The following is a 48,324-nucleotide window of genomic DNA, read 5'->3' as shown; positions in this document are numbered from 1 at the left end:
TGCCTCTATTACTTTTTTTTCAAAAGGATAAAAAGGAAAAAAAAGGCTAAACTAGTAGTGAAGAAGAATTAGATCTCTAAAAATAAGAGGTGATTATGCATGAGGTTCAATTGGGTAGCACAGTATCGGCTTGGTTTAGCCTTTGTTGCGGTTGTTCTCTTCATGTCTATCGGAAAGGTGCCGGGAATATTGTTATCTGGCTCCGCCGAACAAGTGGAAAACCATCAAGATCAGCAGAAGTTAGAACCTCAGCAATTGACGATTATTTTGGAAAGGATCTATCTCGATGGTGAAATAAGTGAGGAAGTTGTTCTCGATTCTTACTGGTCTATCGAAAATTTTTGGTCCAAGTATGATCAATGGCAGTTAGTTGAAATGGATGAATCAACAATGGTTTTTAGAAAATATGAGGATGACATTTCGCCATTACTTAAAACGAATGGCTATTTTGGAATTACCGAAGATGGCGTATTAACTATTTTTAATGGCCGACCCGACCGATCCCGAATTATCCAATCTTTTTTTCAGATAGATGTAAAAAAGCTCGAAAGTAATAAACAAGAAGAGCTTATTCAAGGAATACCAATAAAAACAAAAGATCGTTATGTAGAGGTTCTAGAAACCTTTAAACCGTATTCAAAGGAAGAATAACCATAATATTAGGATTTTGGGCTTCATGAACACTTCATGAGGCCGATTTTTGTTAGAACGAAGGATTTTGGGCTTCATGAACACTTCATGAGGTCCATTTTTGATTGAACGATAAGATTTTGGGATTCATGAACAATTCATGAGGCCTATTTTTGTTTGAACGATAGGATTTTGGGCTTCATGAATTGAATGGCAACCCAATTTATTTTTCTCATCCTAAAGTTGTAGATAAAGTTCAAGCTTTTTTCTGAGTGAGGAATTTCTAAAATCCTTTAAGCTAAAGACATCAAGTTAAACACTTAAAGGAGCGATTGACATGTTAAAAAGTAAAGTAGTTATGATAACAGGTGCATCAAAAGGTTTAGGTAGAGCATTAACACTAGCATTTGCAAAAGAGGGAACCCGCCTGGCAATCTGTTCTAGAACTTCAAAAGGGTTATTTGAAGTGAGGGACAAGGCAGTGGCATTAGGTGCTGAGGTGTTGGCTGTAACTGCAGACATTTCCCTTAATAGAGATGTCGAAAGGTTTGTAGCCATGACGGAGGAGGCGTTTGGGAAAATTGATATTCTTATCAATAATGCTTCGATCTTAGGACCAAGTCCAATGCCATTATTACTCGATTATCCTGAAGAGGATTTCGCTGAAGTGTTACGGGTTAATTCGATTTCACCGTTCTTAGTAACGGGAAGAGTCATACCAGGAATGCTGCAGCGCAATCAAGGCTCTATCATAAATGTGACCTCCGAAGCAGGCAATATTGGTTATGCAGGCTGGGGGGCGTATGGGATTTCTAAATTTGCTGTTGAGGGTCTCACCGAAACATGGGCAGATGAATTAAGCTCAACCAACGTTCGTGTCAATATGGTCGATCCAGGGGAAATGGCTACTGATATGCACCAACTTGCTGTACCTGACTGTGATTATCAGCTAGCAAAGCCGGAGGATGTTGTCGATGTGTTTTTGTATTTAGCTTCAGAAAAATCAAACGGAATTACGGGTCAACGCTTTGAAGCTCAAGAGTTACATGGGAGGGATGATGATGGTTGCCACTGCATTTGACTTCTATTTACCCTCTGAGCTAAATGCTTCACATCCACCCGAAAGACGGGGAATCAGAAGAGACCATGTTAAACTAATGGTTTTAAACAAAAAAACGGGTCATGTCAGCCATGATCAATTCTTTCACCTAACTGATTATCTGAACCCTGGAGACTTGGTTGTTATGAACAATAGTCGAACCGTACCTGCCATTCTACAAGGTGGGTTGTATAGAGGCACAAAACAAATTCAAAAAGCTGTTGAAATTCGTCTGGCGAGGCGGCTAAGTGAGGAGACATGGGATGTGTTAGTGGTAGCTGAGGGAGTTAAACTGGGTGACATCCTTATATTTTCACCAGATCTCACGGCTGTAGTTACGAATATGAAAGCAGGCTCACCACTAAAAACAATCCTTTTTTCAAAAAAGGGAACCGAGCTTTTTAATAGTATTTATGCACTTGGGGAACCAATCCGTTATGAATATATCTATGACAAATGGGGTCTTGATTATTATCAAACCGTGTTTGCCAGCCATCCTGGTTCCGTTGAAATGCCTTCAGCAGGAAGAGCGTTCAGCTGGGAGCTGCTATTCAAGCTTCAGCGCAAAGGGATAGAGCTTGATTTTATTCAGCTTCATACCGGTCTAAGCTACCTGCTGGATGAGGAATTGGAGACATCTCCAACTGATAATTATGAAGAATATCATCTTTCCGAAAAAACAATAGAAAAGATTCATAAGACAAAAGCTTCTGGAGGCAGAGTCATTGCAGTGGGGACAACAGTTGTTCGAGCACTAGAAAGTGCCGGGGTAACTGGCACGTTAAATGGAGTAACGAATCTCTATATTAATAAACAATTCCCATTGAAAATGGTAGATGGAATTATTACTGGTTTCCACGAACCAAAAGCAAGCCATCTCGATATGCTTACAGCGTTCGTTCCTCAGGATTTATTATGGAATGCATATGAGGAAGCGATTGACCATAAATACTTATGGCACGAGTTTGGTGATATGAATTTAATATTATAAAGGGGACTGGCTATGCACTTTCACCATTTTGCTATTGAAGTAGAGGATTTGGATACATCAATTGCTTTCTATCAGGAGTTTATAGGGTTAAGTGAAGAGGTGCGAATATCTTTCCAGGATGAGGAGATCGTCTTCTTAGCAAATGCTGATTTGAAGCTTGAACTCATTTCGGGTGGCCAACAGCAGGATTCCAAAGGTATTCATATATGTTTTGAAGTCGACCGTATACAAGAAGTCATCAATCATTTTAAAAATAAACGCATTCTAGCACTAGAAGGTCCTTATAAACTTAAAAATGGCTGGGAAACAGTTTTTTACAACGGACCGGACAATGAGGTAATTGAATTTTTACAGATTGAGAAGAAAGCTGACAAATGAGCCGTCAGCTTTTTACCTGCTTCATACTTGCCTTCAAGATTGTGATAAGACTATGATTTAATAAATAGATACAAAGGCTGGGAGAGGATTGAATGTCCAGAAATGAAGAGATTGCTATTCTAAAAGAAATAGCTGAACTATTGAATGAGGGTACAGATTCAAAGACCGTTCTCGCTGGGGTTTTAAAAAAACTCCTGAATATAACCGGACTTCAAACTGGCTGGATTTTTTTACTAGATGAGAACGGTGGCCATCAGCTGGCAGCAAATGAGGCGCTGCCTGAACCATTGGCCCGTAACCATAATCAAAGAATGTGTAACGGTGACTGCTGGTGCGTAAGTCGATATAATAGCGGAAAATTGAACAAGGCAGTAAACATCATAGAGTGTCAGCGAATTGAGAATGTCATCCTTGAGAAGGCAGGTGACACTGCCGGACTAACCCACCATGCCACCGTGCCGCTAAGGGCAGGGAACGAGAAATTCGGAATATTAAATGTCGGCTCACCTTTCAAGACACATTTTCAAAAAGATGAACTTGCTCTTCTAGAGGCGGTAGCTTTTCAAATTGGTACAGCTCTTAAAAGAATAAATTTAACCCAAAGAGAACAGGAGACTGCCCTTATCTCAGAGCGGAATCGACTCGCAAGGGATTTACATGATTCTGTTAATCAGTTGCTATTTTCGCTAAGTCTTACTGCTAGAGCAGGCAGGGAAATGACAGATGAAGAAGAGGTGAAGCAAACTTTTTCCTATATTCAGGATCTTGCACAAGACGCACTTGGGGAAATGAGAGCGCTGATTTGGCAGTTAAAACCACAGGGATTGGAAAATGGAATTATAAGTGCATTAACTGGCTATGCGGAGATGTTAGGATTAACGATTGAGGTAAAATTAACTGGCATCTCAAGCTTTCCTGAAAAAGTAGAGGAAGCACTGTGGCGAATTGGTCAAGAAGCGCTTGGAAATTGTAAAAAACACTCACAGACAACACATGTACGTTTATTTTTAAATAGAAGCAGTGATTTAGTGATAATGGAAGTTCAAGATCAAGGCTGTGGCTTCTATTATGATGAGAAACTGGAACTGCCATCGTTTGGATTGAAAAATATGAAGGCACGAACGCAAAGCCTAAATGGTACATTCTTAATTAGGAGCGAACCAGGAAAGGGAACGGAGATTAGAGTAAAGATTCCAGTTTAGGGGGAGGACCAATGGGAATTCGAATCATGATCGCAGATGATCATCATGTTGTCAGACGGGGTCTGGCATTTTTCCTAAAAACGCAACGTGATATTGAAATTATTGGAGAAGCGGCAAATGGCAAGGAAGCTGTGGGACAAGCAAGAACATTACAACCAGACCTTATTCTGATGGATCTTATCATGCCGGAGATGGACGGTATTCAGGCGACAAAAATAATAAAAAGTGAACTGCCGGAAATAAAAATTATCATGTTGACTAGTTTTTCCGACCAGGATCATGTCATTCCAGCATTAGAAGCAGGTGCGTCTGGATACCAGTTGAAAGACATTGAGCCAGACGAGTTAATTCATTGTATTAAAAAAGTCATTGCTGGCGAAAATCAGCTTCATCCAAAAGCTACCTCGCATTTACTTGCAAACCTATCCAATAAAAAAGAAAGTAGAAACTTAATTTCAGAGTTAACCAATAGAGAATTAGATGTTCTCAAGGAAATTGCAAAAGGAAAAAGTAATAAGGAAATTGCGTCGGCACTGTTTATTACTGAAAAAACAGTAAAGACACATGTATCAAACCTCTTGGCAAAGCTTGAAGTAGCTGATCGTACTCAAGCTGCTTTGTATGCAGTAAAGAATCGAGTAGTAGAATGACCTGGGAATCTTAAGGTACCATTGGGGGTGACCAATTTGACCGAAAAAGCGAAAAGGGAAATTTTCGGTCAAGTGGCGAGTCCCCATGTGACCGAAAAAGTAAAAAGTGAAAATTTCGGTCAAGTAGCGAGTCCTGATAGAGTATAGAATGGGCGCAAACCCGTCTAACTATTCAAATAATGGAAGCATGCCAATCGAATTCACTGAATATTTTTATTCTTCCCCTACACAGATAACTTTTACTAATCCGCTAAATTAATGTGATAGAATGGAGTACATGAGAAACTCGAGGGAGAGAAAGTAAATGTACGAATTTTTCAAAGGATCCGTTGAGTTTGTGGGTCCCGAATATATTGTAATTGAGAATAATGGAATTGGTTATCAAATCTCAACACCAAATCCGTTTATTTATTCTAGTAAAATGAATACGAATGTTACTGTGTATACATATCATTACGTCCGTGAAGATTTAATGGCGTTATATGGTTTTGAGTCACGTGAAGAAAAAAAGCTGTTTACAAAATTAATTAATGTTACAGGAATTGGACCAAAAGGGGCTCTGGCTATTCTTGCTTCCGGTGAAGTCCAACAGGTCGTTTCTGCGATAGAAAATGAGGATGAGAGCTTCTTAATCAAGTTCCCAGGAGTCGGCAAAAAAACTGCAAGACAGATGATCCTTGATTTAAAAGGGAAACTGCAGGACATTGTGCCAGATTATTTTCCAAATTTATTTAATGCAGATACCTTCCCAAATTCTGAACAGTCGACTAATAATGCGTTTGAAGAAGCGGTACTTGCCTTGAAAGTCCTTGGCTATTCTGATAAAGAAGTGAAAAGGATTTCGCCAGAGTTAAGAAAAGAACAATTATCAACCGACCAATATATTAAAAAAGCCCTGCAGCGGCTTTTGAAATAAGGTGATTATTCATGGATGAGAGAATTATTTCTAGTGAGGTTAATGATGAGAACGAAATCTCCTTAGAACAAAGCCTCAGGCCGCAAACGTTACAACAGTATATTGGGCAGGATCAAGTGAAACAAAGTCTTGAGATATTTATTGAGGCTGCAAGACTTCGCAAGGAAACATTGGATCATGTTCTTCTATATGGACCTCCTGGATTAGGAAAGACGACGCTTGCTGTTATTATTGCCAACGAAATGGGTGTAAACATCCGTACCACATCAGGACCTGCTATTGAAAGACCGGGCGATTTAGCTGCCATTTTAACGGCACTGGAACCTGGTGATGTTTTATTTATAGACGAAATCCACCGTCTGCCAAGACAGATTGAAGAGGTTCTTTATCCCGCGATGGAGGATTTTTGTCTCGATATCGTCATTGGTAAAGGTCCTAGTGCTCGATCGGTAAGATTGGATCTTCCACCATTTACTTTAGTAGGTGCAACGACCAGGGCAGGGTCCTTATCAGCACCGCTCCGCGATCGATTTGGAGTTTTGAGCAGACTCGAGTATTATAAGGAAGAACAATTGAAGGATATTGTCTTAAGAACAGCAGACTTATTTGAAACGAAAATAGACAAACAGTCTGCCGCTGAGATTGCAAGAAGAGCGCGGGGAACCCCTCGAATTGCCAACCGTTTACTCCGCAGGGTAAGAGACTTTGCGCAAGTGAAAGGAAATGGGGAAATTGATTTGGGAGTGGCGAGGGAGTCTTTAGAGCTTCTGCAAGTAGACAAACTTGGCCTTGACCATATCGACCATAAGCTGCTAAAAGGAATTATTGAAAGATTCCGCGGGGGTCCTGTTGGTCTAGATACCATTGCTGCGTCAATTGGGGAAGAGTCTGAAACGATTGAGGATGTTTACGAACCGTATCTACTGCAAATTGGATTCTTACAACGAACTCCTAGAGGTAGAATGGTAACAGAAATAGTCTATCATCATTTTGGCATGGAGCCTCCAAAACCGTAATTTTTTTAAGTTGGGTGTGTTTATATGAAAGTAGATTTATTTGATTTTCATTTACCTGAAGAATTAATCGCACAAGTTCCGCTTCAAAACAGGACTGATAGTCGGTTAATGGTAGTGAATAAGGAAACAGGCGAGTTAAAGCATGAAATTTTTAAAAATATTAGTGAATACTTGCGTGAAGGGGATTGCCTAGTATTAAATGATACTAAGGTATTGCCAGCACGCCTTTTTGGTGTAAAAAAAGATACAGGTGCGAAAATTGAGGTTTTACTGTTAAAGCAGGAAGATGGCGATCGATGGGAAACACTTGTAAAGCCAGCAAAGCGTGTAAAAGAGGGAACAGAAATTGATTTTGGTGATGGATTACTAACAGCGGTATGTACAGGAACTTCAGAGCATGGCGGCAGAGTGTTAGAGTTCAAATATGAGGGTATTTTTTATGAGATGCTTGATCGATTAGGTGAAATGCCTTTACCTCCCTATATTAAAGAACAGCTTGAAGATCGAGACCGTTATCAAACTGTGTTTGCCCGTGAACCAGGTTCGGCTGCTGCCCCAACAGCAGGACTTCATTTTACTGAAGAGCTTTTAAATGAAGTGAGAGAAAAAGGTGTCCATGTCGCTTTTATTACCCTTCATGTTGGGCTAGGGACGTTTAGACCCGTTAGTGTTGATGATGTGTTAGAACATGACATGCACTCTGAATTTTATATGATTACCGAAGGAACAGCGAGATTACTAAATGAAGTGCGGCATAATGGCGGAAGAATTATCACCGTTGGTACCACATCAACCCGGACTCTTGAAACGATTGCTGCTGTGAATAATGGAAGCTTCATTGAAAGCAGCGGCTGGACCAATATTTTTATTTATCCAGGGTACGATTTTAAGGCGATTGATGGGATGATTACGAATTTCCACTTGCCAAAATCGACGTTGATTATGCTTGTTAGCGCATTAGCGGGAAGAGATAATATTCTAAATGCCTATAATACTGCCGTGAACGAACGCTATCGCTTTTTCAGCTTTGGTGACGCGATGCTTATCATTTAGTAAAAAGTTAAGGAAGGAGAAAAACATTTGACTGCAATTCGATATGAATTTATCAAAACATGTAAGCAAACGGGTGCCCGTTTAGGAAGAGTTCATACACCGCATGGTTCCTTTGACACGCCTACATTTATGCCAGTAGGGACGCTTGCGACTGTAAAAACAATGTCTCCAGAGGATTTAAAAGAAATGGGTGCTGGTATTATTTTAAGTAATACCTATCACTTATGGCTTCGACCTGGAAATGAAATTATCAGGGAAGCTGGCGGCCTTCATAAGTTTATGAACTGGGATAGAGCGATTTTAACTGATTCTGGTGGATTCCAGGTTTTCAGTTTGAGTGAATTTCGTAAAATTGAAGAAGAAGGCGTACATTTCCGTAATCATATGAGTGGGGAGAAATTATTTTTATCTCCTGAAAAAGCAATGGAAATTCAAAATGACCTAGGTTCCGATATTATGATGGCATTTGATGAATGTCCGCCGTTCCCAGCTACTTATGAATATATGCAAAAATCAGTTGAGCGAACTTCTCGTTGGGCAGAGCGTTGTTTGAATGCTCACGCGCGGTCAAATGACCAAGGTCTTTTTGGAATTGTCCAAGGTGGAGAGTACGAAGAACTTCGTAAGCAAAGTGCAAAAGACCTGGTGTCGCTTGATTTCCCTGGCTATGCTATTGGTGGACTTTCAGTGGGTGAGCCTAAGGACGTTATGAATCGGGTTCTTGAATTCACTACACCGCTTTTACCAACAAACAAACCACGATACCTTATGGGGGTTGGATCACCTGATTCCTTGATTGATGGGGCAATTCGTGGGATTGATATGTTTGATTGTGTCCTGCCAACTCGAATTGCTAGAAATGGTACATTGATGACGAGTACTGGCCGATTAGTGGTTAAAAATGCTCAATTTGCAAAAGATTTTGGACCGCTAGACCCTGATTGCGATTGCTATACATGCCGAAATTATAGCCGTGCTTACATTCGTCACCTTATAAAATGTGACGAAACATTCGGAATACGATTAACATCTTATCATAATCTATATTTTCTGTTAAGATTGATGGAGAAGGTCAGACAAGCTATCCGTGAGGACCGGCTTGGTGATTTCCGCGAAGAGTTTTTTGAACGTTATGGTTTTAACAAACCGAACGCGAAAAATTTCTAATAGATACTCATTGAAAGGAGGGAACAACATGCAAGGATTAGGTTCAATCATTCCATTAATATTAATGTTTGTATTATTTTATTTCCTACTAATTCGTCCGCAGCAAAAACGTACAAAAGCTGTACAATCAATGCAAAACGAATTAAAAAAAGGTGATAAAATCGTCACGATTGGCGGTTTACACGGTTTTATTGATTCAATCGATGAAAATAAAGTCGTGATCAAATGTGGAGACGGAAGCCGTTTAACATATGACCGTAATGCCATTCGTGAAGTAACTGAATCTGCTAAAACTTCTACAACTGCAGAAGTTTCACTAGATAAGTAAAACACAAGCAAGTGCAAAAGGAAGCCATTTATTTGGCTTCCTTTTTGCTTTATACTGTTCTTGAGTTATTTGTTGCTATATTTACCCCTAAGATACCGCCCATCATTGCGATTAATGTATAGCATACGTGATAGATTACCTGCTCCACGTCAAAAATGCGGTCATAACCTAGAAATTGAGCCAAGAAGACAATGAAGCTATAAATTAAGCCAGTTAATCCCCCAATCAGCCAGCCCTTCTGCTTTCGCTTTCCGCCTGAAAGAAATCCGCCTCCAAATAATCCAATAAACGATACCGCCGTTATAATGTATTGAAGTGAAATTTCCCGAACGGAAGTAAATCTAAGAATTAATGAAAATATGAGGCTGCTGACAATTGCAAAAATGAAGATAAAAATTAACCCGTACAAAATAGCTGTAGTAAAGCTTTTTGATTCGATTTTACTCTCCCCCTTCAGTTGCCTTATCGTAGTGTTTTACCCCTAAGATAAACAGATTCTTACCTAGTACAAGCATATTCTTCAGGGAATAAAAGTAGAATTAAAATTTTAAAATGTTAATGGGATATTATTCCTTAAATGATTGAGTGAAAAAAAGCTAACACTATATTTGAATGGAAAAAAGGGGCGGACAGTAATGGAACAATACTTAATAATCATTTTGAGAACAATATTTTTTTATGTACTTATCCTCCTCATTTTTCGCTTAATGGGAAAACGAGAAATAGGCGAGTTAAGCATTCTTGATCTTGTCGTTTTTGTCATGATCGGTGAGATGGCGATCCTCTCAATTGAAAATCCCAAAAGACCGATTTTTGAAACAATCATTCCGATGACTTTATTAATGCTCATACAAATTTTCTTAGCAACCCTTTCCTTAAAGAGTAAACGATTTCGGGATCTTGTCGACGGAAAACCAACAATCATCATTAACCGCGGAAAAATTGATGAATATGCGATGAGAAAACAACGCTATAACTTTGACGATTTACTAACGCAATTAAGAGAAAAGGATATCAGGAGTATTGCCGACGTTGAGTTTGCGATTCTGGAGTCCTCGGGAAGTTTATCCGTAATTGAAAAAATGAATAACAGTGATGGCCAGCCCAAGGAAGGGGATATTACCATCCCGTTAATTATTGACGGCTCAGTTGAAGAAGAAAACTTAAAACGGATCAATAAAACCAATCTTTGGCTCCGTCAGGAATTGAAGAAGTTGGGGTATCGCGATGTTCGCGAAATCTCCTTTTGCAGCTATGAAAATGGAAAGTTTTTTGTCGACATTATCGACGAACAGTAAGAAGACACGCTGTTGTGCGTGTCTTCTTACTGTCTATCTAACTGATTGGTATTAAATGACGGATAATTGGGATTCTTTTAAGCTCATCTTTTTTTATTAAGCCCGCGATGATTAACAGAATGATATAAATTAATGACATCCCACTTGCAGAAGAAAGAACTCTGATTGCTAAATGCTCGCCCAATAGTATGTGATTGAACAGCCAATAACCTATCCATGCGGAGAAGGACATGATGATTGAGCCTTTTACGTAGTCACGTATATAAAAGCTAAAAGAAATTTTCTTTATGACAGTCGCAAAATGAAGCACAGTTACCAATACAAAGCCAACGATTATCCCTAACGCTACTCCTGTTATCCCGAAGGACGGCTGAGAAGCGAGCATAAATATGACGGCTGTCTTAACTACAGCACCAATTAAGCTATTGATCATTGCCGCTCTTGCTAAATTTAATGCCTGTAAAACTGCCTGCAAAGGTCCTTGATAATAATAAAACAAAAAGAAGGGTGCCATAATTCGAATAAAGTAAGATCCTTTTGTTGTGCCGTACATGAGCTGCATAAGAGGGTCAGCCAGAACATATAGAACGATAACAGATAATCCGCCTGTTAAAAAGGCAAATCGTAAAGCCTGCTGCAAACGATGTTCAATCAATTGATGGTTATTCTGTGAATTGGCTTCGCTTATGGCTGGGACAAGAGAAGTTGCCAATGAGTAAGTAATAAACGAAGGCAGCAATAATAATGGCATGGCAAAACCTGTTAGAGATCCGTATTGTTTCGTAGCTTCAACGGCAACCACCCCTGCAATCGCCAAACTGTGGGCAACAACAATCGGTTCAAAAAACCATGCTACAGACCCAATCATTCTGCTTCCCATTGTCGGTAAGGCAATTTCCATTAAATCTTTAAAGGTTTTCTTTCCTGAATGAACAAATTGAAAGAAATTCTTGCGGAGCTTGAATCTTTTCCTTAATTTAAAGGTTGTCATTAAATAGACTAAGGAAACGACTTCACCTATAATGGCCGCAACCATTGCTGCCGCTGCCGCATATTCTATTCCATATGGAAGAAACGCTTTCGTCATAACGGCAATTAAGGTAATCCTTACAAGCTGTTCCAAGATCTGTGATATTGCAGAAGGGCGCATGTTTTGTCTGCCTTGGAAATAGCCCCTCAGGACAGAGGAAACTGCAATAACGGGTACCACAGGTGCGATGGCAATTAAAGGATAATACGTTCTTGGATCGGTAAAAAGAGTGGTAGAGAGAATGGGAGCTAATAAAATTAATGCTGGTGTAAAAATAAGCGACAACGAGATGGTTATTGCAAGAGATACAACTAGTATTTTTTTTATTTCTTGATGATTTCCTTTTGCCTCTGCCTCGGCAATGTTCTTTGATATGGCGACAGGTAGTCCCATTTGTGTTAAGGTCACAACCAAGATAAAGGTAGGAAAGGCCATCATGTAGAGGCCAACACCTTCTTCACCAATACTTCGAGCTATGACAATTCTGTTAATAAATCCAAGTACTCTTGTAATAAATCCTGCAATTAACAGGATAAAAGTCCCTTTTAAAAATTTTGACATCCTACTTCCCACCTTCTCAAAAAAGAAGAATTCATATACAATTAATCTATATGCATAAGGGTGGACAAAGCATGACAAGGTGTTTTTTATTTTCAAGACAATTGAGATGGGCGTAAAAGTCCTCAGGAGGAAGCAGTAATGGAGAAAAGCCATTCTTACAATCATTTTCACACTCAGGTAAAGCCAGCCTTAATAAGTAAGTTAGAAGAATTTCGCTTGCTTGGCTACAAAGAAGTATCAGAAACTGTTCTTTGGGAGTTCTTACTAAGGAAAAAATGGAAGAAGGTAAAAGAGGATATCAGACTTTACGAGATTATTGATGACATTCTTTCCGTAAAGGTCAGTGATTACTTAAGCTTTACCACAATTGAAACATATAAAAACAATGATTTTAATTTGGAAGATGAAAATGAATGGAAAGAGTTATTGAAATAAACTATAATAGAAGAATGATTTTTATATAAGGCTTCGTTGCAGTGCTTTGGCTAGAGCCTAAGGAGGAACTATACATAATGGTGAAGCGCAGTAGAATTATCGCTTTCCTTCTAGTTATTCTACTACTAGGAAGTACAATGGGATTTACTACTACAGGTATTTTAAAAGACATTAAACTTGGTTTGGACCTTCAAGGCGGCTTTGAGGTTTTGTATGAAGTGACACCAGCGAAAAAAGGTCAAGTAATTAACCAAGATACGTTAGCAAGTACCGCAGAGGCGCTTGATAAGCGTATTAATGTTCTTGGAGTTAGTGAACCGACTATTCAAATCGAGGGGAAAAATCGGATTCGTGTCCAGCTTGCTGGGGTAACGGATCAAAATGAAGCTCGAGATATCCTTTCCACCCAAGCCAATTTAACCTTCCGAGATGCGAACGACCGTATCATGATGGATGGAACAGATTTAGCTGAAGGCGGAGCTAAACAGACTTTCGACGAAAATGGAGCACCAAGTGTTTCGTTAAAATTAAAGAGTGCTGAAAAGTTCAAAAATGTTACAGAAGAAATCGTTAAAATGGCACCGAATAATGTATTAGTTATTTGGCTTGATTTCGAGGAAGGAAAAGATTCCTTCAAGACTGAAATTACAAAAGTGAATCCTAAATTTTTATCAGCACCAACTGTAAAAGAAGTTTTTAATCAAAATACCGTTTCTATCGTTGGAAGCTTTACTGCCACTGAAGCTCAAGAGCTGTCTTCTCTCTTAAATGCTGGTGCACTTCCAGTTAAGCTGACAGAAGTATACTCTACATCTGTCGGTGCGAAATTTGGTGAACAGGCGTTAAACCAAACGATTCTAGCAGGTATTATCGGGATAGCCCTTATTTATATATTTATGTTAGTTTATTATCGTTTTCCTGGTTTCATCGCTACCGTTACATTATCGGTCTATATTTATCTAGTTTTATTAGTTTTTGATTGGATGAATGGTGTTCTAACTTTACCGGGTATCGCAGCTCTTATTCTTGGGGTGGGTATGGCCGTAGATGCCAACATTATCACAAACGAAAGAATCAGGGAAGAAATCAAGGTAGGAAAATCGATTAAATCGGCATTCCAAGCGGGTAGTAAAGGTGCATTTACCTCAATCCTTGACTCAAACCTAACGACAATCTTAACGGCAGCTGTTCTATTCTTCTATGGGACGAGCTCCATTAAAGGATTTGCCACCATGCTATTGGTGAGTATTATGCTAAGCTTTCTTACAGCTGTATTTGGATCACGTCTATTTTTAGGTATGTGGGTAAATAGCGGTTTCTTGAATAAAAAGGCTGGATGGTTTGGTGTGAAAAAATCGGCAATAAAAGATTTAGCTGAAAATTATGATGCAATTGATCTTCCAACTAGATGGGATCGCTATGATTTTGTGAAGGTAAGAAAATTATTTTTTATTGTCTCTGGTGTTCTCATTGCAGTTGGTTTAATCATAATCCTGATTTTACGTTTGAATCTGTCAATTGACTTTTCAAATGGCACGCGGATTGAAGTTTTATCTGACAAACCATTGACAACAGAACGGGTTGCAGAAGCCTTTGACAAACTTAATATTAGTGTTGATGATATTACGCTTTCTGGAGAAAACAAAGAAGTTGCTTCTGCTCGAACGAAAGACGTTTTATCGAAGGATGAAGTCTTAGAGTTAAAAACAACTTTCCATGATGAATTCGGCTCTGATCCGAGTGTAAGTACCGTTTCACCGACAGTGGGTAAAGAGTTGGCGAAAAACGGAATTATTGCCCTCATTATTGCTTCAATCGGAATCATTATTTATGTAACGGTCAGGTTTGAGTTTGCAATGGCAATTGGGGCTATTGTCTCACTATTGCACGATGCATTCTTTATGGTTGCCTTTTTCAGTATTACAAGACTTGAAGTGGATTTAACATTTATCGCTGCTGTGTTAACCATCATCGGTTACTCAATTAATGATACGATTGTTACCTTTGACAGAATGCGTGAGAACTTGCAGAAGAAGAAGCGTCTTAAAACTTTCGAGGACATAGCTGATGTCGTAAATGTAAGTGTTCGTCAAACGTTAACACGTTCAGTGAATACCGTATTTACGGTTTTAATCACTGTTCTTGCAATGACTATCTTTGGAAGTGAGTCCATCCGGAATTTCAATATTGCAATGTTAGTTGGTTTAGTAACAGGTGTGTACTCTTCAATCTTTATCGCTACCAATCTTTGGGTGGTATTAAAAGCTAGAGAATTGAAGAAGAAGGGTACCATTAAAACAGTCAAAGAAAAAAGAAAATATTCAGATGAGCCACAAGTGTAATGGAAAAAACCGCATTTTGCGGTTTTTTTTATGGATTGAACTGTGAAACATGCTCCTGTATAATAGTAAGGTCTGAGGGGTGAACGCATGTTAAAGTCGAAAACTAGATGGATTGTTCGTAAATCTGATCAACAACTAGTAAAAACTCTCGAAACCGAATTAAAAATTACGCCACTTGTTGCGTCGCTGCTTATCAACCGCGGATTAGATACCGTTGATTCTGCACGGTATTTTTTATTTGGAAAAGAGCAATTCCATGATCCTTATTTATTAAAAGGCATGGATATAGCTGTAAATAGAATTCGGGAAGCAATAGCTAAACAAGAACCTATTTTAATTTTTGGAGATTATGATGCGGATGGTGTGAGCAGTACAACCGTATTAATGGTTACCCTTAGAGAATTGGGAGCCAATGTACAATTTTATATCCCTAATCGTTTTACAGAAGGTTATGGACCAAATGAATCTGCCTTTCGTCGAGCAGCTGAGTCAGGAATTAAGTTAATTATAACTGTGGATACAGGGATTTCTGCTGTGAATGAAGCAGCTATAGCACAGGAAATAGGCCTTGACCTAATCATCACGGATCACCATGAACCAGGTCCAATCTTACCTGAAGCATTGGCCATTATTCATCCAAAACTACCCGATAGTATTTACCCGTTTCGGGAACTGGCTGGGGTAGGTGTTGCTTTCAAACTAGCCCATGCCCTGTACGGAAAGGTTCCGGAACATCTGTTGGAAATAGCCGTGATCGGCACAATTGCCGATTTAGTTTCATTAAAGGATGAAAATCGGCTGATTGCCAAAAAAGGTTTAGAAAGGCTTAAGGTTACAGCTAACAAAGGGTTAAAAGCTATACTTAAAGTCTCAGGAGTGGAGCAGCAATCCATAACGGAAGAAACCATTGGTTTCACACTCGCGCCTAGGATTAACGCTGTCGGCAGACTAGAAGATGCGGGTATGGCGGTCGAGCTGTTGCTTACAGACGACCCCTATGAAGCTGAAACCCTAGCGCAGGAAATGGATGAATTAAACAAAACGAGACAATCAATTGTTAATTCCATTACCCTCGAAGCGATTGAAGAGGTGGAAAAAAATTATCCGATTCAATCAAATTCCGTACTCGTCATCGGAAAAGAAGGTTGGAATGCAGGCGTAGTTGGGATAGTTGCTTCCAGGTTAGTCGAAAAGTTTTACCGTCCGACTATTGTTCTTAGTTTTGACCAGGAAAAGGGAATAGCGAAGGGTTCTGCTCGGAGTATTGCCGGGTTTGACTTGTTTAAAAATCTATCGACTTGCAAGGATATTCTTCCTCATTTTGGAGGGCATCCAATGGCAGCAGGGATGACGCTAAATCTTGAACATGTTTCAGAACTTCGATCAAGGTTAAATAATCTTGCGAATGAACAGTTGTTAGCGGAGGATTTTGTACCTGTTACGTTGCTTGATCATCAAATAAATATCGAAGAAATCAATTTGGATGCACTGGATGAATTAAACCTCCTTGCTCCATTTGGAATGGACAACCCTAAGCCAAAGGTTTTAATCAACAATGTCCAAATTTCTACTATGAGAAAAATTGGTTCTGAGCAAAATCATTTGAAAGTCTTGGTAAATGAAAATGGTGCCAACCTTGATGGGATTGGTTTTGGACTTGGAAAGTTATATGACCATATTTCACCAGCTTCAAAAATTTCGTTAATTGGTGAATTAGCCATCAATGAGTGGAATAATATCCGTAAACCACAAATTTTTATCCAGGATGTTGCGGTTGAATCGTGGCAGCTATTTGATCATCGTGGTGTCAAACGTATTCATTCGTTGGCTCATACCATTCCTATAGAAAATCGGAAATATATTATTTTTAACAAAGAGCAGCTTAATAAAATTGATCCTGCTCTTACGAATGAGACAATCCTCATTCAAGATGAGATGGATGCCAAGGCATTCGATTCACATCAAGCCAATGTCGTTCTCGTTGACTTCCCGCCATCAAAAAACATACTTTGTCACTTATTTAATGGGAAACAGCCTGCTCGAATTTATGCTTATTTTTACAAAGAATCGAGTGATTTTTTTAGTACAATGCCGACAAGGGATCATTTTAAGTGGTTTTATGCTTTTTTATTAAAAAAAGGACCTATTGATATCGCCCGCCATGGCGATGAAATTGCAAAACATCGCGGCTGGTCCACAGAAACAGTCACCTTTATGTCAAAGGTGTTTTCTGAACTAGGTTTTGTTACAATAAATAATGGATTTATTACATTGAATAAACAATCACAAAAGCATGACCTAACTGATTCAATTACTTATCAAACAAAACAAGCTCAATTTGCCCTTGAAAGAGATTTATTATTTTCATCCTTTCAGCAATTAAAGAGCTGGTTTGACCAAGTCATAGAGGAATCAGTTACAATTGAGGAGGCAATTAAGTAATGGACTTAGAGAAATTTATCGCAATTGTACCAGATTATCCAAAACCAGGAATATCGTTTAAGGATATTACTCCATTAATGAACAATGGGGAAGCATATAAGTATGCAACAGACCAAATTGTAGCTTATGCGAAAGATATGCAAATAGATTTAATTGTTGGTCCAGAAGCAAGAGGATTTATTATTGGCTGCCCTGTAGCATACTCACTTGGAATCGGCTTTGCTCCCGTTCGTAAAGATGGAAAACTACCTCGTGAAACGGTTAAAGTAAGCTATGGATTAGAATATGGAAGTGATGTCCTAACCATTCATAAGGATGCCATTCAGCCAGGACAACGTGTGCTAATAACTGATGACTTATTAGCAACAGGTGGAACAATTGAAGCTACCATCCAATTAGTTGAACAACTAGGTGGTGTGGTTGCTGGAATTGCCTTCTTAATTGAATTATCCTATCTTGAAGGTCGCAAGAAACTTGATGGCTACGACATCATGACGTTGTTGAATTACTAATAGTAATGGGGGCACTCGTAACTGAGTGCTCTCTTGTTATAATAAAAGCATATTATTTTTTAACGAATTCACTATATTTCGACACTTTTATTGCAAAATGCAGTAAAATAAGTATCAATCCCTTTACATCTAAGATTTTTTTTTCGATAATAATAACATTCATTAGTAACTAGTATAGATTGGAATACATTTAATAAAAAAATGAGACGAAAAATAAGGTGATTTTATGGCGAACGATCAAGTTCTAACCGCCGATCAAGTCATCGACAAGACGAGAGCCTATTTAAACGAGGAGCATGTTGAATTAGTTAAGCGAGCTTACGAATTCGCTAAACATTCTCATCGTGAACAATATAGAAAATCGGGAGAACCTTACATTATTCATCCCATTCAAGTGGCTGGAATTCTAGCGGATTTGGAGATGGATCCTGAAACGGTTGCCGCTGGTTTTCTTCATGACGTTGTTGAAGACACCGATGTTACGCTAAAGGACATCGAGACTGAATTTAATGACGAAGTGGCCATGCTTGTCGACGGGGTTACGAAATTAGGAAAAATTAAATATAAATCACACGAGGAACAGCAGGCAGAAAACCACAGGAAAATGTTTGTGGCTATGGCTCAAGATATCCGCGTTATTTTGATTAAGCTTGCCGATCGTTTGCATAATATGAGGACGCTTAAGCACCTTCCTGTAGAGAAGCAGCGCCGTATTTCAAATGAAACACTTGAAATCTTTGCACCTTTGGCCCATCGTCTTGGTATTTCTAAGATTAAGTGGGAGCTGGAGGATACTGCATTAAGGTACTTAAATCCACAGCAATATTACCGTATTGTTAACTTAATGAAAAAGAAGCGTGCAGAGCGGGAGCAATACTTAGTTGATGTAATGGACGAGGTCCGCACGAGGATGAAGGAAGTCTCCATTAACGCGGAGCTTAACGGAAGACCTAAACATATTTATAGCATTTACCGTAAAATGGTTCAGCAAAATAAACAGTTTACTGAGATTTATGACCTGCTTGCGGTTCGGATTGTCGTGAATAGTATTAAGGATTGCTATGCGGTATTAGGAATCATCCATACATGCTGGAAGCCAATGCCAGGTCGATTTAAGGACTATATTGCGATGCCGAAGCCTAATATGTATCAATCTCTTCATACAACAGTCATCGGACCTAAGGGTGACCCGTTAGAGGTTCAAATTCGGACATCTGAAATGCACAGGATTGCCGAATTCGGGATTGCAGCCCACTGGGCGTATAAAGAAGGTAAAGTACTAAGTGATACTACTTCTTATGAACAAAAACTAACATGGTTTAGGGAAATCCTTGAATTCCAAAATGACACAGCGAATGCAGAAGAGTTCATGGAATCGTTAAAAATAGATCTATTCTCCGATATGGTATTTGTTTTTACCCCAAAGGGAGATGTCATTGAATTACCGTCAGGTTCTGTTCCGATTGATTTTGCCTATCGAATTCACTCTGAAATTGGCAATAAAACGATTGGGGCAAAAGTCAACGGAAAAATGGTTACGCTTGATTACCGACTTAAAACAGGCGACATTATCGAAATACTTACATCAAAGCATTCATATGGACCAAGTCAAGACTGGTTAAAGCTTGCACAAACATCACAGGCCAAGAACAAAATCCGTGCCTTCTTTAAGAAGCAGCGCCGTGATGAAAATGTCGATAAGGGAAAAGAGCTTGTTGAAAAAGAAATCCGATCCATGGATTTCGATTTAAAAGAAATCTTAACTGCTGAAAACTTAAAAAAGGTAGCAGAAAAGTTTAATTTTACCAATGAAGACGATATGTATGCAGCGGTTGGCTATAATGGAGTAACAGCACTGCAGGTTGCCAATCGTTTAACTGAGAAATGGCGTAAAAAGAGAGACAAAGAACAATCAACGACAATTACAAATGCCATTTCAGAGATGAAGACTTTTCCTTCTACGAAAAAGAAGGAGTCGGGCGTTCGTGTTGCTGGGATTGATAATTTATTGATCCGATTATCGAGATGCTGTAATCCTGTTCCTGGTGATGAAATTGTCGGCTTCATTACGAAAGGACGCGGGGTTTCTGTACATCGTGCCGATTGTACAAATATCGATTCGAATGATGCACAAGCCAGGTTAATTCCAGTTGAGTGGGAATCCGCTTTAAATAATCGTAAAGAATACAATGTTGATATCGAAATTAATGGTTATGACCGCCGTGGCTTATTGAATGAGGTTTTACAGGCCGTAAATGAAACAAAAACCAATATTTCAGCCGTTTCTGGCCGATCTGACCGTAATAAAATGGCGACAATCAGTATGTCGATTGCCATTCACAATGTTAGTCATTTGCAAAAAGTGGTTGAGCGGATTAAACAGATTCCAGATATCTATTCGGTTCGCCGGATTATGAATTAGGGAGTTTTGGGAAAATGCGAATTGTTGTCCAGCGTAGTAAAAAGGCGAAGGTAACGGTTAATGGTGAAATTACAGGGAGTATTTCCAAAGGTCTAGTCCTCCTTGTTGGTGTAACACATCAAGATAAAGACGAGGACGCGGCCTTCCTAGCAGATAAAATTGCAAATCTACGGATTTTTGAAGATGATGCTGGGAAGATGAATTTATCTTTATTAGAGGTTGGCGGTGAAATCCTTTCTGTCTCTCAATTCACCTTGTATGGAGATACCAAGAAAGGAAGAAGGCCCAATTTCATGGATGCTGCAAAACCGGAACAGGCGAATCAACTATATGAACGTTTCAATGGTTTATTGCGCGAAAAAGGGATCAAGGTTGAAACGGGTATCTTCGGAGCGATGATGGATGTTGAACTAATCAATGACGGTCCTGTAACCCTTATTGTTGATAGTAAAATATAAAAAATGCTTGGCGCTTTTTAATAGCTGCCAAGCATTTTTTTGTCTAGCGACAGCGCCTAGGGGCTATAGCTTTTCTTTTTATTCTTTAAAGTACTTTGCTAATCCATTATAAATGCCAGTTGCGACGCTTTCTTGAAATTGACTCGACCTCATCGTCATTTCTTCTGCTGGATTACTTAGGTAGCCCAATTCCATCAGCACGGCTTGTCTTTGATTTTCTCGAACGACATGGTAATCACCCGAGCGCACACCACGGCTTTTTAGCTTTGTTTGCGCATTGGTTGAATAGTAAACAGATTCAGCTAGATCCTTTTGAAAAGAATGATAGTAATAACCGGTCATTCCCCGGACGCTGCGGTCTAGGTTGCTATCATAATGTAAGCTGATAAAGGCGTCAGACTGGTGTACACTTGCCATTCTTACCCTTGAAGGAAGTGGAAGAAACGAATCATTGCTTCTCGTTAGAAAGACATTGGCTCCAGATGCTTTTAGCTTATCGGATAAAAGCTGAGCAGTCCGTAGTGTCAATTCCTTTTCAAGTGTTCCACTTGAACCGGTGGCACCATTATCTATACCCCCATGCCCAGGATCAATGACAATGGTTTTGTAGCGCAGGTAACCTTCTGGCCCTTGTTTATCAATTTCCGGTCCTGAACCATTGGTTGTTACCAGCCATCCAGCGATATAACCATTCGTACCGTTAGGCAGGGTAATTTCATACCAATCCTGCTCGACACTTTTAATGGGAAAGGAGTCTCCCTCATTTGCCCGCTGCAGGACATTTGACTGGGTGTTTGGATCCTTTCTGATATTGGTTCCATTATGGAGGATCGTAACTTTGCTATCTTTGGCTAGCTGGCTTGGTCCAGTTTTATCCCTATTAAAGTACCAGCCCGCTGCCCAGCCTGTTTTTCCAGGTTGATATTCAATTTTGACCCAATTATTTACTTCCTCCAAAATAGAAAATTTCTGTCCCTTTGAAACGGACCCAATAATTTTTGAATTTAATGAAGAGCCACTGCGAACACTAAGATTGCTGGCAGTGACTGTACCAATGGATTCAGTATCACCTTTAGACGGCTGACTTTGTGTACCCATTTGAACAAAATCTGCACTAACCCATGCTTTTTGATCAGCGTACCGTATCTCTAGCCAAGTATCTTTTTTTGAATAAATACTAACAGTCGTTCCTTTTGCTAGTTTTCCAATAACCGTTCCAGTAGTGGAAGGTTCATTGCGTATATTCAATGTATCAATCACAATACCCTTACCGATGGAATCGTTTGTGCTTTCTTCTTTTGAAGGATTACTAGTATTCTTTAAATCTATGTATTCTCGTGCAACCCAGCCTTCTCCTAATGTCGCAGATACCTTTAACCAGTTTTCATTTTCATCAAGTACAGTAACAGCTTGTCCTTTATTTAAATAACCAATAATACGGAAGCTAGTTCCTGGACCAGAGCGTACTCTTAGTTGATCGGTATTGGCTTCAGCAGTGATCTTTTTTGAATTACTAGACTTGGTCGTTGTTTCGCCATTAGTGGATTTTGTAACTACCCAGTTGGCCACCCAACCTGTTTTCGTCGCTGAAAGTTGAATTTGAATCCAATCGTCCTTTTCTTTAATGATCGTAAACGTTTCATCCTTTTTTACTTGTTTCACAAGCTGATAACTTAAGCCCGAACCATTCCGAATATTAACGGTGTCCTCTGAAATAGTAACCGATTCGGTTGCTGCCCCTATATCTTTGGGAAGGAATACAGCAAAAATCAGCACGAAACATACTAAAAATAGTATAAATTTCCTCAATATCCACTCTCTCCCTTCGCAATATCTTCTATTTTATCGTAAATAGGAATGGAATTCATTCCTTATTTGTAAAAAAATCGGTTATTTTGTTTCTTATGTAAGTTTTTTGGTTTGATGGAAATAATAAGTTTATAGAAGAATATGATGGGGTGATGTGTTGAGAGCGAGCGATAAGGGAAATAGTATTCAATCAATGGATAGTCGGATTTTTGGTGTCGACTTCCATGATTTTATTCAAAAGGAACAGCATAATAATACGTTTGAGCTTGCATCAGAATTTGGACTGACGATCGCTGATGTTAGAAAGCTGAAAAAACATTTAGAAAGAAACTAAATCCTTCTTGACAATGGATTCAATGCTCCGTAATATTATATAAATAAATAAAATACATGAATATAACCAATGATGGAGCATAGTAGTTAAGCTAAAACATGACAAGAGAGGAAATGCCCAAGGCTGAAAGCATTTCTACATGGTACTTAATGAATGAACACTCCGTAGGCTTCTCTCTGAAAAAGACTTACTTAGGTGGAATGAATATAATCCACCTCTAGTTGGAATGAATGCATTCCACCTTTAGTAGGAGAAGAACGTGAGCAGGCGTTAACTGTAAAAGAGGAAGTGCATGATTATTGATGCCTTCAACTAGGGTGGCACCGCGGGAATATAACTCTCGTCCCTTGTATTTATACAAGTGACGGGAGTTTTTTGTTTTTTATACAATGTTTTACATAAAAAAGGAACCGTGAGGAGGAATTCTGTTATGTCTATTAGCATTCCAAGAGGAACACAGGACATTCTACCTGGAGAGGTAGAAAAATGGCAGCAGATTGAAGCAAAAGCCAGAGAACTTTGCGAGAAATATCAATATCAAGAAATACGGACTCCGATTTTTGAACATACTGATCTCTTTACACGAGGAGTAGGCGATACTACCGACATTGTCCAAAAAGAAATGTACACATTTGAAGACCGAGGCGGACGCAGTCTCACACTTAGACCAGAAGGCACAGCTTCTGTTGTAAGGTCCTTTGTTGAGAAAAAGATGTTTGGGTATCCAAATCAGCCGGTTAAGCTTTATTACATGGGACCGATGTTCCGATATGAACGTCCACAGGCAGGACGCTTCCGTCAATTTGTACAGTTTGGCATTGAAGCATTAGGCAGTAATGACCCTGCCATTGACGCAGAGGTAATTTCACTAGCGATGAATTTATACAAGGAAATGGGTTTGAGAAAACTAAAGCTCGTTATTAATAGTCTTGGTGATAAGGAGAGCAGGATTGCTCACCGTAATGCATTAGTTAACCATTTTCAACCGAGAATCGGTGAGTTTTGTCCAGACTGTCAAAACCGTCTAGAAAAAAATCCATTGCGGATTCTCGATTGTAAACAGGATCACAATCATGAATTAATGAAAACTGCACCTTCGATTATTGATTATTTAAATGATGATTCTAAGGCTTATTTTGAAAAATTACAGCAGTATTTAACACAATTAGATATTCCATTTGTTGTGGATCCGAACCTTGTACGCGGTTTAGATTATTATAATCACACTGCATTTGAAATTATGAGTGACGCCGAGGGCTTTGGAGCGATTACTACTCTTTGCGGCGGTGGTCGCTATAACGGTTTAGCCGAAGAAATGGGCGGCCCAGAAACACCGGGAATTGGTTTTGCTATGAGTATTGAACGTTTTATTGCGGCTCTAAATGCTGAAGGCATCGAACTAGAAGTGGCCAAAGGAATTGATTGCTATATTGCCTCCCTTGGTGAACAAGCAAAAGACTATACCGTAGGGCTTTTGCAAAAGCTCCGTCTTGCTGGTGTTTCTGCTGAGAGAGATTATTTAAATCGGAAAATTAAAGCGCAATTTAAGTCAGCGGATCGCCTGAACGCAAAATATGTTGCCGTTTTGGGTGATGAAGAACTGACGAATAATAAAATCAATCTAAAGAATATGGCAACTGGTGAGCAAGAGGAAATTGAATTAGCACGATTTGTCGAATATTTTCAAGAATTAAAGGGATAAGAGGAGAGGATCTTCATGTACGGGAGAACATATTTTTGTGGCGATGTTCCAGAATCAGCCATCGGTGAAAAAGTAACGCTTAAGGGATGGGTTGCAAAGCGCCGGGACTTAGGCGGATTAATCTTTATTGATTTACGCGACCGTTCAGGTCTTGTCCAGGTTGTTTTCAATCCGGATGTATCAAAAGAAGCACTTGAAATCGCTGAGAAGATCCGGAACGAGTATGTACTAGATATACAAGGAACGGTTATTGCTCGCGAGGAGGGAACAATTAACCCTAATTTAAAAACCGGGAAAATTGAAATTCTAGCTGATAATGTAACAATTATTAACGAAGCGAAAACACCTCCATTTGTGATTTCAGACAAAACGGATGCTTCTGAAGATATTCGTCTAAAATATCGTTATTTAGATTTCCGTCGGCCGGTTATTTTTGAAACATTAAAAATGCGTCATCAAGTAACGAAGCAAATCAGAGATTTCCTTGATTCGGAAGGATTTTTAGATATTGAAACTCCAATTTTAACAAAAAGTACACCAGAGGGAGCGCGGGACTATCTCGTACCAAGCCGTGTACATCCTGGTGAGTTCTATGCACTGCCGCAATCACCACAGTTATTCAAGCAGTTATTAATGGTTGGTGGGATTGAGCGTTACTACCAAATTGCTCGCTGTTTCCGTGATGAAGATTTACGTGCCGACCGTCAGCCAGAATTTACCCAAATTGATATTGAAACCAGTTTCCTTGGACAAGAGGATATCTTAGGGTTAATGGAAAAAATGATGACTGGATTGATGAAGGAAGTAAAAGGAATTGAAATTCCTGCTCCATTTCCACGGATGACTTATGACGAGGCCATGAGCAGATTTGGTTCAGATAAGCCTGATACCCGCTTTGGACTTGAACTCATCGACCTATCTGAGGTCGTTAAGGATTCAGGATTTAAAGTATTTGCGGGAGCGGTCGCGAATGGCGGTCAAGTAAAGGCAATTAATGTAACAGGAGCTGCGGAAAAATACTCCCGTAAAGATATTGACGCCTTAACAGAGTTTGTTTCCGTTTATGGTGCAAAAGGTCTTGCGTGGCTGAAAGTTGATGCAGATGGGTTAAAAGGTCCAATCGCGAAGTTTTTTGCAGATGAGGATGCTAAAGCTCTAAGAACTGTTTTGAATGCGGCAGAAGGCGATCTTCTCCTCTTCGTAGCAGACAAGAAAAATGTAGTTGCCGATGCATTAGGTGCACTTCGCTCAAAACTTGGAAAAGAATTAGGATTAATCGATCAAAGCAAGTTTAATTTCTTATGGGTTACAGATTGGCCATTGCTAGAATACGGTGAAGAAGAAGGCCGCTATTATGCTGCCCATCATCCATTCACAATGCCTGTTCGGGAAGACCTGCAGTACCTAGATACAGACCCTGCCAGAGTTCGAGCACAGGCCTATGACCTTGTTTTGAATGGTTATGAACTCGGAGGCGGTTCGTTACGGATATTCGAGCGTCCTGTACAAGAAAAAATGTTTCAAGTTCTTGGGTTTACACCTGAAGAAGCACAGGAACAATTTGGGTTCTTATTAAACGCTTTTGAATATGGAACACCGCCACATGGTGGAATTGCTCTTGGCTTAGACCGATTGGTTATGCTGCTTGCAGGCAGTACGAACCTGCGTGATACGATTGCTTTTCCAAAAACGGCAAGTGCAAGCGACCTGTTAACAAATGCACCGGGTGAAGTTTCTGAAGCTCAATTAAAAGAACTCCATTTGTCACTAAATGTTACCAATAAAAATGAATAAAACGCTTTCATTATCACTTGAATGGTTTTTCATTATATGATATTATAAAGTCAATCAAATAAGAGTCCTGAAATGTTCGTTGTATTACCTAACTTTTGACCAACATTATTTCTTCGGGAGTCTGCCGTTTTCAAGCTGCGTAAATGCCTCAACCTATACGGTAAAAAGGACTTACATAAACTTGGAACAGGACACCCACCTGCGAAAATAGCGGGATCAAAAGAAGGAACTAAGCGCGACGGCACCATTGGGACCCTTATAAAAATAGCCTCCTGCAACGCAGGGGGCTATTTTTATTTTTTGAGTGGGATTGTTTCCATAAATCATGAGTTGAAGAAACGGGTCTAGTGGTCCCATGAGGCCCAAAAATAGCTGTAATCAGGATATATGGGCCTCATAAAGCATTCATGAAGCCCAAAAAAATGTTTAATCAGGAAAAACGGGTCTCAGGAAGTGTTCATGAAGCCTAAAAATATGTGTAATCAGGAAAAATGGGTCTCATAAAGTGTTCATGAGGTCAGAAAACCGCCTCTTTAAAAAAACAAGCAACAAAAGAATTCCCATAGAGATACTTGAATTTATGAACGAGTATGTTATATTTTTTTAGGGTAAAAGATATTAATAAGTCGAATTTATATTTCTGGAGGATCATATGCTGCATCAATTTTCTCGTAATGAACTGGCAATTGGTAAAGAAGGCCTTGATATAATGAAAAACAGTACAGTTGCTATATTAGGCATTGGCGGTGTCGGAACATTTGCCGCTGAGGCGCTTGCACGTTCTGGTGTTGGTCGTTTGGTATTAGTTGATAAAGATGTTGTTGATATCACCAATGTCAACCGTCAACTGATTGCCCTTCTTTCTACGGTCGGCCAACCTAAAGCAGACCTGATGAAAGAGCGCATTAAAGATATTAATCCTGATTGTGAAGTCATCGCTTTAAAAATGTTTTATACAGAAGAGACGTATGAAGAGTTTTTTAAATACGGATTGGATTTTGTCGTAGACGCTTCAGATACGATTATTTATAAAATTCACTTGATGAAAGAATGTCTAAATAGAAATATTCCGATTATCTCTAGCATGGGTGCGGCTAACAAAATGGACCCAACTCGCTTCAAGATTGCAGATATTTCAAAAACGCATACGGATCCCATCGCAAAAGTAATCCGCACGAAGCTGCGCAAGGAAAGAATCCATAAAGGTATTCCAGTGGTTTTCTCTGATGAGAGCCCAATTGTCATTCGGGAGGATATCAAGAAAGAGGTTGGAAATGAGAATGCGCCCACTCGTAAGGGGCAAATGCCGCCATCCTCAAATGCCTTCGTTCCATCTGCCTGTGGATTAATCATGGCAAGCTATGTAGTTCGTGAGTTACTCTCGGATATCAAAATTACCCGTGTAGCTGACGAGAAATAGTACTAACCCCCCGAACCAATAGGTCGGGGTTATTTTTTATGTAGGCTCTTTTCTTAAACTTTGTTGCTTTTTATACTAGAAAATAATGAATGTACTGTGTTTTCGCCGAAAACAGCATAAATTTAGTAAGAAAAGAGCTTGTAGACTAAATTCAGCGCGCAAAATACTATTGCCACGTTAAAATCGGCTTTAAGATTTTAACAACAATCGTTACGAAAACAGCCTTTATGTAAAATTGGTAAGTTTTATCTAGAATACGGTACACTTGTTAAGAGAGGGGGAAATTACTTGGAATCTATCGTAGTTATTAAGGATGTAACGAAAGTCATTAAAGGAAGAACAATCATAGATAATATCAGTTTTGAAGTAAATAAAGGTGAAGTCTTTGGTTTTCTTGGCCCAAATGGGGCAGGTAAAACGACCACGATTCGGATGATTGTCGGTCTAATGGGAATTACTTCTGGAGATATAATAATCGGTGGAGCGAGTATCAAAACCAAGTTCGAAGACGCTGTTAAGCATGTCGGAGCCATTGTTGAAAATCCTGAAATGTACAAGTTTCTAAGTGGGTATCAAAATCTTATCCACTACGCTCGAATGGTAAAAGGGATAACGAAGGGGAAAATTGATGAGACCGTCAAGCTAGTGGGATTATCAGACCGGATTCACGATAAAGTAAAAACCTACTCATTAGGGATGCGGCAAAGATTAGGATTAGCTCAATGTCTTTTGCATGATCCGAAAGTGTTGATTTTGGATGAGCCGACAAATGGACTGGACCCCGCAGGGATAAGAGAAATCCGTGATTATATCCGTCTCCTAGCTCGGGAAAAAGGGATGGCAGTCATTGTATCAAGCCATATCCTTTCAGAGATGGAAATGATGTGTGACCGAATTGGAATTATTCAAGATGGCAGACTTATTGATGTCCAATTGGTCCAGGAATTGGTGCATGGAAATAGTGCTAGCTTTGAGTTTGAGATTATTCCCAGTGATAAGGCGATGACACTTTTGAAAACTAGGTATCCAACTATCACAGCAACCAATTCACGAAACGGGATTACCTTGGAAATTCCTAAAAACGAAGTGCCTGCAATGGTAAAGGGGTTCGTAGAAAATGATATTCAAGTGTTTGGTATTAAAGAAGTTTCCAAAACATTAGAGGATCGCTTCCTTGAATTGACATCGGATAAGGGGGCGCTAAATCATGATTAATTTGATCCGTAATGAATTAATGAAAATTTTCAGAAGACCTGGTACCTATGTGATGATTGCGATTTTATTGGTAATTGTCTCTATTACTGGTGTTTTTATGAAATATAATCTGGTTGATGACGAACCAAATGTAACGGAGGATTGGAAACCAGTTCTTCAACAGGAAAATGAAGCCTTGAAAAAGCAGTTAGAGTCTAGTCAATTTAAGACAGAACAAGATTATTATAAAAAACAGATTGAGATCAATGAATACAGAATTGAACATGATATTCCGTTTAGGGAAAAATATCATTTATGGTCTTTTGTCCAAGACAATTCAGAGCTTATTTTATTAGCTGGATTATTTACAATTGTCATCTCTGCAGGAATCGTTGCCAGCGAATTTTCATGGGGAACGATCAAACTGCTTCTTATTCGTCCTATTAATCGAAGTAAGATTCTATTATCCAAATACATAACCGTATTAGTATTTGCTTTGTTAATGGTAGGCATTCTATTTGTTTTTTCAGCGCTCCTTGGTGCCGTACTATTTGGGATGCCAGAGCAAGCGGTACCCTATTTGAATTACTTTAATGGAAAAATAACAGAGCAGCATATTGTCGTCCATCTGATCATTTATTATGGCTTAGGTTCAATTGAAATGATGATGCTCACAACCATGGCTTTTATGATTTCAACCGTTTTTAGAAATAGCTCACTGGCTATTGGTATATCGTTATTCTTGATGTTTACCGGCAGTCAATTCACGGCACTCATATCGATGAAGTTTGAATGGGCAAAATATATTTTGTTTGCTAATACAAATTTAATGCAATATATCGAAGGCACTCCGCTTCTAGAGGGGATGACCATGTCTTTCTCTATTATCATGCTAGTTTTATACTTTGTGTTATTTCAATTATTGGCTTTCTATGTGTTTAATAAGCGAGATGTTGCGGCATAAAAATAAACCTCTGGGAGGATCCCAGAGGTCATTTTTTCCGAGTTAATTTGTCATAAACAATCGCCAGAGCCTGTTCAAATTTACCGGTTTTCTTCGGCAGGTAGTACTGTTTGTTTTTTAATCTGTTCGGCAGATACTGTTGTGAAACCCACCCATTATCATAATCATGAGGATACAAATAACCAATTCCTCTTCCGAGTTCTTTTGCTCCCTTATAGTGGGCATCTCGCAGATGATCTGGAATCTCGCCAATGATTCCTTTTTGGATATCTGCAATGGCATCACCTATGGCGATGACAGCAGAATTCGATTTTGGTGATAAACAAAGCTCTATCACAGCATTTGCAAGTGGAATCCTTGCTTCAGGGAAACCGATTCTTTCCGAGGTTTCAATGGCGGCTAATGTCCTCGCACCTGCCTGCGGACTGGCAAGTCCAATATCCTCGTAGGCAATTACTAATAATCGTCGGCTGATACTTTGCAAATCACCAGCTTCAATTAATCTTCCTAGATAATGAAGTGCCGCATTCACATCACTGCCGCGTATCGACTTTTGGAAGGCGGATAAAACATCATAATGACCGTCACCATCTTTATCGGAACCAAAGCTTTTTTTCTGCATACATTCTTCTGCAGTTTCTAGACTAATCTGGATGACTTCTTCCTCATCTTTGTCAGTGGAAAGGACAGCGAGTTCTAGTGCATTTAATGAACTGCGGACATCACCATTTGAGGCGGTCGCGAAATGAGTCAGTGCCTCTTCAGAAATAGCAATCTTCAACTTTCCGAAACCACGCTCTGCATCTTCGATAGCACGGAGTAGTGCTAGTTTTATTTCTTCAGGAGATAAAGGTTTGAGTTCGAAAATTTGACACCTGCTGCGGATGGCCGGATTAATGGCATGATAAGGGTTGCTTGTTGTTGCTCCAATTAAGGTAATCAAACCATTTTCTAAAAATGGTAATAAAAAATCTTGTTTTCCTTTATCAAGCCGATGTACCTCATCTAAGAGTAAAATCACCTTACCGGACATTTTTGCCTCTGCAGCGACGATTTCCATGTCTTTTTTATTATTTGTGACAGCATTAAGGGTACGAAAGGCATATTTTGTACTTCCAGCAATCGCACTAGCAATGGACGTTTTTCCGATGCCAGGCGGTCCATATAATATCATTGATGTCAGCTGTTTAGCCTTAACCATTCGAGCAATAATTTTATCATCTGCCACTAGGTGCTGCTGTCCAACGACTTCATCTATTGTTCTAGGGCGCATTCGAAATGCCAGCGGTTTTTGTTGCATCATGCATCGCTCCAACTAAATAAATACGTTCTATTTAACTCTACCATTTTCTCATGGAAAAGCATATTAAAGTACAATATGATATAATTGCTAAAGCCTATCATATTACTTGTATATATTTAAAATTTATTATAGAGGTGTAAAAAAATGAGGATTTCAACAAAAGGACGCTACGGATTAACAATAATGATCGAACTTGCTAAAAATCAAGGTGAGGGACCGACATCCTTAAAATCAATTGCTCAAGCAAACGATTTATCTGAACATTATCTTGAGCAGCTCATCGCTCCATTAAGAAACGCAGGTTTGGTAAAAAGTATCAGAGGTGCTTACGGTGGATATATACTTGCGCATACACCTTCAAAAATCACTGCCGGTGATGTCATTCGGGTACTAGAAGGCCCGATTACACTCGTTGAGGGAATTGAGGATGAAGCACAAGCACAGCGGGAACTTTGGATTCGTATTCGGGATGCCATTAAGTCCGTCCTTGACAATACTACCCTAGAAGATCTTGCAAGTCATAGTGAAGATGCGGAAGTAGACGGTTATATGTTTTACATTTAAGGTTAAAAATAATAGAGAGAATTTTTTTGATTGAAGGTGGAATGATGGAAAGAATCTATCTCGACCATGCTGCAACAACTCCAATGCACCCCAGGGTAATTGAAAAAATGGTGGAAGTTATGAATACTAACTTTGGCAACCCATCAAGTATTCATTCATTTGGAAGAGAAGCACGACACTATATTGACTTAGCGAGAGAAACGATGGCTAGGAGTATTGGTGCAAAGGAAAATGAGATTATTTTTACAAGCGGTGGTACTGAGGCAGATAATATGGCATTATTTGGTGCGGCTGAAAGCAATCTGCATAAAGGAAAGCATATTATTACGACTATGGTAGAACACCATGCTGTTCTGCATGCAGGTCAGCGCTTAGAAAAAATGGGATATGAGGTAACCTATTTACCGGTGGATGAGAAAGGTGATATTTCTCTTGATGAACTTCAAAAGGCATTAAGAGAAGATACGATATTGGTTTCAATCATGTACGGCAATAATGAAGTCGGAACCATCCAGCCTATTAAGGAAATTGGCGAACTGCTCAAAGCGCACCAGGCAATATTTCATACTGACGCAGTCCAAGCTTATGGAATTGAAGCAATCAATGTGGATGAGCTCCAAGTGGATTTATTGTCTGTTTCCGCACATAAAATCAATGGACCAAAGGGGATTGGTTTTCTTTATATCCGTGACAAGGTTAAATTGGTACCTCGTGCCTTTGGCGGTGAGCAGGAGCGAAAAAGGCGGGCGGGAACGGAAAATGTGGCAGCCATTGTCGGTTTTGGGGAAGCTGTAAAAATAGCATCTGAAGATCGATCTGCAAAACGGAAAATGTATCAGGAATTTAAGGATACCTTTATTCAGCGCCTGTCCGAACATGATATTGAGTTTTCCATAAACGGAATGCTTGAAAATTCATTGCCTCATGTATTAAACTTAAGCTTTCCGGGAACGAACGTGGAGGCGATGCTGGTGAACCTTGATCTAGCTGGAATAGCCGTTTCAAGTGGATCTGCTTGCACCGCTGGTTCAATTGAACCTTCACACGTCCTGGTTGCTATGTTTGGCAAAGAATCAGAGCGGTTGATCAATTCTATCCGTTTCAGCTTTGGATTTAATACGACTGAAGACCAAATCATCAAAACAGCTGAAGAAACGGCAAGAATTGTGACACGTCTGAAAAAATAAATGTAGTGATTTTTTCGGTAAGGCTGTTTTCGTAACGAATCTAGAAAATAGTCTTCGGTATAGAGAGGTGAGAAACATGGAAAAAAAGGATCCAAAAAACACACGAGTGGTGGTCGGTATGTCTGGCGGTGTTGACTCCTCCGTTGCAGCGCTGCTATTAAAACAGCAGGGCTATGATGTCATCGGAATCTTTATGAAAAATTGGGATGATACGGACGATACTGGATTTTGTACGGCAACCGAGGATTACAACGACGTTATCCGTGTCTGCAATCAAATTGGTATTCCTTATTACGCTGTTAATTTTGAAAAGCAATATTGGGACAAGGTATTCACTTATTTCCTTGCTGAATATAAGGCGGGACGGACGCCGAACCCAGACGTTATGTGCAATAAAGAGATTAAATTTAAAGCTTTTCTTGAGCATGCGGTGAAGTTAGGGGCTGATTATCTAGCAACCGGTCATTATGCTCAAGTCGAATATCGTGACGGAGAATATAAAATGCTCCGTGGTAAAGATGAAAATAAGGATCAAACTTATTTTTTAAATCAATTATCTCAAGAACAGCTTAGCAAAGTCATGTTCCCAATTGGTAATCTTGAAAAGCCTAGAGTACGGGAGATTGCGAAGGAAGCAAACCTTGCTACTGCAGCGAAAAAAGATAGCACGGGGATTTGTTTTATTGGTGAGCGGAATTTTAAAGAGTTCCTTGGTGAATACCTGCCAGCTCAGCCTGGAAACATGGAAACCATGGATGGTGAAGTTAAAGGCAGGCATGACGGCTTGATGTACCATACCATCGGTCAGCGCCATGGGTTAGGAATCGGTGGTTCAGGCGAGCCATGGTTTGCGATTGGAAAGGATTTAAAAAGAAATATCCTTTATGTTGGTCAAGGTTTTCATAATGAAAAGCTTTATTCTGACTCCATTCTTGCTGATGATGTCAGTTGGGTTTCAAATCGGGAAAAGCCAGCGGAGTTTACGTGTACGGCAAAATTCCGATATCGACAAGATGACAGTAAAGTTACTGTACAGATTATCGGCGACAACAAGGTCAAGGTTATCTTTGATGAACCAATCCGTGCGGTTACTCCAGGGCAGGCAGTTGTTTTTTACAACGGTGATGAATGTCTTGGCGGAGGTACCATCGATGAAGTTTATAAAAATGGACAACGATTGACGTATGTTGGCTAAAAATTGACCCTGATTCCGGTTGGAATCGGGGTTTTTTTATAGGATTATAATGGTGATTTTGAGTTTTGGATGTTTTTTGTGGGGGTTTGGACACTTTTTCGATGGTTATGGACATTTTTCAGCTGCTTTTGGACATTTTTTGAAGGGTTTTGTACATTTAGCCAAAATATTCCAAAAAACAACTCGAAAATGGTACTCAATAATATTCCAAAACACACTGAAAATTTACTCGTATATGGTATACTCTAAAATTAGAACGGAGTGATTATTTACGATGGATAAAAACCAATTAGGTGTTCAATACATGCAAGAAGGCAAGTGGGAAGAGGCGGCGAAGATTTTTAATGAAGTCATTGAAGAAAACCCGTCTGACCCGATTGCGTACATAAACTTTGGTAACGTGCTATCCGCTGTCGGTGACGATGAAAAAGCATTGAAATTTTACGAAAAGGCCATTGAATTGGACGAAAATACGGCAGCTGCATACTACAGTGCAGGTAATATATATTTCAGTAATGATCAATTTGAACAAGCTAACAAAATGTTTGAAATGGCAATGAAAAAAGGTCTGCAGACTAGTGATAATTATTTCATGCTTGGTCTTACCCTCGTACAGCTTGATCAAGGGAAATTTGCTCTTCCTTATTTACAAAGAAGTGTCGAGCTCAATGAAGAGGATGTAGAAGCACGTTTTCAATATGGGTTATGCCTTGCTCAGTTAGAATTAATTGATGAAGCGATTGTTCAGCTCGAAAAATGCGTAGAGTTAGATCAACAACACGCTGATGCCTATTATAATTTAGGTGTGTCATATGCCTTTAAAGAAGATGCACCGAAAGCAATCGCGATGTTCGACAAGGCGCTAGAAATCCAGCCGGATCATCTTTTAGCTGGACATGCAAAAAAACTGATTGAATCAGCAAAATAACCATCATAAAAAATGGGGAAGGAGGAAGCACCCATGGATAAGCAAAGTTCACTGGATTTATTTGCCGAGCAAGGAAAGTTTGTAAAAGGGAAGCATCTGGTCACGATTTTTCATAATGAGCAGAATCTTTACACGGTACTAAGGATTCGCGTCGAAGAAACAAATCATGAATACGATGACAAGGAAGCCGTAATTACTGGCTATTTTCCAAAGATTCATGAACATGAAACTTATATATTCTTTGGTGAATTTAAGGATCATCCTAAGTTTGGCATGCAATTCCAGACGAAGCATTTTCGTAAAGATATTCCCCAAACAAAGCAAGGTGTTGCGGCTTATTTATCAGGTGAACTGTTCAAAGGGATTGGGAAGAAGACCGCAGAAAATATTGTGGAAACATTAGGAGAAAAGGCAATTACGAAAATTCTCAATCAGCCCTCATTACTTGAATCAATCCCAAGGCTTCCTCCGGATAAGGCGAAAATGCTGTACGACACCCTTATGGAGCACCAAGGGTTAGAGCAGGTTATGGTTGCTTTAAACCAATATGGCTTTGGACCGCAGCTTTCGATGAGAATGTATCAAACCTATAAGGATGATACCCTAGAAATAATCCAAAAGAACCCATATAAGCTTGTAGAGGATATCGAGGGAATTGGTTTTGGACGGGCAGATGAGCTTGGTTTTCAACTTGGGATTTCAGGCAGCCATCCCGAACGGATAAAAGCGGCTTGTCTATATACACTCGAGAATGAAAGCATGCAGAATGGCCATGTTTATGTACATGGTGAGGATTTACTTATCCAGGTTAAAAATTTGTTAGAAGAAAATAAGCGTGACCAAATAGAATTTACCGATATATCAACAGAGATCGTGAAACTAGAAGAAGAGGGTAAATTAATTGGTGAAGAGAAGAGAGTGTATTTGCCATCGTTATATTTTGCTGAAAAAGGACTGGTAACGAGTATAACGAACATCCTTGAACAAACAGAATATAACGAGCAGTTTCCTGAATCTGAATTTTTGCTTGCGTTAGGGAATCTTGAGGAAAGACTAAACGTTCAATATGCACCAACACAAAGAGAAGCCATTCAAACGGCCCTTATGCAGCCTATGTTGATTTTAACCGGGGGGCCAGGAACAGGTAAAACCACTGTTATAAAAGGAATTGTTGAGCTATATGCAGAATTGCATGGCTGTTCTTTGGAGCCTCAGGACTACCATAAAAAGGATGAGCCTTTTCCTTTTCTGCTTGCTGCTCCAACTGGTAGAGCTGCAAAAAGAATGAGTGAATCGACTGGATTACCTGCGGTCACGATCCACCGCTTGCTTGGCTTTAATGGAACTGAGAGTATTGATCATGACGAGGCAAACTCACTTGAAGGAAAAATCCTGATAGTAGATGAGACGTCGATGCTGGATATATGGCTTGCGAATCAGTTATTTAAAGCATTGCCTGATAAAATTCAGGTTATTCTCGTTGGCGATGAGGACCAGCTGCCTTCTGTTGGACCTGGTCAGGTGCTTAAGGATATGTTGAGATCAGAAACGATCCCAACGGTGAGATTAACAGATATCTATCGTCAGGCTGAGGGATCATCCATTATTGAATTGGCACATGACATAAAAAAGGGTTATTTGCCTGCAAATGTTACCTTGAAGCAGCCAGATCGTTCATTTATTAGGTGTTCAACTGCTCAGATTCCACAGGTGATTGAAAAGGTTGCCCTTAATGCCAAAAATAAGGGCTATTCCGCAAAAGATATTCAAGTTTTGGCACCTATGTACAGAGGTCCAGCAGGCATTGACCGCCTTAACGTATTGCTACAAGAAATATTTAATCCCAACCCTGATGGCACTCGGAAGGAAATTGCTTTTGGAGATGTGAAATATCGTATTGGTGATAAAGTGCTTCAGCTAATCAATAAGCCGGAAAATAATGTTTTTAATGGCGATATTGGAGAAATTATTTCGATTATTTATGCAAAGGAAAATACGGAAAAACAAGATATGGTATATGTTTCTTTTGAAGGGAATGAAGTTGCCTATACTCGGCAGGATTTAAATCAAATAACCCATGCCTATTGTTGTTCTGTACATAAATCTCAGGGCAGTGAATTTCCGATCGTCATTCTGCCAATTACGAGAAGCTATTATCGGATGTTACAAAGAAATCTCATTTATACTGCGATTACAAGGAGTAAAAGATCGTTGATCCTGTGTGGTGAAGAAGAAGCACTACGAATGGGGATAGAAAGGGCAGATGAACAAAGCCGACAAACGACCTTAACCCAAAAGCTTCAGGAGATGAAATCAACTAAGAATACCGACGACGATGAGGCACCTAATGAAGAAGAAACTACCCTATCAATAGCGGAAAAATTAATGCAAGTTAATCCAATGATTGGCATGGAAAACCTTACACCTTATGATTTCATGTGAATAAGTCGAAACTATAAATGTTCACAGGAGGTGGGACACTCTTTTGCGAACATTTTCTTTATTAAAAGGTCAGCCTGTCTTTGAATCGAAGACTGGCGCAAAAATCGGTGAAGTCACGGACTTGTGTATCACGAACGAAGGGGTCGTTAAAGGCCTAATGGTCAAGAAAGGCGTTTTCTTCAAGCAATCCTATTTTCTGGACATACAAGATGTGGCATCTTTTGGCGGGGATGGGGTTATCATTGAAGATCGTGATTTCCTGGTAAGACTAAAAACAAATCCAGAATATACCCTGTACCATCAACACTCACTTAATGGAAAAATGCTGCTATCAAAAAGCGGGGAGTCACTTGGCCTGTTGCAGGATGTATATTTTCATGAAGAATTGGGCACAATCGTAGGGTACGAAATTACGGATGGTTTCTTTTCGGACATTACAGAAGGGAAACAGATCATACAATCCGAGAAGCCCCCTGCGATCGGAAAGGATACCATCATCGTAGACGTAAACCATACGTGAGGTGTCTTTTCATGCTAAAGTGTCCCAATTGTCAGAGCAAGGATATCGGCAAAATCGGAATAAACCAATATTATTGCTGGAATTGTTTTATTGAGTTGACTCTTGCCAATGGCATAATTAATACCCATCAAGTCGAAGAGGATGGTACACTTAGTTCCCTAGATGACTTGTTTGAAGAAGAAAAACGTCGTTACACCATATAAAGCGCGAAGCACCTTAAAAGGGAAAAAAGCAGTTCATTTTTTCCTTGGGGCTGAAGCTAGAAGTAGTTAAAGTTTTAGAACTGTCAAACTACGCAAAGAGGTGAGACGTATGAATAAAATTATGACTTCCGTGGTTGCATTTGGAGTGGGTATGGCAGCATATAATGTTGCACAGAGAAACAACATGATGTCAGCCCGTCAAATGAAACGAATGCAAAGAAAAGTTAAGAGAGCTTTATTCTAAAAATGTATCCCCCTCTTTTTGGAGGGGGATTTTTGCAAATGTATAAATCCGGTATTTGTCTCTAAAAATAATATCAATAAGGAGGCATGTAACGGTGGATATTCGGGTTAAGTGGTTTTATCGTATTGGTTTTTTGCTCCTTTTACTCATTGCCATTTACATGTTCTTAAAAATTCGCTTTGTTTGGTTACCAATCGTAAACATGGCACTAATTATCATTCTTCCTTTCTTTATTGGTGGGTTTATCACATATTTGCTTCACCCAATTGTTGAAAAACTGCATGAAAAAGGTTTACATCGAGGACTTGCGGTTTTTTCTATCTATTTTCTTTTTTTCGGTGGGATCGGCTTTGGTCTATATAAAGGAATTCCCGCATTCATTTCACAAATACGAGAGCTAGCGGAAAGTGCTCCTATCTTAACAGAGCAATATCGAAAATGGATAATAATGCTCCAATCCCATACGCGTGAATGGCCAGATGGCCTCCAAGAGCAAATTAACGGAGGGATTATTGGATTTGAAAAAAAGTTAGATTCACTACTTACAACCATTGCTGATTCCTTACTACATATTTTGAATTTTGCATTTGCTATTATGATTATTCCTTTTATTGCCTTTTACATGTTAAAAGATTTCACGATTATGAAGCGAGCGGTTTGGTATATTACCCCTAAAAATTGGCGGAGAAAGGGAACGCGATTTCTTCGAGATATCGATGAATCGTTAGGAAGCTACATAAGAGGTCAACTGCTTGTCTGTCTCATTATTGGCAGTCTTTCATCGCTTTTGTTTTGGATATTTCATTTAAAATATCCCTTGCTTTTAGGCTTAATCATTGGTGTCACGAATGTTATTCCGTATTTTGGACCGATTATCGGCGCCATTCCAGCAGTGATTATTGCCGCAACAGGCTCGGTAAAATTAGTGATTATTACAATCGTAATCGTATTTGGATTACAATTTTTAGAAGGTAATATCCTGTCACCATATATCGTTGGAAAATCTCTGCATATGCACCCATTAATGATTATGCTTGCCTTAACCGCTGGAGGGGAAGTTGCTGGGATCATTGGAATGATTGTAGCGGTACCGGTACTCGTTGTCCTTAAAGTCAGCATTCTTCATGCTAAAAATCATTTCATGCGCGAAAAAGTAAAGGAACCCGCGCCATAATGCTTTTATCTAGATTGACAAACGTTTTTTGTGTGGCTATAATCCCTTTATAGAATATTTTGGATTAACATGTTGAAGGACCCAAGTATGTTGTAGTCCATCTTTAAGAGAGGAGCTTCCTTGGCTGTGAGAGGCTCTAGATGAAGGATGACTGAAAGCTAGTCCCGAGTGCAGCTAACCACTGCCGTCTTTGCCGCGTTAAGGCATTTTTTGAGAGATGAGCACATGCTTTTTTGTGTTCATAATCAGGGTGGTACCGCGAGTTCGTTCTCGTCCCTGCTATGGGATGAGGGCTTTTTTGTGTTCTTTTTTACTATTAAAAGGAGGTTAACTAGATATGAAATACTTAACAGGTTCAGAAATTCGTAAAATGTATTTAGATTTTTTTCAGGAAAAAGGCCATGCTGTTGAACCGAGTGCACCGCTTGTTCCACATGATGACCCAACTTTATTGTGGATTAATAGTGGGGTTGCAACACTGAAAAAATATTTTGATGGCCGGGTTATTCCAGATAATCCGAGGATTACCAATGCTCAAAAATCGATTCGTACGAACGATATCGAAAATGTTGGAAAAACAGCACGTCATCATACTTTTTTTGAAATGTTAGGGAATTTTTCGATTGGTGAATATTTTAAAGAAGAAGCAATTGATTGGGCTTGGGAGTTTTTAACTGATAAAAAATGGATCGGCTGGGATCCGGAACTTCTTTCCGTTACCGTTCACCCTGAAGACCATGAGGCATATGAACTATGGAATAAAAAAATCGGTATTCCCGAGGAACGTATTATCCGCCTTGAAGGGAACTTTTGGGATATTGGTGAAGGTCCAAGCGGTCCAAATACGGAGATTTTCTATGACCGTGGTCCAGAATATGGGGATGACCCATCAGATCCAGAACTTTATCCTGGCGGTGAGAATGAGCGTTATTTAGAAGTTTGGAATCTGGTGTTTTCTCAGTTTAACCATAACCCGGACGGGACCTATACACCACTGCCAAAGAAGAACATTGATACAGGTATGGGGCTAGAAAGAATGGCGTCAGTTGTTCAAAACGTTCCGACCAACTTTGATACGGATTTGTTCATTCCAATAATCAGAGCGACAGAAGAGATTTCTGGTGTGAAATATGGTGTTGATAAAGAAAAGGATACCGCATTTAAAGTAATCGCAGACCACATTCGTACCGTTGCCTTTGCTGTTGGAGATGGAGCATTGCCTTCGAACGAAGGACGTGGATATGTATTACGCCGCTTACTACGCAGGGCAGTCCGCTATGCAAAGCAAATCAATATCAACCGTCCATTCATGTATGAACTTGTTCCAGTGGTAGGAGAGATCATGCACGATTTCTACCCAGAGGTAAAAGATAAGACAGAGTTTATTCAAAAAGTCATAAAAACCGAAGAAGAACGGTTCCATGAAACATTACATGAAGGTTTATCGATACTAAGCAATGTTATTAAGAAAGAAAAGGAAAAAGGCAGCAATACAATTTCTGGAAGTGACGTCTTCCGTCTTTACGATACGTATGGCTTCCCGGTTGAATTAACAGAGGAGTATGCAGACGAAGAGGGCATGAAGCTGGATCACGCTGGTTTTGAAACAGAAATGGAATCTCAACGGGAGCGTGCTCGTGCTGCTCGTCACGACGTCGGCAGTATGCAGGTTCAAGGCGGAGTACTTGGGGATATTAAAGTTGAAAGCCAGTTTGTTGGTTATGAGCAGCTTCAAACCAGTTCAACGATTGTGGCCATCGTTAAAAATGGTGAACTAATCGAAGAAGCATTTAGTGGGGATGAGGTACAAATCATTCTTGATGTAACACCATTTTATGCAGAGAGCGGTGGACAGATTGCTGACCGTGGGATGATTTATGCTGAAGATGTTGCCGTTAGCGTATTGGATGTACAAAAAGCACCAAATGGTCAAAATCTCCATCGGGCAGTTGTCGAGTCTGGAATCTTAAAAAGTGATGCAAATGTGACTGCAACGGTTAATCAGGATAATCGCGTGCAAACGATCAAGAATCATACCGCTACTCATTTGCTTCATCAAGCATTGAAGGATGTACTAGGAACACATGTAAATCAAGCAGGGTCACTAGTAGAACCGGATCGTCTCCGTTTTGACTTTTCTCATTTTGGTCAAATAACACCAGAAGAATTAGAGGAAATTGAGAAAATAGTTAACGAGAAAATTTGGAAGAATATTGAAGTGGATATAAGCCAAAAGCCAATTGCAGAAGCAAAAGCAATGGGGGCAATGGCTCTCTTCGGTGAAAAATATGGTGATATTGTACGTGTTGTCAAAGTCGGTGATTATAGCTTAGAGCTTTGCGGCGGCTGTCACGTCCCTAATACGTCTGTTATCGGGTTATTTAAAATTGTTTCTGAAGGTGGAATTGGGGCTGGTACAAGAAGAATTGAAGCCGTTACCGGTGAGTCCGCATACCAATTAATGAATGATCAAGTCGGGTTATTAAAAGATGCGGCTAACAGATTAAAAACTAACCCTAAAGAAGTGGTTAACAGAATCGAAGTCTTGATGGCTGAGATCAAACAGCTTCAGCGTGAAAACGAATCACTAGCAGCTAAATTAGGAAATATTGAAGCTGGGAATCTTGTCTCAAAAGCAGTGCAAATTGACGGTGTTACGGTCTTGGCTGCACGGGTGCAAGCATCTGATATAAATAACCTGCGAAATATGGCAGATGATTTGAAACAAAAAATTGGCTCTGCTGTTATCCTTCTAGGAAGTGTAAATGAAGGAAAGGTCAATTTAATCGCTGCGGTAACGAAGGATTTAATTGACAAGGGTTACCATGCTGGTAAATTGATCAAAGAAGTCGCAACCCGCTGCGGTGGCGGTGGCGGCGGTCGTCCAGATATGGCTCAAGCTGGTGGTAAAGATCCAGAAAAACTCGACTTTGCATTGCAATTTGTAGAAGAATGGGTAAAATCAATTTGATAATAGGACAAAGTAGTGTAAAATGTAGTTAAAATAGGTAATATTGGTAGTTCTCTCCGCTACTAATAATGCGAGGTGCATGTAATGAGTTCATTTGATAAAACGATGAGGTTTAATTTTCCGGAAGAGCCTTTTGAACATGACGTGAACGATGTTCTCCTTCAAGTTTATGAAGCTTTACAGGAAAAAGGGTATAACCCCATTAATCAAATCGTTGGATATTTACTGTCAGGAGATCCTGCTTATATCCCCCGTCATCGGGACGCTAGGAATATCATTCGCAAGCTTGAGCGGGACGAAATTATTGAAGAATTGGTTAAATCCTATTTAAATCAACGACGTGAGGGTTAAGAAATGCGGATTATGGGATTGGATGTAGGCTCTAAGACAGTCGGTATCGCCATAAGTGATGAACTTGGCTGGACTGCGCAGGGCCTCAAAACCCTCAAAATCGACGAAGAAAAAAATAAGTTTGGTTTTGATGAAATTGGTCAATTAATAAAAGAGTATGGAATCAGCCAAGTTGTCATCGGTCTGCCAAAAAATATGAATGGTTCGATTGGACCCCGTGCAGAAGCTAGTAAGCGATACGCTGAACAAATTGAACAACAGTTTGCCGTTTCCACTACTTTATGGGACGAGCGTTTAACGACTATGGCAGCGGAACGGATTTTGCTTGAAGCGGATGTAAGCCGTAAAAAGCGAAAAAAAGTCATCGATAAAATGGCAGCAATGATGATTTTACAAGGCTATCTTGATAGTAAAAATTAATGAGGTGACGTAATGGAACACGGTGAAAATCAAATTACAATTGTAGATGAAAAAGGTAATGAACAATTATGTGAAGTGCTTTTTACATTTGAATCAGAGGACTTTGGAAAGTCTTACGTTTTGTTTCAACAAGTTGGTGGAGTAGAAGACGATGAAGAAGGACCAGAGATTCATGCCTATGCCTTTAATCCTAATGATGAGGATGGCGAAGGAGAATTAATCCCAATTGAAACAGAAGAAGAATGGGACATGGTTGAAGAAATGCTCAATACCTTCTACGATGAGCAAGAAGAAGACGAAGAATAAAACCTTAAAAACGATCCTGAAAAAGGGTCGTTTTTTTGTTATATTTCGAATGCGCTTTCATTTTATTGTCTAGTTCCAGTGTTTATGACCCCGAACCTCTGTTTGAAGCGCTTACACTTTTCGGTGAAAATTGACATTTTTCGCTGTGTATGCTGAAATATATTTGATATGCAAGTACATAATGTGGAAAAAAGAGTTTGAAAGATATATGTTTCACGGCTATATGGGAGGAGCAATTATATGTCGACAGAAGAGTCACATTCGAAAAAAGATGTAATCCGAAAAAAAATGCTTGAGCACCAAAGTGAAGCAAGAATTGTACGTAGAATTGTGTTAACCATTACAATCGTAACACTATTCATTCTCGTTTTTATTGGCGGAGGGAGTTACCTTTACATCAAGTCTGCGTTGCAACCGGTTGACAAGGACAGTAAAGCCCTGAAAAAGGTCGAAATTCCTATAGGATCATCCGTAACAGGGATTTCTATGAAATTACAGGAAAGTGGAATTATTAAAAATGCTAAAGTCTTTAAATACTATGTGAAATTTAAAAATGAAGCAGGTTTTATGGCAGGGGAATATGAATTGAGTCCTTCTATGGAAATTCCGGAAATTATCAATCGTTTAAAAACCGGAAAAGTCCTTCAGCAGGCAGCCTTTCAGTTAACGATTCCGGAAGGTAAGCAATTGAAGGAAATAGCCCAAATCATGGCTGCTGCAGTAAATAAGCCTGAAGAAGAAGTTTTTAATCAACTAAATGATAAAACATTTATTCAGGCGATGATGGGGAAATATCCTGATTTATTAACTACAGATATTTTGAATCCCAATATAAAATACCCGCTTGAAGGATATTTGTTTCCAGCAACCTATCCATTTTATAAGCAGGATCCTACAGTAGAAGAAATGGTAGATACGCTGCTTCAACAAACGAGGAAAGTAGTTGCTTCCTACATGGAGGAAACCGGTAATGAGGAACTTTCAGTCCACCAGTTATTAACGATGTCTTCTTTAATTGAGGAAGAGGCGACGGAAAAAGCAGACCGAAAAAAAATATCAAGCGTATTCTATAATCGAATCGAACAGGGGATGCCGTTGCAGACAGACCCAACTGTCCTTTACGCTCAAGGTAAACACAAGGAAAGAGTCTTATATGAGGATTTAGAAGTGAAATCCCCCTATAATACGTATAAACATAAAGGGCTTCCTCCTGGCCCGATTGCAAATGCAGGAAAAGAATCAATAGATGCTGCCATCCATCCTGAAGATACAAAGCATTTGTATTTCCTTGCAACTGGAGAAGGGGATGTCGTTTTTACCAATACTTTGGATGAACATAACGCTGCAAAAGCAAAATATATTACCAATAATAATTAGATGACGATAATGGGGGAATAGTTTTCTTTCCTCCTTATTTGTGTTAAAATAGTTCAAGTGTTTTATGAGCATGCAATAGCGTTTCTTAGAGCGCTATTTTTTCATGTCTAAAGAACAATACATTGGCAAAAGTGCTCTTAAAAGTTAGAGGCAGGTGATGGCAGCTTGTTAAATGGTGAGCTGCATTCTTATATTGAGGAACTACTTCCAGGACGTGAGCCATTGTTTATCGAAATGGAAACTTATGCAAAAGAAAACAAAGTCCCAATCATGGAACTCGTAGGAATTGAAGCATTGCTTCAACTCTTAAGAATTCAAAACTCAAAAAAGATTTTAGAGGTTGGTACAGCTATAGGTTATTCAGCCTTACGAATGGCGGCAACTCTTCCTCATTCGTCAATTGTTACGATTGAAAGAGACTTAGAAAGAATTAAAGTCGCTGAAGAATACATGGTTCGTTCAAAGCACGGAGGACAAATTCTTTTAATAAAAGGTGACGCGCTTGAAGTGGAAGAACTTGTAAGTGTACAAGCGCCATATGATGCCATTTTTGTGGATGCAGCAAAAGGCCAATATAAAAAATTCTTTGAGTTGTATGCAAAATATCTTAATGATGATGGAATCATCATTACGGATAATGTTTTATTTAAAGGATTGGTGGTCCAATCTGATTTTGAATCGAAACGGATTCGGAATCTTGTAAAGAAAATAGATGGTTTTAACCAATGGCTGATGAATAATGATGATTATCATACTGTCATTCTCCCCGTTGGAGATGGAATTGCCATTAGTAAAAAGAAGAGGTGAATGAGTTGAAAAAAACGGAATTATTAGTAACTCCTTTATCAATTGACGATATGTTGCCGCTGGCGGCTGCTGGTGCAGATGCGTTTGTCATTGGTGAACAGAGATATGGCTTACGTTTAGCTGGTGAGTTTAACCGAGAACAAGTAAGACAGGCTATTGAATTAGCCCATGAACAAGGTAAAAAGGTCTATGTTGCTATTAATGCTATTTTTCATAATGAAAAAGTTGCTGAATTAGATGACTATATTAAATTTGTAGCCGACGCGAACGCTGATGCCATTATTTTTGGTGATCCTGCCGTGTTGCTGACTGCTCGTGAAGTTGCACCAAATATGAAGCTTCATTGGAGCACAGAAACACTTGGAACAAATTGGTTTTCATGTAACTATTGGGGCAAAAAAGGAGCAAAAAGAGCTGTTCTAGCCCGTGAGATCAATATGGATGCGGTCGTGGAAATTAAAGAAAATGCTGAAGTTGAAATTGAAGTACAGGTACACGGCATGAGTTGTATGTTCCAATCAAAACGTTCACTTCTAGGAAATTATTATGAGTACCAAGGGAAAGTAATGGAAATCGAAAACCGCAAAATGGAAAAAAATATGTTTTTACATGATAAAGAAAGAGAAAATAAATATCCAATCTTTGAAGATGAGAACGGGACTCATATTATGAGTCCGAATGATATTTGCATGATCGATGAGCTCCAAGAAATGTTAGAGGCAGGAGTCGATTCATTCAAAATCGATGGGTTATTAAAGTCTTCTGATTATCTACTTACGGTTACAAAGGCATATCGTGAAGCGATTGATTTGTTTTTTGAAGATCCCGATTTATACGAGGATAAAAAGGATGAGCTTTTAGCAGCAATTGAGAAAGTTCAGCCAGAAAACCGTAACCTAGATACAGGATTCTTTTTCAAAGAGACAGTTTATTAAAAGGAGGAGTTCATTCGTGGATACAGTTAAAGACAAAATCTCTGAAATCATCGATGGAAAACGTGTGATTGTGAAAAAGCCAGAACTCCTTGCTCCAGCAGGAAATCTAGAAAAATTAAAAATTGCTGTTCAATATGGGGCAGATGCCGTTTTTATTGGCGGTCAGGAATATGGTCTGCGCTCTAACGCCGATAACTTCACATTTGAGGAAATGAAGGAAGGCGTCGAATTCGCAAAAAAATTCGGAGCAAAAATATATGTTACAACTAATATTTTTGCTCATAATGAGAATATTGACGGTTTAGAAGAATATATCCTTGGCTTAAAAGGAACGGGAATAGCTGGAATCATTGTTGCGGATCCATTAATTATTGAAAATTGCCGCAGGCTTGCACCAGAAATTGAAATTCATATTAGTACCCAGCAATCGATTTCAAACTGGAAAACAGCTCAGTTTTGGAAGGAAAGTGGTGCAGAACGTGTAGTTTTAGCCCGTGAAACAAGTGCAGAAGAAATTAGGGAAATGAAGGAAAAGGTGGATGTAGAGATTGAAATCTTTATCCATGGAGCAATGTGTATTGCCTATTCTGGACGTTGTACCCTAAGTAATCATATGACTGCAAGAGATTCCAACAGAGGAGGCTGCTGTCAGTCTTGTCGCTGGGATTATGACCTCTATAAACTGGAAGATAACACGACAGAAGTGCCGCTTTATGTAGAAAACGATGACCCCTTTGCCATGAGTCCAAAAGACCTTAACCTTATTCAAGCGATTCCTCAAATGATTGAGATTGGTATTGACAGCTTGAAAATAGAAGGTCGTATGAAGTCAATTCATTATATCGCAACAGTTGTTAGTGTATATCGAAAGGTTATCGATGCATATTGTGCAGATCCTGAAAACTTCGTTATTAAGCGTGAGTGGTTAGAAGAGCTGGACAAATGCGCAAACCGTGAGACGGCACCTGCGTTTTTTGAAGGAGTTCCGGGGTATAAAGAGCAAATGTTTGGTAATCATAGCAACAAGACAAAGTTTGAATTTGTCGGACTAGTGTTGGATTACAACGAAGAAACACAAATGGTTACACTTCAACAGCGAAACCACTTTAAACCAGGTCAGGAAGTAGAATTCTTTGGTCCGGAAATTCAAAACTTTACACATGTGATTGATAAAATCTGGGATGAAAAAGGTAATGAGTTGGATGCTGCTCGACATCCGCTTCAAATTGTACAATTTAAATTGGACAAAC

45 protein-coding genes, 1 other RNA gene and 2 other annotated features (1 of these 48 only partly in view) are annotated in these 48,324 nt (G+C 39.4%); of the genes, 42 read left to right on the top strand and 4 right to left on the bottom strand.

The features are described from left to right. The first annotated feature begins 99 nt into the window (after positions 1 to 99). The 11 genes from V7124_RS06760 to yajC all read left to right on the top strand — a co-directional run bounded on the left by V7124_RS06760 (position 100) and on the right by yajC (position 9,430). The gene (locus V7124_RS06760; protein WP_335487294.1) at positions 100 to 651 is read left to right on the top strand and encodes an intercompartmental signaling factor BofC; all 552 of its coding nucleotides are present in this window, start codon (positions 100 to 102) and stop codon (positions 649 to 651) included. Between the two features lie 316 nt (positions 652 to 967). Further along, on the top strand, positions 968 to 1,711 hold the full coding sequence (locus V7124_RS06755) for an SDR family oxidoreductase (RefSeq protein ID WP_335487291.1): 744 nt from the start codon (positions 968 to 970) through the stop codon (positions 1,709 to 1,711). Continuing rightward, on the top strand, positions 1,692 to 2,720 hold the full coding sequence (locus V7124_RS06750; RefSeq protein WP_335487287.1) for an S-adenosylmethionine:tRNA ribosyltransferase-isomerase: 1,029 nt from the start codon (positions 1,692 to 1,694) through the stop codon (positions 2,718 to 2,720). The genes V7124_RS06755 and V7124_RS06750 overlap by 20 nt, the downstream gene beginning before the upstream one ends. A gap of 12 nt (positions 2,721 to 2,732) precedes the next feature. Further along, positions 2,733 to 3,098, top strand: a complete 366-nt coding sequence (locus V7124_RS06745) for a VOC family protein (protein ID WP_335487284.1) — start codon at positions 2,733 to 2,735, stop codon at positions 3,096 to 3,098. Positions 3,099 to 3,190: 92 nt separating this feature from the next. Beyond that, positions 3,191 to 4,300, top strand: a complete 1,110-nt coding sequence (locus V7124_RS06740) for a GAF domain-containing sensor histidine kinase (RefSeq protein ID WP_335487281.1) — start codon at positions 3,191 to 3,193, stop codon at positions 4,298 to 4,300. A gap of 11 nt (positions 4,301 to 4,311) precedes the next feature. Then, the gene (locus V7124_RS06735; protein WP_335487278.1) at positions 4,312 to 4,950 is read left to right on the top strand and encodes a response regulator transcription factor; all 639 of its coding nucleotides are present in this window, start codon (positions 4,312 to 4,314) and stop codon (positions 4,948 to 4,950) included. 304 nt (positions 4,951 to 5,254) lie between these two features. After that, positions 5,255 to 5,866, top strand: coding sequence for a Holliday junction branch migration protein RuvA (ruvA, locus tag V7124_RS06730; protein ID WP_335408769.1), 612 nt, complete (start codon positions 5,255 to 5,257; stop codon positions 5,864 to 5,866). Between the two features lie 11 nt (positions 5,867 to 5,877). Further along, complete coding sequence (gene ruvB, locus V7124_RS06725) at positions 5,878 to 6,882, top strand: Holliday junction branch migration DNA helicase RuvB (RefSeq protein ID WP_335487275.1); 1,005 nt, start codon at positions 5,878 to 5,880, stop codon at positions 6,880 to 6,882. Positions 6,883 to 6,906: 24 nt separating this feature from the next. Beyond that, positions 6,907 to 7,935, top strand: coding sequence for a tRNA preQ1(34) S-adenosylmethionine ribosyltransferase-isomerase QueA (queA, locus tag V7124_RS06720; protein WP_335487272.1), 1,029 nt, complete (start codon positions 6,907 to 6,909; stop codon positions 7,933 to 7,935). 27 nt (positions 7,936 to 7,962) lie between these two features. After that, entirely contained in the window at positions 7,963 to 9,102 is a 1,140-nt protein-coding gene (tgt, locus tag V7124_RS06715) for a tRNA guanosine(34) transglycosylase Tgt (RefSeq protein WP_335487269.1), read from the top strand. Positions 9,103 to 9,130: 28 nt separating this feature from the next. Continuing rightward, a complete protein-coding gene (yajC, locus tag V7124_RS06710; RefSeq protein WP_335408778.1) occupies positions 9,131 to 9,430 on the top strand; it encodes a preprotein translocase subunit YajC in 300 nt (99 codons plus the stop codon). Positions 9,431 to 9,479: 49 nt separating this feature from the next. Here yajC and V7124_RS06705 read toward each other — a convergent pair whose 3' ends face one another. Further along, on the bottom strand, positions 9,480 to 9,839 hold the full coding sequence (locus tag V7124_RS06705) for a TIGR04086 family membrane protein (RefSeq protein ID WP_335408780.1): 360 nt from the start codon (positions 9,837 to 9,839) through the stop codon (positions 9,480 to 9,482). Between the two features lie 226 nt (positions 9,840 to 10,065). Here V7124_RS06705 and V7124_RS06700 point away from each other — a divergent pair, with 226 nt between their 5' ends. After that, positions 10,066 to 10,728 (top strand): DUF421 domain-containing protein, encoded by a 663-nt coding sequence (locus V7124_RS06700; protein WP_335408782.1) that lies wholly within the window; start codon positions 10,066 to 10,068, stop codon positions 10,726 to 10,728. Between the two features lie 37 nt (positions 10,729 to 10,765). Here V7124_RS06700 and spoVB read toward each other — a convergent pair whose 3' ends face one another. Beyond that, on the bottom strand, positions 10,766 to 12,319 hold the full coding sequence (gene spoVB, locus V7124_RS06695; protein ID WP_335487266.1) for a stage V sporulation protein B: 1,554 nt from the start codon (positions 12,317 to 12,319) through the stop codon (positions 10,766 to 10,768). A 138-nt stretch (positions 12,320 to 12,457) separates the two neighbouring features. Here spoVB and V7124_RS06690 point away from each other — a divergent pair, with 138 nt between their 5' ends. The 6 genes from V7124_RS06690 (at position 12,458) to dtd (ending at position 20,930) form a co-directional block, all read left to right on the top strand. Further along, positions 12,458 to 12,754 (top strand): post-transcriptional regulator, encoded by a 297-nt coding sequence (locus V7124_RS06690; RefSeq protein ID WP_335408787.1) that lies wholly within the window; start codon positions 12,458 to 12,460, stop codon positions 12,752 to 12,754. A 77-nt stretch (positions 12,755 to 12,831) separates the two neighbouring features. Next, positions 12,832 to 15,096, top strand: coding sequence for a protein translocase subunit SecDF (gene secDF, locus V7124_RS06685; RefSeq protein ID WP_335487262.1), 2,265 nt, complete (start codon positions 12,832 to 12,834; stop codon positions 15,094 to 15,096). Between the two features lie 87 nt (positions 15,097 to 15,183). Continuing rightward, positions 15,184 to 17,538: a single-stranded-DNA-specific exonuclease RecJ gene (recJ, locus tag V7124_RS06680; protein WP_335487259.1), complete on the top strand. Its 2,355-nt coding sequence runs from the start codon at positions 15,184 to 15,186 to the stop codon at positions 17,536 to 17,538. Next, the gene (locus tag V7124_RS06675) at positions 17,538 to 18,050 is read left to right on the top strand and encodes an adenine phosphoribosyltransferase (protein ID WP_335408795.1); all 513 of its coding nucleotides are present in this window, start codon (positions 17,538 to 17,540) and stop codon (positions 18,048 to 18,050) included. Before recJ ends, V7124_RS06675 begins: the two co-directional genes overlap by 1 nt. 226 nt (positions 18,051 to 18,276) lie before the next feature. Then, positions 18,277 to 20,472 (top strand): RelA/SpoT family protein, encoded by a 2,196-nt coding sequence (locus V7124_RS06670; protein WP_335408797.1) that lies wholly within the window; start codon positions 18,277 to 18,279, stop codon positions 20,470 to 20,472. A gap of 14 nt (positions 20,473 to 20,486) precedes the next feature. Next, positions 20,487 to 20,930, top strand: a complete 444-nt coding sequence (gene dtd, locus V7124_RS06665; RefSeq protein ID WP_335408799.1) for a D-aminoacyl-tRNA deacylase — start codon at positions 20,487 to 20,489, stop codon at positions 20,928 to 20,930. A gap of 78 nt (positions 20,931 to 21,008) precedes the next feature. Here dtd and V7124_RS06660 read toward each other — a convergent pair whose 3' ends face one another. Further along, a complete protein-coding gene (locus V7124_RS06660) occupies positions 21,009 to 22,706 on the bottom strand; it encodes an SH3 domain-containing protein (protein ID WP_335487257.1) in 1,698 nt (565 codons plus the stop codon). Between the two features lie 190 nt (positions 22,707 to 22,896). Between V7124_RS06660 and V7124_RS06655 the strand changes: the two genes are divergently transcribed. From V7124_RS06655 to V7124_RS06625, 7 genes are all read left to right on the top strand, one after another. Continuing rightward, positions 22,897 to 23,073, top strand: a complete 177-nt coding sequence (locus V7124_RS06655; RefSeq protein ID WP_335408802.1) for a hypothetical protein — start codon at positions 22,897 to 22,899, stop codon at positions 23,071 to 23,073. A gap of 60 nt (positions 23,074 to 23,133) precedes the next feature. Further along, positions 23,134 to 23,424, top strand: a binding site (T-box leader). A 79-nt stretch (positions 23,425 to 23,503) separates the two neighbouring features. After that, a complete protein-coding gene (hisS, locus tag V7124_RS06650; RefSeq protein WP_335487253.1) occupies positions 23,504 to 24,775 on the top strand; it encodes a histidine--tRNA ligase in 1,272 nt (423 codons plus the stop codon). Between the two features lie 15 nt (positions 24,776 to 24,790). Next, positions 24,791 to 26,569 (top strand): aspartate--tRNA ligase, encoded by a 1,779-nt coding sequence (aspS, locus tag V7124_RS06645; protein ID WP_335487249.1) that lies wholly within the window; start codon positions 24,791 to 24,793, stop codon positions 26,567 to 26,569. 61 nt (positions 26,570 to 26,630) lie between these two features. After that, positions 26,631 to 26,827, top strand: a non-coding RNA gene (gene ssrS / locus V7124_RS06640) — 6S RNA. Positions 26,828 to 27,221: 394 nt separating this feature from the next. Then, positions 27,222 to 27,989, top strand: coding sequence for a tRNA threonylcarbamoyladenosine dehydratase (locus V7124_RS06635; protein WP_335408807.1), 768 nt, complete (start codon positions 27,222 to 27,224; stop codon positions 27,987 to 27,989). A 288-nt stretch (positions 27,990 to 28,277) separates the two neighbouring features. Further along, positions 28,278 to 29,204 carry an ABC transporter ATP-binding protein gene (locus V7124_RS06630; protein WP_335408808.1) on the top strand — a complete coding sequence of 309 codons (927 nt, stop codon included), beginning with the start codon at positions 28,278 to 28,280 and terminating at the stop codon, positions 29,202 to 29,204. Further along, a complete protein-coding gene (locus V7124_RS06625; protein WP_335487245.1) occupies positions 29,197 to 30,147 on the top strand; it encodes an ABC transporter permease in 951 nt (316 codons plus the stop codon). Before V7124_RS06630 ends, V7124_RS06625 begins: the two co-directional genes overlap by 8 nt. A 28-nt stretch (positions 30,148 to 30,175) precedes the next feature. On the opposite strand, the gene V7124_RS06620 is transcribed toward V7124_RS06625, so the two are convergent. Next, positions 30,176 to 31,447 carry a replication-associated recombination protein A gene (locus tag V7124_RS06620; RefSeq protein WP_335409069.1) on the bottom strand — a complete coding sequence of 424 codons (1,272 nt, stop codon included), beginning with the start codon at positions 31,445 to 31,447 and terminating at the stop codon, positions 30,176 to 30,178. A gap of 147 nt (positions 31,448 to 31,594) precedes the next feature. Here V7124_RS06620 and cymR point away from each other — a divergent pair, with 147 nt between their 5' ends. The 17 genes from cymR to V7124_RS06535 form a co-directional block, all read left to right on the top strand. Continuing rightward, complete coding sequence (gene cymR, locus V7124_RS06615) at positions 31,595 to 32,014, top strand: cysteine metabolism transcriptional regulator CymR (protein WP_335487242.1); 420 nt, start codon at positions 31,595 to 31,597, stop codon at positions 32,012 to 32,014. Positions 32,015 to 32,058: 44 nt separating this feature from the next. Continuing rightward, positions 32,059 to 33,201 (top strand): cysteine desulfurase family protein, encoded by a 1,143-nt coding sequence (locus V7124_RS06610; protein ID WP_335487394.1) that lies wholly within the window; start codon positions 32,059 to 32,061, stop codon positions 33,199 to 33,201. A 76-nt stretch (positions 33,202 to 33,277) separates the two neighbouring features. Continuing rightward, entirely contained in the window at positions 33,278 to 34,396 is a 1,119-nt protein-coding gene (mnmA, locus tag V7124_RS06605) for a tRNA 2-thiouridine(34) synthase MnmA (protein ID WP_335487239.1), read from the top strand. A gap of 274 nt (positions 34,397 to 34,670) precedes the next feature. Further along, the gene (locus V7124_RS06600) at positions 34,671 to 35,324 is read left to right on the top strand and encodes a tetratricopeptide repeat protein (protein WP_335487236.1); all 654 of its coding nucleotides are present in this window, start codon (positions 34,671 to 34,673) and stop codon (positions 35,322 to 35,324) included. Positions 35,325 to 35,357: 33 nt separating this feature from the next. Further along, positions 35,358 to 37,766, top strand: a complete 2,409-nt coding sequence (gene recD2 / locus V7124_RS06595; RefSeq protein WP_335487232.1) for an SF1B family DNA helicase RecD2 — start codon at positions 35,358 to 35,360, stop codon at positions 37,764 to 37,766. A gap of 43 nt (positions 37,767 to 37,809) precedes the next feature. Next, a complete protein-coding gene (locus tag V7124_RS06590; RefSeq protein ID WP_335487229.1) occupies positions 37,810 to 38,286 on the top strand; it encodes a PRC-barrel domain-containing protein in 477 nt (158 codons plus the stop codon). 11 nt (positions 38,287 to 38,297) lie between these two features. Next, the gene (locus V7124_RS06585) at positions 38,298 to 38,489 is read left to right on the top strand and encodes a hypothetical protein (RefSeq protein ID WP_335487227.1); all 192 of its coding nucleotides are present in this window, start codon (positions 38,298 to 38,300) and stop codon (positions 38,487 to 38,489) included. Positions 38,490 to 38,598: 109 nt separating this feature from the next. Continuing rightward, positions 38,599 to 38,733, top strand: a complete 135-nt coding sequence (locus tag V7124_RS06580; RefSeq protein ID WP_335487224.1) for a YrzQ family protein — start codon at positions 38,599 to 38,601, stop codon at positions 38,731 to 38,733. A gap of 94 nt (positions 38,734 to 38,827) precedes the next feature. Then, on the top strand, positions 38,828 to 39,907 hold the full coding sequence (locus V7124_RS06575) for an AI-2E family transporter (RefSeq protein WP_335487222.1): 1,080 nt from the start codon (positions 38,828 to 38,830) through the stop codon (positions 39,905 to 39,907). A 63-nt stretch (positions 39,908 to 39,970) separates the two neighbouring features. Continuing rightward, positions 39,971 to 40,188 (top strand) — a binding site (T-box leader). 56 nt (positions 40,189 to 40,244) lie between these two features. After that, positions 40,245 to 42,878 carry an alanine--tRNA ligase gene (gene alaS, locus V7124_RS06570; RefSeq protein ID WP_335487219.1) on the top strand — a complete coding sequence of 878 codons (2,634 nt, stop codon included), beginning with the start codon at positions 40,245 to 40,247 and terminating at the stop codon, positions 42,876 to 42,878. A gap of 84 nt (positions 42,879 to 42,962) precedes the next feature. Continuing rightward, on the top strand, positions 42,963 to 43,229 hold the full coding sequence (locus tag V7124_RS06565) for an IreB family regulatory phosphoprotein (protein WP_095250076.1): 267 nt from the start codon (positions 42,963 to 42,965) through the stop codon (positions 43,227 to 43,229). 3 nt (positions 43,230 to 43,232) lie between these two features. Continuing rightward, entirely contained in the window at positions 43,233 to 43,649 is a 417-nt protein-coding gene (gene ruvX / locus V7124_RS06560) for a Holliday junction resolvase RuvX (RefSeq protein ID WP_335487216.1), read from the top strand. A 12-nt stretch (positions 43,650 to 43,661) separates the two neighbouring features. Then, positions 43,662 to 43,955, top strand: coding sequence for a DUF1292 domain-containing protein (locus tag V7124_RS06555; RefSeq protein WP_335487214.1), 294 nt, complete (start codon positions 43,662 to 43,664; stop codon positions 43,953 to 43,955). A 240-nt stretch (positions 43,956 to 44,195) separates the two neighbouring features. Next, on the top strand, positions 44,196 to 45,332 hold the full coding sequence (gene mltG, locus V7124_RS06550; RefSeq protein WP_335408836.1) for an endolytic transglycosylase MltG: 1,137 nt from the start codon (positions 44,196 to 44,198) through the stop codon (positions 45,330 to 45,332). A 165-nt stretch (positions 45,333 to 45,497) separates the two neighbouring features. Beyond that, the gene (locus V7124_RS06545) at positions 45,498 to 46,139 is read left to right on the top strand and encodes an O-methyltransferase (RefSeq protein WP_335487211.1); all 642 of its coding nucleotides are present in this window, start codon (positions 45,498 to 45,500) and stop codon (positions 46,137 to 46,139) included. Positions 46,140 to 46,144: 5 nt separating this feature from the next. Beyond that, on the top strand, positions 46,145 to 47,074 hold the full coding sequence (locus tag V7124_RS06540) for a peptidase U32 family protein (RefSeq protein ID WP_335487208.1): 930 nt from the start codon (positions 46,145 to 46,147) through the stop codon (positions 47,072 to 47,074). A gap of 16 nt (positions 47,075 to 47,090) precedes the next feature. Then, on the top strand, positions 47,091 to 48,324 hold the 5' portion of the coding sequence (locus tag V7124_RS06535) for a peptidase U32 family protein (RefSeq protein ID WP_335487205.1). The gene runs 38 nt beyond the window's last position; the window shows 1,234 of its 1,272 coding nt (coding positions 1–1,234); its start codon is at positions 47,091 to 47,093; its stop codon lies beyond the right edge, outside the window.

Origin of the sequence: Neobacillus niacini (genome assembly GCF_036961885.1) — a bacterium.
GTDB classification, from domain to species: domain Bacteria; phylum Bacillota; class Bacilli; order Bacillales; family Cytobacillaceae; genus Neobacillus; species Neobacillus niacini_H.
This window is presented reverse-complemented; position numbering and strand designations above follow the sequence as displayed.

What these genes read in the sequence shown, in the direction of transcription:
- V7124_RS06625 (WP_335487245.1), top strand. Translation starts at nt 29,197, where the DNA reads ATGATTAATTTGATCCGTAATGAATTAATGAAAATTTTCAGAAGACCT.
- hisS (WP_335487253.1), top strand. Translation starts at nt 23,504, where the DNA reads ATGTCTATTAGCATTCCAAGAGGAACACAGGACATTCTACCTGGAGAG.
- V7124_RS06740 (WP_335487281.1), top strand. Translation starts at nt 3,191, where the DNA reads ATGTCCAGAAATGAAGAGATTGCTATTCTAAAAGAAATAGCTGAACTA.
- V7124_RS06675 (WP_335408795.1), top strand. Translation starts at nt 17,538, where the DNA reads ATGGACTTAGAGAAATTTATCGCAATTGTACCAGATTATCCAAAACCA.
- mltG (WP_335408836.1), top strand. Translation starts at nt 44,196, where the DNA reads ATGTCGACAGAAGAGTCACATTCGAAAAAAGATGTAATCCGAAAAAAA.
- spoVB (WP_335487266.1), bottom strand. Translation starts at nt 12,319, where the DNA reads ATGTCAAAATTTTTAAAAGGGACTTTTATCCTGTTAATTGCAGGATTT.
- V7124_RS06735 (WP_335487278.1), top strand. Translation starts at nt 4,312, where the DNA reads ATGGGAATTCGAATCATGATCGCAGATGATCATCATGTTGTCAGACGG.
- mnmA (WP_335487239.1), top strand. Translation starts at nt 33,278, where the DNA reads ATGGAAAAAAAGGATCCAAAAAACACACGAGTGGTGGTCGGTATGTCT.
- recJ (WP_335487259.1), top strand. Translation starts at nt 15,184, where the DNA reads ATGTTAAAGTCGAAAACTAGATGGATTGTTCGTAAATCTGATCAACAA.
- V7124_RS06690 (WP_335408787.1), top strand. Translation starts at nt 12,458, where the DNA reads ATGGAGAAAAGCCATTCTTACAATCATTTTCACACTCAGGTAAAGCCA.
- ruvA (WP_335408769.1), top strand. Translation starts at nt 5,255, where the DNA reads ATGTACGAATTTTTCAAAGGATCCGTTGAGTTTGTGGGTCCCGAATAT.
- V7124_RS06565 (WP_095250076.1), top strand. Translation starts at nt 42,963, where the DNA reads ATGAGTTCATTTGATAAAACGATGAGGTTTAATTTTCCGGAAGAGCCT.
- yajC (WP_335408778.1), top strand. Translation starts at nt 9,131, where the DNA reads ATGCAAGGATTAGGTTCAATCATTCCATTAATATTAATGTTTGTATTA.
- V7124_RS06585 (WP_335487227.1), top strand. Translation starts at nt 38,298, where the DNA reads ATGCTAAAGTGTCCCAATTGTCAGAGCAAGGATATCGGCAAAATCGGA.
- V7124_RS06745 (WP_335487284.1), top strand. Translation starts at nt 2,733, where the DNA reads ATGCACTTTCACCATTTTGCTATTGAAGTAGAGGATTTGGATACATCA.
- dtd (WP_335408799.1), top strand. Translation starts at nt 20,487, where the DNA reads ATGCGAATTGTTGTCCAGCGTAGTAAAAAGGCGAAGGTAACGGTTAAT.
- recD2 (WP_335487232.1), top strand. Translation starts at nt 35,358, where the DNA reads ATGGATAAGCAAAGTTCACTGGATTTATTTGCCGAGCAAGGAAAGTTT.
- V7124_RS06600 (WP_335487236.1), top strand. Translation starts at nt 34,671, where the DNA reads ATGGATAAAAACCAATTAGGTGTTCAATACATGCAAGAAGGCAAGTGG.
- queA (WP_335487272.1), top strand. Translation starts at nt 6,907, where the DNA reads ATGAAAGTAGATTTATTTGATTTTCATTTACCTGAAGAATTAATCGCA.
- V7124_RS06635 (WP_335408807.1), top strand. Translation starts at nt 27,222, where the DNA reads ATGCTGCATCAATTTTCTCGTAATGAACTGGCAATTGGTAAAGAAGGC.
- V7124_RS06620 (WP_335409069.1), bottom strand. Translation starts at nt 31,447, where the DNA reads ATGCAACAAAAACCGCTGGCATTTCGAATGCGCCCTAGAACAATAGAT.
- aspS (WP_335487249.1), top strand. Translation starts at nt 24,791, where the DNA reads ATGTACGGGAGAACATATTTTTGTGGCGATGTTCCAGAATCAGCCATC.
- V7124_RS06555 (WP_335487214.1), top strand. Translation starts at nt 43,662, where the DNA reads ATGGAACACGGTGAAAATCAAATTACAATTGTAGATGAAAAAGGTAAT.
- V7124_RS06700 (WP_335408782.1), top strand. Translation starts at nt 10,066, where the DNA reads ATGGAACAATACTTAATAATCATTTTGAGAACAATATTTTTTTATGTA.
- alaS (WP_335487219.1), top strand. Translation starts at nt 40,245, where the DNA reads ATGAAATACTTAACAGGTTCAGAAATTCGTAAAATGTATTTAGATTTT.
- V7124_RS06670 (WP_335408797.1), top strand. Translation starts at nt 18,277, where the DNA reads ATGGCGAACGATCAAGTTCTAACCGCCGATCAAGTCATCGACAAGACG.
- V7124_RS06755 (WP_335487291.1), top strand. Translation starts at nt 968, where the DNA reads ATGTTAAAAAGTAAAGTAGTTATGATAACAGGTGCATCAAAAGGTTTA.
- cymR (WP_335487242.1), top strand. Translation starts at nt 31,595, where the DNA reads ATGAGGATTTCAACAAAAGGACGCTACGGATTAACAATAATGATCGAA.
- V7124_RS06760 (WP_335487294.1), top strand. Translation starts at nt 100, where the DNA reads ATGAGGTTCAATTGGGTAGCACAGTATCGGCTTGGTTTAGCCTTTGTT.
- ruvX (WP_335487216.1), top strand. Translation starts at nt 43,233, where the DNA reads ATGCGGATTATGGGATTGGATGTAGGCTCTAAGACAGTCGGTATCGCC.
- ruvB (WP_335487275.1), top strand. Translation starts at nt 5,878, where the DNA reads ATGGATGAGAGAATTATTTCTAGTGAGGTTAATGATGAGAACGAAATC.
- V7124_RS06750 (WP_335487287.1), top strand. Translation starts at nt 1,692, where the DNA reads ATGGTTGCCACTGCATTTGACTTCTATTTACCCTCTGAGCTAAATGCT.
- secDF (WP_335487262.1), top strand. Translation starts at nt 12,832, where the DNA reads ATGGTGAAGCGCAGTAGAATTATCGCTTTCCTTCTAGTTATTCTACTA.
- V7124_RS06580 (WP_335487224.1), top strand. Translation starts at nt 38,599, where the DNA reads ATGAATAAAATTATGACTTCCGTGGTTGCATTTGGAGTGGGTATGGCA.
- V7124_RS06610 (WP_335487394.1), top strand. Translation starts at nt 32,059, where the DNA reads ATGGAAAGAATCTATCTCGACCATGCTGCAACAACTCCAATGCACCCC.